Here is a 56,470-nt window from a genome sequence, read left to right as displayed (position 1 = left end):
GTCGGGCGCGGCCGGGACGCCGGGCACCAGCCGCTCCAGGCGCCGGACCTCGGTGTGCCAGCGTGATCCGCGGTCCTCGCGCAGGCGGCGTAGCTCGGCCTCGACGTCGGTGAGCGTGCCACCGGCGTCCATCAGCGCCACCACCTCGGCTGCGCACCGGGCGCCGACCTGGGCGGCCCCGTCGAGCAACGCGCGGGCGAGGCGTGGGTGCAGGCCCAGCTCGGCCATGCGCCGGCCGCGTTCGGTGACGGTGTCGCCGTCCAGGGCACCGAGCGTGCGGAGCAGGTCCTGGCCGGCGGCGAGCGGCCCGTCCGGTGGCGGATCCCACCAGGACAGCCCCGCGCCGTCGGGCGTCGACCAGCAGGCCAGCTCCAGCGCGAGCCGGGCCAGCTCGGCGGTGCGGATCTCCGGTTCGGGGTAGGCGGGCAGGCCGGCCTGCTCGTGCTGCGGCCAGCAGCGGTACGCCCGGCCGGGCGCCTCCCGACCGGCTCGGCCAGCCCGCTGCTCGGCCACGGCCGCCGACACCCGGACGGTCGCCAGGCCGGGCAGGCCGCGTCGGTGGTCCACCCGGGGCACGCGCGCCTGCCCGGAGTCGACGACCGCCCGCACACCCGGCACGGTCAGGCTCGACTCGGCCACCGCCGTCGCCAGCACCACGCGGCGGCGGTCGCCGGGACGCAGCGCCGCGTCCTGCCTGCCGGGCGCGAGCCGGCCGTGCAGCGGCAGCACGTCCACGCCCGGGAGGTCGAGCATCCCGCTGACCCGCGCGATCTCGCCCACCCCGGGCAGGAACGCCAGCACGTCGCCGTCGCCGTCGGCGAGCGCCCTGCCCACCGCCCGGGCGACGCACGCCTCGATCCGCTCGCCGCGGGCGGGCGGGACGTAGGTCGTCTCGACCGGGTACGTGCGCGCCTGCGCGGTCACCACCGGCGCCCCGCCGAGCAGGTCCGCGAGCCGCCCGGAGGCGACGGTGGCCGACGTCGCGAGAAGGCGCAGGTCGTCCCGCAGCCCGGCACGGACGTCCAGCAGGAGGGCGAGCAGCAGGTCGGCGTCCAGGTGCCGCTCGTGGCACTCGTCGAGCAGCACGGTCGCCACACCGGGCAGTTCCGGGTCGTTCTGCACCCGCCGGACCAGCAGGCCGGAGGTGACCACCTCGACGCGCGTGCGCTTCGACACCTTCCGGTCACCGCGCACGGCGTAGCCGACGGTCTCGCCCACCGGTTCGCCGAGCAGCGCGGCCATCCGGGCGGCCGCCGCGCGCGCGGCGAGGCGGCGCGGCTCGGCCACCACGACGCGGCCGTCCGTCCGGGTCATCAGGTCCAGCGGGACGAGCGTCGTCTTGCCGGTCCCGGGCGGTGCGACCAGCACCGCGGTGCCGTGGCCGGACAGCGCGGCGGCGAGTTCGCCGAGGACCGCGCGGACAGGGAGATCGGGCAGGTTCATGGCGTGAGCAACCGTAGACGGTGGGCGGTGGCTGAGTCCCCGGTCACCCGGACGTATGGGATTCGCTCGCCGGCCCCGGAACTCACAGGTTTCTCAGGGCAGGCCGCTAGCCTGGGTCCGTGTTCCGCCCGTCCCCCTCCGTGCTCGACGCCGTCGGCACCCTCGTGCGGCTCGGCCTGGCCGCGGTGTGGCTGGTCTCCGGGATCGCCAAGATCAGCGATTCCGGGCAGACGTACCTGGCCGTCAAGGCCTACGACGTCCTGCCCGACGCGCTGCTGCACCCGGTGGCGACCGCGCTGCCGCTGCTGGAGCTGGTCCTGGGCGCCTTCTTGCTGCTCGGGCTCGCCACGCGCTGGGTGGCCGTCGCTTCGGCCGTGCTGCTGCTGGTGTTCATCGCCGGGGTGGCCCAGTCGTGGGCGCGGGGCCTGACCATCGACTGCGGTTGTTTCGGCGGCGGTGGCGAGGTGACGGCGGGGCAGACCCGGTACCCCCAGGAGATCGCCCGTGACGTGGGCTTCCTGGTCCTGGCCTGCTGGCTGGTCGTGCGCCCGGCGAGCCGGTTCGCGCTGGACGGCTGGCTCCGCGGCGGCGCGCCGCAGGCCGAGCTGGAAAAAGAGAGGATCTGAAGAACGTGGGTGGAGCGGAACGGTCCGCGCGCAAGCGCCGCCAGCAGCAGTCCGCGGCGGCCAAGGCGGTGACCCAGGCCCGCGGTGGTGGCGGCCCCAGCCGGAAGACGATCGTGTCGGTGGTCGCGGTGGTGGTGCTGGCCGCGGTGGTCATCGGCGGGGTGATCTGGACGAACGCGTCGAAGAACGAGACCGAGGGCACGACCATCACCCCCCAGACGGCGTCGGCGGCGCTGGACACCGCGGACGAGCGCCAGGGCGCCACGGTCGTCTCGGGCAAGGCCGACGCCAAGGTCAAGCTCGACATCTGGGCCGACTTCCTGTGCCCCTACTGCGCACAGCTCCAGCAGAAGTACGGCACGCAGATCGAGGACCAGATCAAGGCCGGGAACGTGCAGGTCACGTACCACATGATCCCGCTGCTGAACAACCGGTCGGACCCGGCGGGCTACTCGCTGGACTCGGCGAACGCCTCCCTGTGCGCCGCGGACCAGGGGAAGTTCACGCCCTTCCACGACAGCCTGTTCGCCTCCCAGCCGGAGGAGGGCAAGCGTGGCTACGACAAGGCCCAGCTGATCAAACTGGGCCAGGACCTGGGCATCGCCGCGCCCGAGTTCGCGACGTGCGTGAACGGCGGCACCTACAACCAGCAGCTCGACGACGCGCTGACCGAGGTGTCGAAGGACCCGAACTTCCAGGGCACCCCCACGGTCATGCACAACGGCCAGGTCATCAACTGGACGCAGGACGGCTGGCTGACGAACCTGGTCAACCAGGCCGGATGAGTCGCCGCGGGGGGCGGTCCCGCATGACCGACCCCCCGCGCAACGGCCATCCCGGTGTCATGTAAAGTAGTCGCAGACGAGATGCGGAGTACAACTTCGCTCCGGGGCTATGGCGCAGCTGGTAGCGCACCACACTGGCAGTGTGGGGGTCAGGGGTTCGAGTCCCCTTAGCTCCACCGTCCTTAAGATCGCCCGACCCGCTTCTAATCGCAGGTCGGGCGATTTTTTCGTAAGGCCAAACATTCGTCTATTGAAGGCTCCCCTTCAGTTACTGTTCAGTAACTGGGGCAAAACTGGGGCAGCGGCCGGTTTCGCGGCAAATGGGGTCAGAAGAGAATGTCCCTGGCCTTCATCCGTATGGGTGGTCTTCCCGAGTTTCTTCCAGATGATGGGTTCCGGCTACTCTCGGATCGGCGTGTGAGCGTGCTCGGGGCTGCGCCGCATCAAGACTTCTCGACCTGTCCAAGCCACCGACGCTGTGACACGGCGATCCGGCGGCCATGGGTTCTGCGCTGGTCGGCGACCATGTTCCGAACCGCTGATGGCTGGTTTGCCGGGGGTTGATACCCATATGGCGTCCAAAGCGCTGCTCGCCGTCGTCGATTTGGTGGCGTTGTGGCTGCTGCACGCGCTGCCGCCCTGGGCGGGCTGTCGCTGGGGCGCGGGGTGCCGCCGCCGGCCGCGCTCGTGCTCGCCGTCCCCCGGCTTCCTGTTCAGCGTGCTGGTCGCGCTCCTGGGCCGGCAGGGCCTGCGACTGCACAAGCGGCTGCTCTACAAGAGCGCGGCTCGGAGCGAGGAGGTGCAGGCGCTGGACCTACCCGCGCTGGACAGGCCCGACCGGGCACCAGCTCCGGCGACAGCGCACTCACCCACGCCGCCGAGGACGGCGCCAGTACCGCCATGCTCCGGGCCCTGTCCGGGCGCACCAACCTCCGGCCCTGGCCATCTACACCAGGATCTCCATCGAAGCGCTTGCCCGGCGCGGAGCGTGATTCCACCGCGAGACGGCGCTGGTAAAACAGCCGACTGATCGGTCCGGCCGAACGCCGTTCACCCGTTCGCCGACCAGTGGAGGCCGCCCAGCGCCGACGAAGCGCGGCTAGTTCCGCCCTCCGCGAGTTGACCACTACTGTCAGGTGCACGCGCAAATGCACGTGCACGACCGGAGGTGAGCTGGAGAACTCGGCTCTTCCAGCTGGCGGCGGGCTCAAGGTCCCGCCGGGTTGGGGCCGTCGGCGGGCAACTTCATGTGCGGCCCTGGTGAGCGGGTGACCGGCGGGCGCTAGCGGCCGTGTTCACGTGGGCGGACGGGCAACTGGCGGGCGCTGGCGGGTGTCCAGCACCCATTGGTGGGTGGCCGGAGGACATGGGCGCCGCCAGCAATATGAGAGAGGCCCCGAAGGGTTACCTTCGGGGCCTCGTGGTCTGACGATCGCCGTTGCCGCGGCGACGCGTCACTGCCCTGAAACTCCGACTGCGCCAACAGCGTGCCCAGGGTTCCGGTCGTGAGTCGGAACGTCCGCGACCGGTGTACTAAACAGTACGGCTCGCCAGCCCTGCTCGCATAGTGGTTGAGACAGAGTAGACAGGATCTACCTGGGGAAATGGCTGGCTACCCCCCTGTCAACAGGGGCGTAATCGCGCCGTTATCTTCACAGTCGGGTGGCTCAGGAGACACCAGGAGACACTGACACCGGGTGCCAGTGGACGGTCCAGAGACGCTGTTTCAGCCATCGACACGTCGGGCGGCGGGGTTTTGGCGGTCCTTCATGCCAAACTTACTTCCGTCCCCCCGGCGTCGCGTGCATGTCGGGGGGAGCGCGTGCTTTGTTCCGGGTTGCCGCCCGGCTGCACCGTGAGATCCGAAATCTCCGACTGCGCCACCCCAGCGCCGCCCGGGCACGATGACCGGGCGGCATGACCCCTACCCAGGAGGGGAATTGTCCTCGCACAACCCGCCGTGCGCAGAGGTCGCCGGCGACAGCCCGAATCCCGGCCGCACCGGTGTCACCGCCACCCAAGTCATCGTGATCGTGGTCGTGTTCGCATTCACCGGCTGGCTGCTCGCACGAGGCGCCAGCCCTCTGGTGGCGGTCACGGTGACCGGTGCTGCCGTAACGATTGCCTCGACTGTCGGCCGCGCCCCCCGCGTGTCAGCGCTGGAGATGCTGCGGCGGCTCGCCGCGACGGTCTCGACGCCAGGAGAGATTGCATGACGGCGGGACCAGATGACCGGGTGCGGCGCCCGGAGGGACCAGTCGGCCAGTACGGCATCGGTCACCGACTCAGCTTCGACTCTGTAGCGCTGATCGACTACCTCTTGCGGGATTCCGCCGCCAACCAAACCAAGGTCCTTTCAGACCTGGCCGACCTGTACCCGGACATCCCGCCGTCGCAGCTCCCCGAGCTCATCACTGCGGCTCGGCAGTACGCCAAGCATCACAAACTCCCGGTGAATCGCGATGGCCTTCCTTCTGGGTCGCTGCGGCGAACCACCTCCGTGCAGCCAATTCGTAACGACGACATCGACGTCGGCGTCCGGTACTCGCCATCGGCGGGGAGCCGTCGCCGGGGTCTCCGGCTTCATGCCGAGGAGCTGCAGGCCTCGAATCCCGGCGAGTTCGCGAGTCTGCTGCGAAAGGTGATGCTTGCTGCCGAGATGACAGCCGGGCAGATCGCGGCCCAATCGGAGATCCCTAGGTCGCAGTGCTACAAGCTCATCGATGAGAAGCGCACAGCATTACCGACAAAACCTGAGCAGATCCACGCCTTTCTGACTGCTTGCCGCCTCGACGGTGTGCAGCAGCGCGCGATCCTGGAGCTGTGGAATGACCTCCGATGGAAGCTGGCCGAGGCGGCGGCGACCGAAACCACCAAGGAGCCAGCGGAGCTGGTCGGCGAGGGATCTCCAGTACAGGCGGAGCCGCCAGCCGAGCCTACCGGGCCGGCAGTGCCGGAAGCGTGGGTCGACCGGACCCCCCGACAAATCGCACGTCAACTGCTGCGAAAGAAGAACCCACCCGCGCGCGCCTTGATCGACTATCCGCTGCGGAGCCTGGTCCGGATGTGGAAGCCATGGGTTCTCATGGTGCTGTCGGCGGTACTACTTCTGCTCGGCCTGTCTTTCGGGATCTCCACGATGATTCAGGTTGACACGCCTTCAGAAGGAGGCGCCCCTGCTTTGGTGACTACGGTAGCGATGGTAACCAGCCTAACCGCCGTAGTCATCGCTTCACTGCAGGTCAGGTCGGCGCAGCGCTCCATGCGGAAAACTCGAGCCGCTCTCGAGCGCACAACCCGCGCCGCTCTTGAGCGCACGCACGAGGTCAGCACGGGGATTGCTTCCCGGGCTTCTGTCGGTTAACAACCGGGAGGGCCCAGTCAGCGGCGCCTGGGCCCCCTGGTCAACCTTGCGCCCAGTCATACCCGGGAGGCAGTTTCTACTCCTCCCGCAGATCGAACCAGTGGTCGCCGGCCCGGTCGAGCTGTTCACTGTTGATCCTGCTGAGGGCGGCTGAGGCCATCTGTTCAAGGCGTTCCGGCTGCAACAGGTCGAACAGCTGGCCGTCATCCGTGATCGCCGTCGACAGGTACATGCCAGGTAGCTTGATCAGCCCGCTCCACTTCGGCTTGTTCCATTTTCCAAGCTTGGCTGGGTCCTCCGCTTCGCGACCTGGCACGGCCCTGCCGTGTCGGAACTCGGCCTCGTTGAGGTGCTCGAGGACATTGCGGATGACCTTCAAGTACTCATCGACCGGCGGAGGCTGCTCGCCGCGCTCCTTGGCCCAGCGTGCGAGCCAGAGCTCGAGCTGGTGAGCGGCCCAAACGAGCATGTGGCTTTCCGACCACAGCTCGCGAAACAGGCGGGAACGCGTCTCCTGGTCCGGTGCACCATCCACGCCGAGATCGAACTGCTTCCACGCCGTGCGCTGGCGCTCCCACGCCGCGCGATAGCGCTGCAGCTGCCGTAGTGTGGCCTCGGCCCAGGTCTCGACCAGGCCGGCCGCCTCGTACTCGGCCTCGTTCACTCTCCTTGCACCCCGAACTGGCCAGCGCGAACACCATTGCGGAAGGCGTGCCACTCGGTGCCGTTGAACCGCAACGCTTCGGTGCTGCCGTCCGCAGGACGGACCTCCCACTGCTCAGGCGAAGCGATGACGATTGCAGCGCCGTTGGTGTTGGTCAGGCGGTCGGTGCTCACCTCGACGAGCAAACTGCACCACTGGATGACGTCAAAGACGACGATCGGGCTGCGCTTGCCCAGTTTGCTGTCGCGCAAGCCCACTGTGCCGGGGATGGTCAGGGTGACCTCGACGCAGCCGCCGTTGGCGCCGCTGTACGTGCTCTTGAACCAGCCGGCGGCGTTCTGGAGGGCACGGCGGGCTTCGACGGGGGTCACGGCTTGATCTCCTTCGCGAGTCGTGCACTGCGCGCGGACCTATCATTCTCGGTGGGCGCCTTCCGGCCAGACGACGGTGACGGGCACGCCGCGGTTGCGTGCGGCGTCGACGACGTCGGCTGTGCCGCCGTGGCCGCCGGAGGGGCCGCCGTCCCAGACGGCGATCATGGTGTCGACGTTGTCGAGCAGGTGCTCGCTGGCTGCCATGTACGCCTCGCGGTTCGACGTGTCGAAGGGCATGGTGTGCACGGTCTTGGCTTGACCGAGCAGTTCGTCGAACTCCGCGGCGTTGTCCGGCTTGACTTTGCGCTCCCGGTAGTCGGACGCGGGCAGGACCACCTCGACTGCGCCACCGAGTTCGAGCACGACGCGGGCGAAGACCTGGTCGGCGCCGCGGCCGAGGCAGGTGACACCGATCAGCCCGTCACGGTCGTGGCCAGCGAGCGCGGCGCGGATGCCCTCTGCGACCGCAGGCACGGACTCGGCGGTCAGGTTCGAATGCCCGGTGATCCCGATTCGCGGCAACGGAGTTGGCCTTCCTGTGGTCAGTCTGCGGGGGTGAGCGCGTTGATGGCTTCGATGGCATCACGCACCGCGGGCACCTTAGCGAAAGGGGTCGCTTCGCCGCGGAAGTCCTGCAGCTTCACGCCAACCCGTCCGGTGGCCCAGGGACCGGCTAACGGCACTGCCTGCACGATCAGGTCGGCCGCGTGGTCGGGCTCGCGGCTGATGAGGTGGGCGCGGGCGAGGCCGATCAGGTCGAATGCGCGATTGCGGAGCCGGCTGGGATGGCGCAGCTCCAGCGCGCGCGTGATGTAGGTCTGGGCGGTTCGGGCATGCTTGGGGTCGTAGCGTGCGAGATCGCGGTAGCGGGCGCCAATCACGCCCGCGAGTTCGGCCTGGTCGAGGCTGCGGGCGGTGGGCGTGCGTGCGTCCTCGTCGCGGGAACCTTCGCTGTGGAAGTCCTCGGCGAGGCCGACGGCCCGGTCGAAGGCCCTGTCGTCACCCTGCTGGGCATAAGCCCATGCCTCCCGCGTAGCGAGTACGGCCCGGAGGCGCGGAGTGGCCGTGCGGCGGGTGCCGTACTGCGCGAGCTGCACGATTTCGAGTCCATCGCGGGGACGTTTCAGGTCGAAGCACTGTCGCGCGAGCGAGGCCAGCTCGACGGCTGCCAGTGCGTCGTCGCCGCCGGCGTGAGCCAGCTGGGCGGCGAGCACGAAGTACTGCTGGGCGCCGCCATGTTCGCTTGCGTCCCACGCCATCGTGGCGGCGATGTCGGCGAGCTCCGCTCCGATCCGGAACGCTCGCGCTGTATCGGGCGTGCCTTGAGGCGCGGCTCTGAGTCGATGAACATGGCTGTTGAGCTGCGCGACCACTGCTGAACGCGCTAGGACACCCGGAGCCGAGCGCCAGGATCGGAGCGAGGCGACGAGACGTTCTGCTGCCTCCAACTCGGGTGGGGTGAACGCGGCCCCGTGCCCTGCACCGACGGCCGTCGCTGGCCAGAGGAACGGCTGCAACTCGACGGCGAGGGCAAGGCCGGTGAGCAGCGCGATTCGACGTGTCGACGGCGTCAGGTCATCGCTGGTGATGGCTGCGGCCTGGTCGAGTACGGCGTCGGCGTCCCAGCAGGGAGCGCTGGGCTGTGGCGGTGCCGCATCAGGGCCGGGCGGCTCGGTAGTCCTTCGACGGGGAGGGCGAAAGCCGAGTGCGGCGTCGTCACTGGCGCCGAGCACATGGCGGAGGCCGGATCGGTAGGCGGGGTTCGGCCAGCGGGCGACACCCCGCTCCAGTTTCGCGAGGTAATGCGCGTCGAGGTCGTGCCGCTGTCCAGTGGTCTCCCACAACCACCGGTTGACCTGTTCAGCGACCTCGGCACGGGTTGCGTGCTCGCCGGGCGCGGTCGACGAGGGCAGCCTTTCGCGCGCGGCGCGTAGCAGGCGATTGGGCTCGGTCACCGTGTCCCCTCCAGGTCACGCGCAGTGTAACGAGGCGACAGCGCCACGTCACGGCAAGCGGGTGTGGATCTGCCCCGACATTCCCCTGCATTCCCCGAGCTGCCCGGTTGTCTGGCGTCCCGGATCGCTGGAAAAGGTCTCAAGCTAGGTGTCGAGGTCGGCTGGCTGGCGACGAAGCCGACGTCGAGGACCAGAACTGGGGAGCAGGATGGACAGGCCGCTGGGGACGACTGGAGGGCAGGCCCCGCAGGAGCCGGCTGCCGTCGGCGAAGCACTGTTGGTGGCTGCTGTCGTGACACGGGCCGAGCAGGCGGGTTTCCACTTCGAGGCCGTTGACAGCAGCGGCATGGTTCGTGCGCGCGTTCGCCGCGGCCGGTTCGTCGATCACCTTCATCTCTGGCGTGACGCGGACGGGATGAGCTACGCGAGCGCGGTCCGTCTCGCCCGCGACAGCCAGCCGCCGCCCGACGACGACGAGGTTCTGGGATGGCGATCGGACNTGGGCCGCGCCCAGGACGTGATCGACCGGGTTCTGAGCTGGCCAGCGAACGAGGACCCACCCAACGTCCGGACGGAAGTCCCGTTTGGAGCACCACCCGCACTGTCGGGTCAGGAGAGGAGAAACGCATGACCACTGTGGTCGATCCCGGGTTCGTCGACGGAGTGCGCCGCGCCGCGCAGTCCGTCGAGGACGCCTTCGCCCTCGACGTGCAGATCATCACCGACATTCCGGCGGGTCACCCGCTGGCGGGCTGCAAGGGCAACACGGACGACGGCTGCGACCCGACCTGCGCGTCCGCCTGCGTCAGCCACGGCGCTTGAGTTGGGTTCCGCCGGGACCGAGGTACGTACCCGGTCCCGGCGCCGTCTCCTATCGCTCACTCGACGGACCGGAGGACTGAGTGCGTGCCAGCGACAAACGACCGCTCTACCGACACGTCAACGTCGCGTTGCTCCGCGCCGCCGTCGCGCCGCTTCCGGACACCTCGGTCCGGTGGCCCGACCTCACCGACATCGGCGGTTGCCGTCGATGGCTGGAGGAGATGTGGTCGCGGCCCGATCTCGCCGGCGCGATGCGTGAAGCCAGCCCCGCCCTTGGCGACCACGTCGATGCCATCCGCGAAGGACACGTCGTGAGCGACAGGCGGACCCGCAGCGCCACTCTGTCGACCATGCGGTACCTGCTGCGCAGCATCGGCCGCCCCACCCCGTTCGGCCTGTTCGCCGGCGTGGCTCCACTGACGTTGGGCCGGACAGCGCAGACGACCTGGGGCGGAAACCACCATGGGGTGGCCCGCGCCAACACTGGGTGGCTGGCCGACATCATCAACCGACTTGAACGACGCCCCGAACTGCTCGAATGACTCCACGTGGTGGTCACCGACCTCGCCGTCCGCCGCGGCCAGCGACTCGAAATACCGCAAGGACCGAACCGACTCATCATCGGCTACACCCGCGCAGTCGCAGCCGTGACCCACCTCGCGACCACCCCTGTCCAGTTCAGTGCGCTGATCGACACGCTGACTGAGGAGTTCACCGCCGACCGGTCGAAGGTCCGGGACATGGTCACCGAACTCGTGCGGCAGGGATACCTGCTGACCGCCCTGCGCGCTCCGTTCACCGTCACCGATCCGTTCGCCTATTTGATGGAACGCCTGCGCGAGGCCGGCGCCGAGGACTTGCCCGCTCTCTCGTCCCTCGTGCGTCACCTCGACGCCATTCTGGACGAGTTGCGCCGCCACAACGAGAAGGAGACCACTCCGACCGAGCAAGGCCGTCTCCGCGTCAGGCTCACACGCCGGATGAGGCAACTCTCGCCGGAGGGACGCACCCCGTTGGCGGTGGACCTGCGGCTGGACTGCACAGTCACGCTGCCTCACCAGGTCGCCCGGGAGATGGAACAGGCCGCCAGCGCGCTGCTGCGCCTGACCCGCCACCCGACCGGCGAGGCCACCTGGCGCGACTACCACACGGCCTTCGTCGACAAGTACGGCACGGGCACGCTCGTGCCGCTGGCCGAGGTCCTCGATCCGGACGCCGGCTTGGGCTACCCCGCCGGCTACCGCGGACGCGTGCGCCCCACCCCGGCGCCGGTGAACTCCGAGCGCGACGCGCGGCTGCTCGCGCTGGCGTGGAAGGCGACGCTGGACGGCACTCGGGAAATCGTGCTCACCGACGACGTCATCAAGGAGCTGACCGGCGACACGTTCGACGAACGCTTCCTCCCGCCGCACGTCGAGTTGGCCGCCCACGTCCATGCCACCACCCCACAAGCGCTCGAACGCGGCGACTTCCTGCTCACCGTCGCGCCCGCCCGCTCCGCCGGCACCCTCACCAGCCGGTTCACCCCCACAGCCACCGGCTCTGGCCTAGCTCAGGCGTACCGGGCACTGCCCGCCGCAACCGAGGGGGCGCTGCGGGTGCAGATGTCGTTCGGGCCGCTCTACCCGCATGCGGAAAACGTCTGCCGCGTCCCGGCCTACCTCGACCACCTTCTTCCGCTGGGCGAGCACCGACCGTCCGGCGACGACAGCCTGCTCACGATCGACGACCTGGCCATCACCGCGACCGGCGACCGTCTCCACCTGGTCAGCCTCTCGCGCCGCCAGGTCGTGGAGCCGCAGGTGTTCCACGCACTCGCGTTGGACAAGCAACCCCCGCCGCTGGCGCGGTTTCTCGCACAGCTGCCGCGAGCGTTTTCCGCCGCCTGGTACCAATTCGACTGGGGACCGCACGCCAGCCTGCCGTTCCTGCCCCAGGTCCGCTACCACCGCACCGTGCTGTCCCCGGCCCAATGGCGGCTGACTTCCGCCGAGCTTCCGGGCGGGAGGACCGCTCCTGATCAATGGCGCCCCGTGCTCGACGGGTGGCGACGCCACTGGGGGTGCCCTGACGAGGTCGAACTCCGCGATGCTGATCGCACCCTCCGGCTCACGCTCGACGAGCCCGCGCACGCCACCCTCCTGCACGCCCACATCAAGCGGCACGGCCAAGCGATCCTTCACGCAGCTAGCCCAGCAGCCGAGTATGGGTGGCTCGACGGCCACGCCCACGAGATCGCGCTCCCCCTGGTGACGACCCGGCCCCCGGCACCCGACCCGCTCGACGGTGCTCTGCCCGCTGTGACCAACACACTCGGGCAACTGCCTGGCGCTCCGGGCTCCAGGTGGATCTCGGCGAAACTGTTCACCCACCCCGAGCGGATCGATGAACTCATCACCGACGAGCTCCCCGACCTCCTGAGCACTCTCGACGCACCCCTGTGCTGGTGGCTGCGCTATCGCAGTCTCCAGGAGACAGACCACCTCCGCCTCCGGCTCGAAGCGACGCCAGGCCACTACTCTCAGTACACGCAAGTGGTCGGGGAGTGGACACAGCGGATGCGGCAAGCGGGCCTGGTCGAGCGCCTGGTGATCGACACCTACTACCCCGAGGTCGGCCGGTACGGCGCCGGCGAGGCACTGGACGCCGCGGAGAACGTCTTCGCCGCCGACTCCGCCACCGCGGCCGCCCTGTTGCGCCACCTGCCCACGGCGACGCCGAAACTCGCGCTGGTTCCGGCGAACATGGCGGGAATCCTCAGGGGCTTCTTCGGCGACACCGGCGCGGCGATGGAGTGGCTGGCCACCCGGCCGGCCCCTGCTGCTCCCGCCCTCGACCGAGCGGTCTCCGGGCACGCGATCCGGCTCGCCACGGACCCGTCCGCGCTCCGCAAGCTGCTCGGCTGGCACACCGACATCGAGCGGGCATGGGACAACCGCACCGCCGCGCTGACCGACTACCGCAAGGCGCTGCCACCGGAGACGAACACCGACGTGGTGCTGGAATCGCTGCTGCACATGCACCACAACCGGCTGATCGGCATCGACCGGGACAGCGAACGCAGCTGCCGTCGCCTGACCCGGCACGCCGCCCTCACCTGGCAACATCGCGGCGGCGCCGGATGACCTCCACCGTCCCGCACACCGCCTCGCCCGAGCACGCTCCTGCGCCCGGATGGCGTCAGTCCCTGGGCAACGGAGCGGCCGGGCAAGCGCTGCTGCACATCGCTCGTGCGCACGCCGGAACCGGAAACTGGGCCACCGCTCACCACTGGGTCACGACCATGACCGCCGACCCCGTGGCCGCCGACCCGGAAACCTGCCTGTATCGCGGCGCGCCGGCCGTCGCGTTCGTGCTGCGCGCCGCGGGCCTGCCCGCCTACCGCGGCGTGCTGCGAGCACTCGACGAGCACCTCGCGGCGATCACCCGGACCCGATTGGAGCGGGCGCATGCGCGACTCGACCGCGGAGAACTGCCCGCGCTGCGCGAATACGACCTGATCAACGGCCTGACCGGGCTCGGGGTGTGCCTGCTGCAGTCCGTCCACGCCGACCCGAACCACCGCGCCCGCGACCTGCTGCGCGACCTGCTGACCTACCTGGTCCAGCTGACCGGCCCGATCACCCTGGACGGCGCCACCCTGCCCGGCTGGTGGACTCCCACCGGACCGTCCGGACACCCCGACCCGCGGTGGCCAGGCGGCCACGCCAATCTAGGCATGGCGCACGGCATCGCCGGCCCCCTGGCGCTGCTGTCCGCCACGATGATCAGCGGCATCACCGTGGCCGGCCAGCCGGAGGCCATCGAACGCACCGATCTGTTCCTCAGCTCCTGGCGCTGCGGCCCGAAGACCAGGCCGTGGTGGCCCGGCCTGATCTCCAGCCGCGAATGGCGCAACACGACCGTTGCCCAACCCGGTCCGCAACGACCGTCATGGTGCTACGGCACCCCCGGCCTGACTCGGGCCCGCCACCTGGCCGCCCAAGCACTGGACGCACCCACCAGGTTGGCCGAGATTGAGGCTGCGCTCGTCGACTGCATGACCGACGCATGGCAGCTCGATCAGCTCACCGACGCCTCGCTCTGCCACGGCTGGGCAGGGCTGGTCCACACCGCCCGCCGCACGCTCGCCCGCGCCGAACCCGGCAGCCACGCCGCCGAGGCCCTCGCCCAGCTCGAACATCGCTGGCGACACCGCCGCACTCAGGCCGCGCGAGAACTGTCGGAGCACAGCGGAATGCTGGAGGGCAAGACCGGCATCGCACTCACCGACCTCCCGCCGGACACCGGGTGGGATCTCTGCCTACTCACCCCACCCATCAGCTCGCCCGACTCGATCCCCAGCACACCGAGAGGACCTCGATGACCAACGCCACCAGCACCCGCCCCGAAGACCTGCGCGAGCAGATGATCAACCACATCCGCGCAGCCGGCCACCTGCGCTCCGAGCGCATCGAGCAAGCCCTACGAGCCGTTCCCCGACACCGCTTCGTGCCCGCCGCCTCGGTCGAGGAGGCCTACGCGAACAAGGCCATCACCATCAAACCCGGCCCGGACCGGCCGGCCAGCTGCATCTCCGTGCCGACCGTGGTGGCGATGATGCTCGGCCAGCTCAACCCGCAGCCCGGCGATCACGTCCTGGAAATCGGCGCCGGAACCGGATACAACGCCGCCCTCCTGGCCGAACTCGTCGGCGACGCCGGCAGCGTCACCACGATCGACATCCACCCCGACGTCACCGAGCACGCCCGCCACGCCCTGGCAGAGACCGGCTACCACCGAGTGCGAGTAATCACCGGCGACGGTGCTCATGGCGCCGCCGACCACGCGCCCTACGACAAGATCATCGTCACCGTCGGGCCATGGGACCTGCCACCGGCCTGGTTCAACCAGCTCGCCCCCGGCGGCACACTGGTGGTCCCAATGCACTGGCGCGGGCAGGCCCGCAGCATCGCCTTCACCCGCCACGACACCCACCTGCGCGCCACCAACAGCCAACTCTGCGGATTCATCCCCATGATCGGCATCGTGCCCACCGGCGAGCACACCAGCCACATCACCGAGGACGTCGCGCTGCACTGGGACACCGACCAGGACATCGACCCAGCCGCACTGCATGAGGTATTCACCGGCCCCAAGGCGACCGTGTGGTCCGGCACCTCCGTAGCCGCCAACGAGCCGTTCGACCACATCTGGCTCTGGCTGACCGCCACCGAACCCGGCACCTGCCGACTCGACGCCGAAGACACAGCCATCGAGACCGGCCTCTGCAACCCCGCCTTCTCCTACCGCACCCCCACGATCGCCGAGTGCGACTCCCTGGCCTACCTCGCCATGCCACGTCCAATCCAGGAACCCGGCCCTGTCAGCGAGCGCCGCTTCGAGCTCGGCGCCACCGGCCACGGACCCGCCGCAGCTCAGCTCGCCGACCGACTGGTCAAGCAAATCCACCGCTTCGGCCGGGACCGCGCCGCCCAACCGGTCATCACCGCGCACCCCGCCGAAACGTCCGATAAGGACCTGCCTTCGGGCCTGCTCATCGCCAAGCGTCACATCCGGATGGTCATGGAGGCTTGACCTCGCGATGTGTCACTGAAGCCTGGTCGCGGTACGTGACGTCAGAGCTGCTGGTGATGCGTGCCGTAGCCACGCTGGGTGGTGGAGCCCTTCACACCCCCACCTCCGGGTATGAGGAAGGCCCCTGCACATGGTGCGCCGTGGCCTTCGAGCCGTCCTCCACTAAGGACACTTCGCCGACTGTGAGCAGGTAAGGTGTTCGCGCTGTTCAGGTGCAAGTGAGGGTCACGAGCGTGTCGGAGAGCACCAGCTTTTCGCTGCCCCCGCAGATGCCCTCCCTGCTCTCCGAGGTAGCCGACCACTTGAATTCGGCAACGGGCTCTTTCGTCGCGATGACGAGTACGACCGGGTCCAGCTCGACAGTCTTCTTCGCGTGCACCACGACGGGGTCGAACTTGATGCGGCAGCCACCGCCCTCCAGGTTGTCGATCTGAGGGCCACGCATGCGGTAGGGCTGCGACTGGGTGAGAAAGTCGACGTTCGTGTAGCGGTCGAAGGACGGCCTCCACTCACGCCACCGTCTCGGCCGCTTCGGTTCGATGGGCTCTGGGGCCTCCGGGTCGAGCGCGAACACATTGCCGGAGACCTCTACGACGACCTGAACCTCCTTGAGGTACTGCTCCGACTTGTTGGTGACCCCGAACTGGACTCGGGCGTGGGGGTCTTGGGCGAAACCGTGCAAGGGCTTGGCGCAGAGGAACTCCCGTCGTTCGTCGATGTACCTTTCGACCTCGGCCCGGTACTCGTCGGGCGAGCGGCCATCATGGTCGGTCATCATGAGTCCGCGGGCAAGCTGCGCCTGAATGCGCGCGAACTGCGGGAGCGGGGTGTTCGGGTTCCTGGCCGGATCCTGGTCAAGAGGGCGTAGCAAGTCCGATCGCTCGGCGGCTAGCGTGCGTTCGAGATCGGTGAGGTCGAGGGTGCATTGCGCGACGCCGACCTCAGGCGCGTGCGCCTCAACGACGACATCGAGCTTCGCCTTCTCCTTGGCCTGCCAATCGCCGAGCCACTTCAGGAGGCCAGCGAACACGGCTGCGCCCGCGCCAATAATGATCAACCCGGTCAGCCCGCTGCCGTTCGCTGTCTTGATCAGCCCCGTGACGAGGGCGGGACCCCGGCGACGAGTGCGAGAAGGCCATACTGCACCCAGCTCGGCACTGCCTTGAAGAACTTGCGCAGCATGACCCCTCGCTCCGTACCTGTGATCACTGTCTGAATCTGTCCCCGTACGCCTGGCGTTACGCTGACGCCTCTTCGGTGGCTTCGAGCAGCGCCTTGACGTCGCCGCCGCGGTAGCGGGGCCGCTCACGGTCGTCCTCGGGGTGCGGGACGTAATGGGTGAGCCTTCCCACGGTGGGCGTAGCCGCGGATCATCGCGGGCGTGACGACCTGGCCGAGCCGAGATCTCGGTGGCGGTCGCCAGCTGGTCCTTGGCGAGGCTGAGCAGGTGGCCCTGGGCAACGCCGTGCACCACGCCTACCCCGACGGTGACGGCATCGTCGAACTCCGCGCTCGCCACGATCCTGGCCTCCTCCGGATCGAGAGCGCCCGCCGGCGCGCCGATCTTGCGGGAAGACCGGGCGCGGAGGGGGCTCTCCGTCACGCTGCAACTCCCCAGAAGATGGACACCGCCACCCACGTCGCGCAGAGCAGCCCAGGTGGCGTCGCAGGCCGCAGAATCAGCGAGCGGCTCGCGACGCCGCCCAGCGCTGGAGCGCAGGCCAGGACTGGAGCGCCGGTGGGTCCGGCTCGGTGGCGATGTCCCGGCGCCACAGCCGCAACAGCACACTCAGATAGCGGCGCGCATCCGGCGCATCAACAATTCGGATGTCCATGCCGAGGTGATCGTGTTCCCCCGCCTCAGCGCTACAGCGCACCCGGCTCGCATCAGATGGCGCCAGAGCTCCATGCATGCCTCCACCAGCCCGCCCACGAAGTGCCGGTGCGCTGGCGAGTTGCGGGTGAGGACCTTCGCGGCGACACCTCGGACCGTTGCGGCGGGCTCCTCGACGAGCTGACGCGCAGCAATTCACCCCGGCCTCGCGGCCGTCAACCGTCCGAGCGCCGTCCACTGACGGTCCAATCCACTTCCAGCCCTGGCGTCGACCTAATCACGGGCTATCCTCGGTTCGGGAGGTCACGCCGGCTAGGCCAAGGAGGATGGGTGGCGACGCGTCGTAGTTCGGTTCCGAAGCACCCGCCGAATGGGCAACTGACGTGGCATCGGGTGCAGCGTGGATGGAGTTGCGACGAGCTCGCCAAGCAGCTCAGGCGCAGTGTCACGGACGCGGGCGACGGAACGCCGGGCGTCAACGGGGACGTAGTTCGCCGGTGGGAGTCCGGCGACCGCCGACCGGACCCTCTGTACAAGAAGCACCTCGTTCTGGTCTTCGGTAAGCCCGCAGCCGAGCTTGGCCTGTTGACTCCCGAGGAAATGGCGCTTCGCCCCAGCCCGGAGCTGTCCGCGAACGTCGATGATCCTGTCGACCGACGCCTGGTCGGCGAGTTGGTGAAGAGGGTGATGCTGGAGATGATGGGCGGCGGGCCTCAGTTCGGCCGCGAGCTGTTTCTGAAAGGCGTTTTCGGGATGAGCCTGGCGCCGTTGGCGGCCAGCGGACGTGAGATCCCGGACTCGATCGAAACACTCGCCGAGGGTCGCGGCAACCGCCTGGATCCTCGCATGGTCGAAGCGTATTCCGCGGTCACCGCCTCTCATCGCCAGATGTACTGGGACAGTTCGGCCTCCGATCTGTTGCCGTCGGTGGTCGCACACGCAGGGCTGGGTGTCCGCAAGCTTCAATCAGTGGGTGATGTCGAGGTGCGCGGCGCCCGTCAGCTCGCCGCGGCGGTCGCCGAAGAAGCCTTGATCGCGGCGCGGCTCACCTTCTTCGACCTGGCGGATGCCGTTCGAGCAGAGCAGTTCTTCGACACGGCCGAAAGCGCCGCGAAAGCCTCGCGTGATCACGCTCTGGTTGCCGCTGTGCTCGCGCACAGAGCGTTCGTCCCTGGGTTCGCGCAGGACAAGCAAGGTGCACAGCAGTACCTGGACGAAGCGTACGCACATGTCCCCCGTGGTGCGGGGCCGTTGCTGCGCTCGTGGCTGCACTGCGTCGGCGCCGAAGTCTCAGCGCGTACCGGTCAGGTGCAGGCCAGCCTCGGTCATGTCCGCGCCGCAGAGGACGCCCTCGGGAGCGACGGCTCGGATCCGACATGGCTCGACTACTTCGACTCCTCGCGGCTCGACGGATTCGCGGGCAACGCGTTGTTGCTGGCGGGTCAGCATCGTGCGGCCGCTGAGAGGCTTGAATCCGCTTTGAGCGCCGCCGACACGTCGGACAAGCAGCGCGGTGTCCTGCTCTTCGACCTGGCGACCGCGCAGGCGTCGTTCGACGCCGAGTCCGCGGCCGCAACGGCGCGCCAAGCCTGCGATGAGGCGATGGCGACGCGCTACGGAATGGCGGCGCAGCGCGCGGTCGAGGTGCGAGACGCCCTGAGTGCCACGCGCTACGTCGCCGAGTTGGAGGAGAGGCTCAACGCTCTCGAAGTTCCTGCGATCAGCGAAGCTTGATCACCCGCGCGTCGCGTTGTGCTCGCGGACAAGAGCTGGGAGCTGGTGCAAGCCGTCCAGCGAGAACAAACACTGCTCCTCCACCACGGGGTCCCGGAGGATGTGCCCCCAGGGGCCGCGGCGGACCAGGGCGGTTGCGATGCCGACCTGCTGTGCCGGCTTGACATCGTTGTCCAACCGGTCGCCGACGTACAGAACGGAGGCGGCCGGCACGCCGGCTTCCTCAATCACGCGGCTGAAGAAGGCAACGGAGGGTTTCTCTACGCCCCAGCTGTCGGACGTGCCGATCACGTCGACCGGTAGGGCCAGCGCCTTGAGGATTTGCTCCGCTCGTGCGGTCTGGTTCCCGGCCAGGCCGACTCGTATCCCTGCGGCTTTCAGCTCGTGTAGGCATTGGCGTGCGTCCGGGTAGAGGTTCTCTTCCCCGAAGGACTCGGGTTGTCCCACGGCCGCGCGGCGCTCGCGTTCCAGCGCGAGATCGAACCCGGGCTTGAAGACCTGGAAGGTTTCCCGGTAGTCCTTGCCCTGGGCGATCACGGCTCCGAAGACGGCGGAGAACGTGTGGCGCGGGACACCGAGCCAGTCGGCCCACGTCCCGTACTCGCGAGTCTCGTCAACCAGAGTCTCGCCAACATCGAAGAAGATCGCTTCGATCCGTGCCACCTTGTGCTTCCTTCCTGCGCATTGGAACCTCCTCACCATATTGTTCCGACGACGTGGTGTCGACCTCCCCGCCGCCTCTTCAAGTAGTCGGTTGTGGACGGTCACTGGCGGCTAAATGGACGGTCGCTGGCTGGTTCCATGATTCCCCCCGCTCCGGTTGACTATTGACCTCATTGCGATTGCGGTGAGCAACGGAAGAGGGACAGCGAATGGGAAGCTTGACGCGCTCGACGCGGGAGAGGACCGGAGAGCCGACCGTCCCGCAGCAGAGCGTGAATGCGACTCCCAGCACGAGCCAACCGACACGCCAAACGACGACGTACCAGTGGCCGGGACCTGTCGACGCCCTGTTGCGCAAGGTGGCGGACGACGGGTTTGTTTTCTACCTCTGCGGTGACCGCTGTGCCCCGGCGGTACTGGTTGCCGCCTATTACTGGGACCGTCACGTCGACCTCATCACAGTCACCCCGCCTGGCCGGGTGACTGCGGTCCGCGCTGTCCGTGAGGCGGGTTTTGACCCGTTCGCTCCGCGCGAGGTGGTCTGGGCTTATGGGAACGACCCCGAGCCAACTCTGCTCGCGGCTCTCAACCTTCCTCACCCGGATCATGCCGATCATCCGGCCTCCTCGTTCGAACCGCCGCGCCTCGCGGTCGTGCCCGCTCACCTTCAACGGCCGACGATCGTCCGAGCGCCCGAGCCGTGGCGAGCCGGCAACCGGGCACGGCGTCTCGAACAAGCACTCGCGCAGGAACTCGCCGCGATGGGGGAAGCGGGACTACTGCCCGACGGTGGGACTGCCCTAGGCGCGGCTGTCCTCGTGCCGGACCGTAGGGCTGGGGCCTCGGTATGAACTCCGTTCCGTATGTGCGCCACACCACCTGCGGTGTTGATGGTCGTGTTGATCTCACGCTCGGCAGTGCCGGCTCCCCCTCGCCGAGCCTGCCGGACGTGGCGAGGGGCGGCGCGATGGCTGGCATGGTGGACGCCCCCTCCCGTGCCGGTCGTCGTGCCGTCTTCCTGTCTTCTGTGCCGCCGGGGCCAGTCCTGGTCGTGGTGCCCGTCCTCCACCGCGCCCGAGCGGCTGGCCTGGCGGTGCGTCGCGCCGGCCCGGCGCTGACCGGCGTCGTGAGAGACCGGCCGGTCTGCGTTCTGGTGGTGGACGGAAGCGCGGACCACGACGGGCGAGTCGGTCGTGCTGTGCACGATCCCGGCGGACACCGGATCTGCGACCTGCTAGCGATGCCGGGCGCGCGGTGGGGCGAGATGGTAACCGCTGGTCTAGGACATGCGCAGCGCATAGGGGCCAGCGTGGCGGTGCTCTTGGACCCGGACTTCATGACGGGTCAGGACGAGCCTGAGGACCTGAGGCCCGAAACGGCGCTCGGTCAGGCCGTGAGCGAGGTGCTGCGGCAACGACGTCTCGGCGCGGCGTGTGTCCCGGTGATGGTGCCATGGTGGCAGCGATTGCTCACGATGCATGTGCTGCGCCCGCTGTGCGGTCCGGCCTTGGGATTTTTGCCGGTCGACCCGGCGGCGCGGACCGTGGTGTTGTCGCCGGCGGCGGTGGCCGCGGCGTTGGCGCCTCGCTGGGGGATAACTCGGCTGGGCTGGCAGGAGGGCCACGGCCTGGGGGTGCTGGCCGCCACTCGCCATGCTGGTCTTGATGTCGTTCAGGTCGCGCCGGCGGGGTTTGACCGTGATCGGCCGCCTCCCTGGTCGTTTGTCCCGGAGCGCGCCGTGGCGATCGAGCTGATCACGGCTGCGCTGGGGCTAGCGGCTGCGAACCCTGCAGGAGAAGGCCGAGCGGTCGCGTCGTGGGTTGAGGACCACGGCCGCGATGCTGCGGTCCCGGCCCGCGTACTTGCCCAGATCCGGGCTGAATGTGGCGAGCCAGCGGGGATCGCTCCGCGCGGTGACGCAGCTGGGTGGCCAGGGCCGTTGATCGATGCGTGGCACGCAGCCCGTGGTGGAGGTTCGCACCTCGGACTCCTGGCGGAGCGGGTGTGGTTGGCGTACGTGGCCCGGTTGCGGGCATGGCTGCGCACCACGCGGAGCGGGTTGACCGGGGTCGCGCGCGAGACCGTTCGTGCCGCATCAATCCAGTTCCTCGCCGCCACCGGCGCGCGCGTCGAGCCCGATGCGGAGTCCCCGCCATGACGCGACCGGACCGTCGTCCGCCGCAAATCGAGCGCCTACTGCGAAAGGGGAGATCAGGGGTGTTCAATCCGTTCGAGGGTTTGCCCACGTCCGGGCCCGCGACGCTGGCGCTGGATTTGGAGTCGCCCAGTGCTGCTCGGATCTACGACGCCTACCGAGATGGCTGTGAGAACTGGTCGATCGATCGCCGCTTCGCTGCGGCCGTGGCCGAGGCGATGCCGAGCGTGTCGCTGATCGCTCGCGCGAATCGTGAGTTCGTCCACCGTGCCGTCATCGCCCTCGCGCGGACGGGTGTGGTGCAGTTCCTTGATCTGGGCGCGGGAATCCCGGCGGAGCCCCACCTGCACGAGACGGTCCAGGCGGTCGATCCGGACGCCCGCGTGGTGTACGTGGATTTCGAGCCGGTGGCCGCGGCGAAGCTCGCGATCACCGCCGACGAGGATCGCGAACGGCTGGCAGCCGTGCATCGTGATGTGCGGGACGTGCAGGGCGTGTGGGAGGACGCCATCGCGTCCAGCGTGTTCGATCCGGCCAGGCCGGTCGCGCTGGTGTTCGGGGCGGTGCTGCATTTCATCCCCGATCACGACCCGGCGTGGCCCGGACTGGGGCAGGTGCTCGCGGCCTATCGCGCACTGCTTCCGCCGGGCTCGGCTCTGGTGATGACGCACGCTACCGACGACGGTGTGCCGGAGCTGATCGCGCGGCAGATCCGCGCCGTCGCCGATCGTTACCGAGAGACCACTACACCGGCTGTACTGCGGAGCCGCGCCGAGGTCGAAACGCTGTTCGGTGACTTCGAGCTGGTCGCCCCCGGGCTGGTGTGGGTGCCGCAGTGGCGGCCGGACCTCAACGAGTCCCCGGCGACGCGGGACCTGGCCGCCGATCCGGCGGGCTCGTGTCTGCTGGGCGGAGTGGTGCGCAAACCCAGCACGGCAAGCGGGGCCGAGCGGTGACCGGGCTCGCCGTCGCGGCTAGCAAGCTGGAGCACCTGCCGCTGCCTTTCAGCACTGTGGACATCCTCGATGCGGAACTGGTCGCTGTCGAGCAGCTCGCCGCGGGAGTGGCCGCAGGGACCGGTGCGGGCGAGGAGCTGCTGGGCCGGATGCAATTGTGGCGAACCGAGACGATTGAGCACACCCGCGCCGGACTGCGGCGGATCCAGCACGCGCTGAACGCCACCGCCGCCGACATTCGAGTCGCAACCACCCCGACGCCGCCCGCAACACCCCAGCTGGCGACGCCATGGCGCGCCGAGACCCTAGCCAAGGTCACGCGACGCCGACACCAGCACAAGGACATCGAGGCTGGCCTGCGCAAGATCGAGGAGCTGGGATACGGCGTGGAACAGCGCAGTAATGGACATTTCCACGCACATTGCCCCTGTGGTTACTGCCCAACGGTGATCGTTGCCTCCACTCCGCGCAACGCCACCGCGGCGCTGGGCCAACTGCGCCGGATCGCCGCTCGCGGTTGCCACACCCGGAGGCCCGCACCATGAGCGAGAGCGTGCTCACCGGCTACGAGGTCGAGATCACCCGCCGGTTCGAATGCTCGAACCCTCAGCTGTTCGAGGAGCTGGTCGACCAGCTCTCCACGGCCTTCTTCGCCGGCAACGAGACCAGCCTGGCGACGTACCACCGGGGACAGCAGACGTTCACGTTCCACATCGAGCTACCTCCGTTGCTCGACCGCGCAGCAGCGGTCGAGCAGGCGTGGCGCCGGGTCGACGGAGTGATGCAGGGACTTCGTCTGCCGCCCGGCGCGCGCCACTTCGGTACCGGCGCGATCGCCGTAATTCCGCCCGTCACCACCCACCCGGCCGTGCCGCACGACACTACCCCGGAGCCGCCCACGTGAGCGACCTGATCGACAACGCTGCGCAACTGGACCAGCTCGCAGCCACCGCGCTGCCTTTCACCCTGATCGAGCAGCTCGACGCTGAGCTTGTCGGTGTTGCTTCGCAAGTCGCAGCGATTGTCGCCGACACCGGCAAAGCCGACCTTGTCGACACCATTCATGGCACCCGAACAGAGCTCACTCAACACCTGCATGACCAGCTCCAGAAGTTGGCCGGCGAGCTCCAAACGACCGCTCAACGCATTCGGACCTGACCACCGCGTCCCTGAAAGGAAGCGCCCGCCGCTATGCCCAATCGACGTCGCTGGCTTCGCAGGCGCCTGCGGTGTTGGAAGCGTTCGCGCGACCGCTGGCGCTGCTCGCTGCTCGAACATCGCGGCCAGGTCCCTCCCCGTTGACCCCACACTCGATGCGGAATGGACAGTGACATGCCTGAACTCGAACGGCGAACGGCACCCGAGCCACCGCCCCCGCCGAGAGCGATCCCGCGATTCGCATCGCTCGCCTCCTCGGATCCGAATGCAGTCCCCGTCGATGAGATCCAGCGCGGCCTCTACGGAGTGAGGTGGCCCGATCGCGCGGTCTTGCAGCACGTTCTCGACGGCCTTCGCGCGCTGCCCGGGAGGCCGGGATGAGCCGGATCAACGCCACGCTCATCAACTTCAAGGAGGGCGGCCGACGGCCGCACGGCGGGTTTGACATGCGCCCGTGCGTGGAGGTGGTGACTGCCTGCGCGGAGTTCTGCGATCTGGTCGTGGTCTGCGAGGCCAACCGCTACGCCTTTGACGGCGGCAAGGGCAAACACGCCCTCGCGAACGCGCTCGCGGCCGCGACGGGCCGGCCGCTGGCGGCCGAGCTGGGCAGCCTCGCGCGGGGCGAGTTCGGGCCGGTGGTGCTGTACGACCCGGGCGTGGTGCGGATCGAGACGTTCTTCGGCTACGGCCTGCCTCGACACGCCGAGGACAAACGCAACTGGATGCAGGCCCGTCACGCCCGGAGCGGGCACGCGTTCGGGTTGCTGCCGATCCACTTCCACCACCTGCCCGCCTTCCGCATGCTGCAAGCGCAGGAGGTCTCCTTCATCGGCGACCTGCGATTCCCGGTGTACCTGCTGGGCGACACCAACGTCCCCGCCGACGGCGGCAAGACCACCATGCCCGACGGCCGACCGCGGCAGGCGGCCGACTACAGCAAGGTGCCGGCTTCGAAGCGGTATCACGACGGACGGTGGGAGCCTGGCCAACGCCCGCAGGACGTCAGCGACGACACCGCGCCGCTGGACTTCCTGCTCGGCTGGTGGGACAACGAGACGCAGTCCCGGGTCAACGGCCGGGACATTGTGGACCTCGCTGAGGTCGCTGCCTACCGCTACGGCGAGCACGACGCCCTCACCCCCACCGTGCATCCCCGCGTCGAGGGCAGTACCGCCGCGGCACGCAAGGACCTCGTGATGGCCAACCGGGCCGGCGCCGACTGCCTCGTGCCCGACACCTTCCGGGTCGAGCCCTTCCGGCACCCGCCCACGGTGATGGACCACGCCGCGATCCGCTTCTCCCTCGACCTGCAGAAGGGCCACTACCCGACATGAACGCCAGCCTCGCGATCACCGTCGACGTCGGCGGCGTGATCGGCACCTACACCGGTCCCAGCACCGCCGAGGTCCTCGCCACGATCGCCGACGCCCCGGCCAACGCTGCCGAGGTCGACCGCGACTTCTTCTCCGTCGCGCCCACCGTCACCGACGAGCTACGCGAGCTGGCCTGCCGGAGGCTGCTGATCCCCCCGGACGCCTGGCCAGCCGACTGGACCGGCACCTGGACAGCCGGGTTCACCCCCTATCACGGCGCGATCGACGCGATGGCTCGTCTGGCGATGCTCGGCCCGGTCGCCGCCCTGCCCAACCTGTCCGTCCTCGGCGGCCGGGAGCGGATGACCCAGCTTGAGCAGCACTGCGGCCAGCACCTGACCGCGATCTGCCCCAGCTTCGAGCTGCGAGCCCGCAAACCCGAACACCTGTGCTGGACCCGCACCGCCGACCGCCTCGGCGCGACGGTCGCCGACCTCGTGCACATCGGCGACCGGATCCCCGAGGACATCCTCGGTGCCCTCAACGCAGGCTGCCGCGCCGCCATCCTCGCCAATACCCGCGACGTGACCGTCCCCGATCACCTTCGGGCTCACCCGCGCGTCTTCGTGGTGCCCGACCTGCCCGCTGCGGCGGACCTCCTGACCGAGCTCGTACTGACGGAGTCAATACCGCAATCCGATACCGACGGCCCGGTGCTCAAGACCTGAGAGGTGGGGCCGTGGCATGTCGCCGAACGTGCAGTTCTGGCTGATCCTCCAAGCCACCATCGCCGCGATGGCCGTGGTCTTCGCCGCGATCCGGCGCTGGCGCCGCTGGCGGCGATGGCGCACCACCCGATGTCCCGTCGCCAACCTTCTGGCCCACGCCGAGCAGAGCCCCGCGTGGCCGCTCGTGGACCGGGACAGGCGGCCCACGAACCCGGCCGATCGGTCGACACTGCCGCTGCCCCCTGTACTTCCCCCGAGCTTTCCCCTCACGCACCCCACCCGCGCCGCCACCCGGCGCCCCTACCTCAGGCGAAACTGAAGGACGAACCTCGGACAGAGACGAACCGCGATCTAGAACTCCCCTAGGTCGTTGAGCAGTCGATCGGCTCGCGTTGGCCTCGCGACATCACTAGGCCATTCGGGTGGCGATGGCCTAGTTGTCCTCCTCGTCGCGCTCCTGAAGGTTCTCCAACTGCTTACGCAGTTTGTCGATATCCCACCGCCCGTGGCCCCCTGGTGTGACGACCTCAGGCTTCACGAGCCCGTCGTCCCACCAGCGGTTAAGCGTCTTCCGCGTGACGCCGATCGCCTGTGCGGCGACACCGGTGGGAACAAGATCGTTTCGAGCCACGTAGCCACGATGCCCCACAAAAGCACCCGTTGGGGGCTCTCTGTAACGAAGAACTACGTTTAGCTACGAAGGTTACGGTTGCACCCGATGAGGGACGTTTGACACGATTGACCTTCGTTCAAACCACACAAGCGGACGGAGGGCCCCTTCATGGGAACACGCCTGGACATCCGGTGCTCGAACCAACGTTTCTCCTGCTTGACGTCCCGTCAAGCGCGACCTGAGGAGGGCCATACAGGGATCGATCAGCAGCAACCGGGACCGAGCTTCACCCCGTGGCCACCAGAACCAGACTTCGAGGCTTACGCCACGCCGCATCGACGCCCTCTCCACGACTGGGTGGCGGGCGGAGCGCACCTCTGGCCAACCAAGGACCTCGACTTGGACGCACCGCTTCGGCAGCGGAGGTGGTAGCGCCATGGTGCCTGACCTTCCGGCCAACCCACTGTCGATCGAACTCACGCTCACTCACCGCCGGTTCTGGTGGCAGATCGACGACGAGGACGAGCAGCCGGAGCAGTGGGACGTTTCCGCGGACATCTCCGAGCTCGACATCTGCCCCCACGGCTTCGAGCACGTCGGGGACATCAAACTGGCCATCGCTGACCTCACGAGCGAGCGAAACCTTCTCGACTCCGTCGTCCTGGGCGAGTGGGCCCTGGAGTTCATCGCGGAGACGGTGATCGACCCGGACCAAGGCAAGCTGCATCCCGAGCTGGACGGCATGATCAACGACGGTCCACCGCGCATGGTCATCGTCCGGTCGATCGACGTCGAGCCCGCCTGGCGAGGACACGGTCTTGGCGCGGCGCTCACCGCCAGCGCGCTGCGGATTCTCGCGCCGAACGCCCGGCTCGCGGCATGCCGCGTGTCCCCGCTCGACTTCCTCAAAGCCAACGGCAATGACCGCGCGGCCGCAGAGCTGACCAGCCTGCGAGCTGGCGCGATGCTAGAGCGCATCGGTTTCCACCGATGGCGGGGTGTGCACGTAGTCGACCTGAAAGATCCCGCCTTGGTCGACGCGAGGATGGATCTGCTCGACCAGTGGTGGCCCCACCCCGACGATGACCAGGAAGATTGCCAGCGCACCGAGCGGATCACGGTGATGCTCGGGACTGTCGGCCGGCCAGAACAAATGGCTCTCCAACGCAAGCCTGAGGCGCGAGGCCAAAGCGTGGGCGAGAGCCCGAAGGATGATCAGATCTTCCTCACCGTGAACCTGGTCGGGGACGACACCGAGATCATTGCTGACTTCGCGAGGGACTACCAGGCGGTCATTGACCATCACGAGGAGGCCATACACCTCAAAATGTGCGTGATGGACAATTCGCCGATCTTCTTCTCGCTGATCTATAACGCGATCGTCAGCGACTACCGTGTCGCCAAGCAGGTGATCGACGACCTCGAAGATATTATGAAAAAGCACACGCAGAACCGACGCAACACCACAGGAGAGGTCATCTTCACGGGATTGGACAACCCTTGAAGAAATTGACCCTCGTAACCGGCCGGTCGCGCTCCCGCGAAGCTGCGGGTCTCCCCGCGGTCACCCCGGACCGCATCATCGATGCGGCACTTGAGTTGACTGCCAGGCACGGCGTCGAGAGGTGGACCCTGCGCCAGCTCGCCGACGCGGTGGACGCCTACTCCGCAGTGATCTACCACCATGTGGGCGACCGAGACACGGTCGTCACCGCAGTGGTCGACCGGGTCGTCGCCATGTACGAGCTGCCCCCGGCTGAGTTGGAGTGGCAGGCCTGGTGGCGCCAGTTCCTCACTAACCTGCGGCTCGTGTTTACGCACTACCCCGGGGTGGCACGCCGGGTCGCACTCAACGGGCCCTCGACCGATGCGGGCGGGCCGACAGTGGACGTCGCGATGAGGACGCTCCTCGGCGCTGGCTTTGAGCAGGACGAGGCAGCTTTGGTGTGCCGGTTGCTCATCATTCAGGCGTGCCTATTCATCTCGCTGGAGGATGATCAACGCGCTAGGAGTGCGGTGAGGCTTCAGATCACCGACGGCTGGGGCTCCTCGGCGTCGGACCCGAACTTCGACGCGCTGGCCACGCTCAGCGAGTCGATCCAGGACCGGCTCGAAGACCCGGCGAACGACCGCGACTACTACGACGAAATGTTCAACTATGCCATCAACCGACTGCTCGACGGCATACAACAGCGCCTCCGCAAGATGGGATACTGACAAGTCCCGCAGTTGATCAACCTGTGGTCAAGAGGGTCCTCCATGTGCTGCCGCAGGAATCGGGATGAGCTGCGTTGTTTCAGGTTGAGCGCGATCATGCCCATCCGTGACGCCGTGCTCGCAGGCGTCTGGGCCGTCGCTCTCGTCGTCGCTTGCGAACTATCTACGCTGTCGGCTTGACATGGACGCACAACTGAGCGTCCATAAGTGTATGGGGTCAAAATCACTTTTCCAGGTGTGTGGCGCGGTATGGCGGTCAATGAATAAAAGGGCGCGTTTTCGGACGTCGGAGCCTACAAGTGTCTTGGAATTGTTGGCGCGGGTGCGATGGGAACCGGCGCGTGGAGAATGGGTGTTGCGATGTCGCGATGGCGGAGGCCGACGGCTGGATGTGCATGTTGTGGTGAGCGAAATCGGCATCAGCATGGTGATCGGGCAAGATGTCATCCTGGTTTTCGAACCTCTTGAAGTGGGCCGCTTTCGCGGCATATTGCGCGATGCGACCGCGTTGTATTGCCGTTTGCGTGGTGCTGCGCAGGCAGGGGACCGAGTTCGGAGAGGGCATCCCGGCGCCATGCCTGCGCCGCATCGGGTCAGCGCGGGGCGACCTCCAGTAGCCGGCCAGCGCATCCGGCTGCGACTGATGGATGGTTGCGATAGGTCGTCGGACGGACGGCATGCTGCGGTAGCGGGTAAAGCAACCCGCTACCGCGCGGGTGTGCAAGGTTTCGAGACGTAGGAACTTGTGCTCGCGGATTGCCGAGGGCCCCGGGGCGCACTTGCAGTGATCTGTCACGCTGGCTTGCGTTGTTGTCGTGTGGGGTGGCGAGGATTGGGGTGGATCGGGACGGCTGTTGCGGGCTGAGGAGGAGTGGCCAATCAAGTGGGCGAAATTGGGACCCGTCGTCGGTCAGGTTCGCGACGGAAGTTCGGTGTGAGTCAGGCTCGGGCTCGCAGAACGGGGCGGTGCTGTCGGTGCTCGGGAGCCGCTGAATTACCCGTCGCTGACGGTACTTCGGGGGCGGTCGCTCTCCTCCTATGGCACGCTCTGAGTAGGCCTGCTTAGCCTGGGCGAGTGGTCCTACTGGGACTTGTAACCCGTCCGGGTGCACCTGATGTCATGTTCGTTGCTCGGTGTCGCTCAGTGACGTATTCAGGAGGGCGTCGAGTAGATCTTCACTGGTGAGCTGCTGGCTTGCACAAAAGAATTTCAGCTGTTCACGGTCTTCACCCGAGGGTGGGCGTCGAACCGGTCCCCGGCGGCTGCTGTGCGTGGGTCTTCTCATTCGGTGTGGTGAGGAGCTGCTTCGCCGTGGGGGAGGGGTATGCGGGTGATCAACAGCTTTGCCACGGCGGTGCACAGGCTGCGCCGCGAGCGCGGCATGTCGGTGCGGAAAATCGCCCAGGCGGTGGGCTACAGCGAGAGCTACCTGTCGAAGATGCTGCACGGGCACAGGCGGCTGTCACCGGAAGCGGTCAAGGCGATCGATGCGGCTCTCCGAGCGGACGGTGAACTGGAACGCATCGCCCGCGAGCAGGATGCCGGGCGCCGTCCGCCGGCGCGCCCGATGCAGTTACCGGCGGCCGCGGTGGACTTCGTCGGCCGGGAGGAGTTCCTGCATCAGCTCGACACCGCCCTGATCACGCAGGCGCGTCCGGGGACGGCCGTGACCGCGGTGATCGAGGGCGGTTTCTGGGTGGGCAAGACTGAGCTGGCCCTGCAGTGGGCCGCGCGGGTGGAGGGCCGGTTCCCGGGTGGATGCCTCTTCGCCGACATGCGGGGGCTGGCGCCCGGTACAGCCGCGGAGCCGAACGAGGTCCTCGACGCTTTTTTGCATGCACTTGGTGCCGGTCCGGACGCACTGCGCGGCTCGATCGACGAGCGCGCCGCGAGCTACCGCTCGCTGCTCGCCCAGCGGCCGGCGGTGGTCGTACTTGACAACATCGCCAACTACGACCAGATCCGGCACCTACTCCCAGGAGCGGGTAGCGCGGTGGTCGTGACCAGCCGGGAGCACCAGCCGGGTCTGCTGCTGCACACCGGCGGTCTCCACATCGAGCTGCCACCTCTGAGCGAGCAGGAGGCCCTGTCCCTGCTTGGGCTGCGCATCGGCGACGCCCGGGTTACCGCCGAGCGGATCGCGGCTAAGGCGGTCGTGCAGCGGTGCGGACGGTTGCCGATGGCGGTGCTGATCGCCGCCGAGCACATCCGGCAACGGCACCATGGCTCGTTGACGGGACTGGCGGAGGAGCTTGCTGCGGAGGCGCGCCGGCTGGACTTGTTCGCCTCAGCGGAGCCGTCGGTCAGCATCCACTCTGTCGTCGACCTGTCCTATCTCGCCCTCCCGCCGCAGGCTCGTCGAGTGTTTCGGCTGCTTGGCTTCAGCCCGGCGTGGCTGGCCAGCGTGGAATCCACGGCAGCGCTCACCGGGTTGAGCGCGGAGCGATCCCGGGCGATGCTGGAGGTCCTGCGTCATGCGCACCTGCTCGACAACGCGCATGGCGGGCGGCTGCGTATGAACGACTTGCTGCGGGCCTACGCACACGAGCGCGCCGTGGTCGAGGAGCCCCTGTCCGAACTCGAGCGGGCGCACGACCGAGTTCTCAACTGGTACCTCGCGACCGCCTGGCATGCGGGAAACGCGCTGGCGCCCGACTGGTCTGGGCGTGAGCTGGCCGCCGGCGACGAGGCTGGGATCGAGCCGCTGCGGTTCGACAATGGCGGCTACGACGCGGCGATCGCCTGGTGCGATGCCGAGGCCGAGACGGCGATCCACATTGCCCGTCAAGCGCGTAGCCACCTCGTGCGCGACGCGGTGTGGGCTTTGCCGACCCTGTTCCTACCCTACTTCTACGTGACCAAGAACTGGGGGACTTGGCTGACGGCGGCCACCGAGGGCTTGGCCGCCGCGCGGCGCGATGGCAGCACCCGGGGCGTCGCGTGGTGCCTGCACAGCCTGGGCTGGGCGCAGCACGAACTCGGCCGCACGGAGGAAGCGATCACCCACCTCCGGGAGGCAGTGCGGCTGCGCGGGGATGACGAGCGCGTCAGGGCCTGGACGCTGTTCGCGCTCGGGGCGGCGCTGCTGGCCGGAGGCGAGCGAGCGGAGGCAGGTGAGTGCCTCGCCGAAGCCCGCGACCTCTTCGCTCGCCAGGAATTCGACCTCGGCCTGGCCTTCACCGGTGCCACGCTCGCGCACGTGCACCAGGCAGCAGGCGACATGTCTGCTGCCACTCGCGCTGCCGCGGAGGCCCTTGCACATGCTCAGAAGGTCGCCGTGCCACCCGTGCTTGGCCTGGCTCACCATCAGTACGGGATGTTGCTGTTGCAGCAGCGGAGCTACCGTGCTGCGCTGACCCAGTTCGACGCCGCGTTGCGGCTGCGGCGGGTCAGCCGTGAGCGCTGGGCGGAGGCTGAGACGCTCGTCGCCCGTGCCGAGACTTTGGTCAAGCTGGGCGACGTCCCGTTGGCCCGTTCCTGCTACCACGAGGCCGCCGGCATCTTCGAATCCCTGCACGATCCTCGCACTCTCGACGTCCGTGCCAGGGCTGCGCGACTGGAGACGCTCTGACGCTCTCTGGTTGATGAAACTCGTTGTCGACTTGACAGAACCCGCACAGAAACAGCACCGGAAACAGCACAAGCTTGTCCCTCGAACGGAGTTCCCCGTCGCTCACTCGTGGTCCACAGTGGAGTAGTGCGGGCCTTGGTCAACAAGAAGCTCGTCGGTTCAATCGGGGGACCGACGAAGCCAGGCCGCGCTAGCCGGGTGACGTCCTGCCCCCAGGCGGCACCCGGCTCTCCAACCCTCACGGCGCAGGCCGAGTCGCGGAAGGAACAAGCCAGTGGTGCAGTTCGTACTCGCTTGCGCCCACATCCGCGAACTCGGCGACGTCGACGACGCCGACCAGGGCGGCGCCGAGCCGACGCGGGTTCCGGCCTACGTCTGGTGCGCCACCTGCTCGACATGGCAACCAGTCACTGGCCTGGAGATCGCCCGCGATGCCACATTGCCCGCCTCGGCGGCGGAAGACCCCGAGCGACCGACGATGGCCAGTCCACTTCGAGACCTTCGACCGCGGTTGGAGCAGCATGATGACGGCACCCACCGACGCCACGGCTGATCTCGCCGAGCCGAGATCAGCCGGTGGCCAGCACCATGGCGAGAGTCCCGCCGAGCAGGCACGGCCCGAAAGGCACGACCGCTGCTCCACGCTCGTCTCGTCCGCGGGCCGCTGGGATTGCCACGAGGCACAGGGCAAGCAACAGCGCCACGACGAGCGCCCCGAGAACCTGTGGCCACCCCAGCCAACCGGACACCGCGCCGGCGACAGCGGCAAGGCTCACGTCCCCGGCGCCCACACCGCCCGCAGTGGCGACAGCCAGGGCCAGGAAGGCCGCAGTAAGCGCTACCGACGCAACGAGGGCACGGAGCCCCGGCTCCGGTTCGGTGCGGACGATGGAAACGGCCGTGAACCCGACGGCCATGGCCGCCAGTTGTGGCAGGACCAAGGCGCGGGGCAGACGATGCTCGCACCAGTCGATGATCGCGAGCGGAACGCCCATGACGGCCACCAGGCTCTGAACCACCAACTCGTCACGGTTCCCGTTCCGGCAGGCAAGGACCGCCAGCACGACCGCCGTCAGCGCGCCGCCGAACCACTTGGCGCCCGCAAGGGCGCGGGGTCGTGCCAGGAACCGGCGGGTCAAGGTGCTCGCCGCGGCCCCCAGTACGAACCCCGCAACGGCGGCACCGAGCATCCACCACACCGCGCCTGCCGACTGCACCATCCCGCGTCCCTCCGCGTCAACCTGCACGCCATCGTGCCCGGCTTGCAGCAGAGTGCCGACTCGCTCAAACCAACGGGTGAACTTCCCGCCGTCCAGACCACGGCGGAGGCGGGGGCCGCGAAGGTCGGATGGGTAAAGCGAGTGGAGCTGACGATCGACCGGGGGAATGGAATGAGCCAGCGCAGCACCCGTACCGCCGTGGCCACGTTCGCTGCCGCGACCGGCCTCTTCATCACCCTGAGCGCCTGCAGCTCTGGTGAGGGAGCGAGCGAAGTCCCGTTGGCAACGCCGGCACCGCTGGCCAGTACTACCCGGTCCGCCACGCCTGCCGACACCGCAAAGCAGCAGGCCATCACCGCGTACGTCGGCATGTGGAGCGACATGGCGGACGCGGCGACGACATCAGACTGGCAATCACCCAAACTGGCCCAGAACGCCACTGGCGAAGCACTTCAGACCATCTCGCGAAGCCTGTATGCCGACCACTACAACGGGCTCGTCACCAAGGGGCGGCCGGTCAACCACCCGGAAGTGACCTCCGTGGACCCGCTCGACGAACCGACTTCGATCACGATCACCGACTGCGGCGACTCGACGAACTGGCTCAAGTACCGCGCCGACAACGGCCAGCCTGCCGATGACGTTCCCGGTGGGCACCGCCACATCGAGGCTCTGGTCAAGAAGGCCGTAGACGGCTCGTGGAAGGTCACCACGTTCGCCGTGCACGAGGTCGGATCATGCACCGGGTAGCCACGAGAACCCTCACTACCGCAGCCGTCCTGGGGCTCGTTCTCACGTCCGCCATCCCGGCCTCCGCGGACGGGTGGGGCAACGTCACCTGCGGGGAGGGCGGCAACCCTTCATGCGACCTCGGCGCCGGACGAGGCGGGCAATCAGGTTCTGCGCCGGTCGCACCGCAGCCGCGCGGTTCGAAGGGACACGCTGGGGACGCGGATGCGCCGACGCCGAAACCGGGGGACCGGATCGTCGGTGGCGACTCCGGTCTCGCGAACTGCTCCTACGTCCGCAGCGACTACCAGCCGCCGTCGAATGGGGTGGCGACGGTCAGCCATCGGCGCGACGAGCGTGCCGGGGACGTCCGGTTTGTGATGCGGGGCGGTGTTCGGTCCGGGGGTGCGGTGTTGGTGCAGGCGCCGGGGGAGAGCGGGGCCTGGTACGTCTACCAGTGTTCGGGGCCGGGCGGGCGTGATGCGTTGTTCCGGTCGCCGGTGTGGATTCCGGATGGTGAGGCGCCGGGGGCCGTTGTGTTGCCGTCGCCGGAGGAGTTGGCGGAGCAGGCGCGTTCGCAGTTGCGGTTGCCGAGTCCGGTGATCGCGTCGAGTCCGGCGGGGACGCAGTTGGTGCACCTGCCGACCTGGCTGTGGGTGGACCCGACAGTGTGGCAGCCGAGGTCGGCGACGGCCTCGGTGCCGGGGGTGTCGGTCACCGCGACGGCGACGCCGACTTCGGTGTCGTGGTCGATGGGTGATGGCGCCACGGTGACGTGCGCGGGGCCGGGGACACCGTTTCCCGCTGGTGGTGATCCGCAAGCGGCGTCGCCGGACTGCGGGTACACCTTCCACCGGTCCTCGGCTTCCGTGCCGGGCGAGCGGTTCCTGGCGACGGCCACGGTGCGGTGGCGCGTCACGTGGTCTGGTGCTGGTGCATCGGGCACGTTCCCGGAGATGACGACGAGCGCGGGGGCGTCCTTCCGGGTCGCCGAGGCGCAGGCGCTCGGAACGGGATAACTCCCGCACCTCAACTGAATTCGTTCTTTCCTCTTCCGGCTGCGCATGGGGAATGCGTGGTGCGGGTGAGCTATGCCTGGAGGCGCTCGTGACCAGTACCGACATCCACATCAGCGGTGACACGACTGCGGTCGAGCGGCCGGGGGCCTGGTTGGATTCCACCGGTTCCCCAGGGGCACCGCCTCGTCGGCGCCGTCGTCTGCCTCATCTGCTGTTCGGTGTGCTGCTGGTGGTGTGCTGCGTCGGGGGCGCGGTGTGGTGGACCACCGGCAGCCAGGACCGGGTCGCGGTGCTGGTGGTGGCGCGACCGGTCGGCGTCGGCCAGGTGCTGACCGCCGCGGATCTGCGCAGCGTCGACGTGGCCGTGGCGCCGGGCTTGGCCACCGTGCCCGCCGGTCACGTGTCGGCCGTGCTGGGCCGTCCGATGGCGACCAGCCTCGGGCCCGGGGCGTTGCTGACTCCGGACAGCCTCGGCGCCGCCGTGGTCCCCGGAGCGGGGCGGGCGGTGGCGGCGGTCGCGGTGAAGCCGGGCCAGTTCCCGCCGGAACTGGCCGCCGGGACCCGGGTGACGGTCGTTGTCATCGCCGACACCGCAGCCGGCACGGCGACATCCAGCACGGCTGGCGTGCCGTGGCAAGCGACGGTCATCGGGGTCGCACCGGCGGGCACCGATCAGGCCACGGTGGTGTCGCTGGAGCTGGAGTCCACGGCGGCGACCGAGCTGGCGCAAGTGCCGGCCGGGCAGCTCGCGCTGGTCATGCAGCCCGCGGGCGGTGGTCGCTGATGCTCGTCGCGCTGATGAGCCTCAAGGGCTCGCCCGGAGTGACCACGACGGCGGTGGCGCTGGCCGCGCAGTGGCCCGACACCACGCCGCAGCGTCGCCTGGTGGCGGAGGTGGACCCGAGCGGGGGTGATCTGGCGATGCGGTTCGGCCTACCCGCAACGCCGGGCCTGGTCAGCCTGGCCGCCGCCGCGCGCCGCCGGGGTGAGCCCGGGCTGGTGTGGGAGCACACCCAGGCTCTGACGGGAGGTGCTCGGGTGTTGCTCGCCCCGCCGGGAGGGGCGCACGCCCGGGCCGCGCTCACCACGCTGGCGAGTGCGCCGGACGGGCCGCTGCTCGAGGCGACCGCCCGCGAGCCCGGTGTCGTGGTGCTGGCCGACTGCGGGCGTCTGGACCCGGGCTCACCGGCCGAGGCGCTCGCGCGCCGCGCGGACGCGCTGGTGCTGCTCACCGGCACCCATGCGGACGCTCTCGCGCACGCCGCCGCCCGCCTGAGCGAGCTGGCCCGCTGGACCGCGCGGCCGGGGCTGCTGCTGACCGGGCAGGGCTACCCGACCAGCGACGTCGAACGGGAGCTGGGTGTGCCGGCGATCGGCCGGATCCCGCACGACCCGGCCGCCGCGGCGGCGCTGGCCGGCCACCAGTCACCGGCTCGCCGCCGCGGTAGTGGTCTTGCGCGCGCCGCTGCCGCGCTCGCCCGCGCGCTGGCCACTCCGCCCCCGACACCGGCTCCGGTGGCGCCGCCCGGGCTGGCTGTGGTGCCGGGCGTGCCCGCGCAGCAGGTGCGTTTGCCCGGCGGGGCGGTCATCCGCCCGCCCGGGCCCGGCCTCTACCGGTTGCGGCCAGTGCCGGCACCGCAGGTCGGCGAGCCGCCGCGGAACGGACACCAGCCGGGGAAGGAACCATCCGCATGACCCACATCGATCACCTGCATCTCGTGGCCCCGCTCGCCGACGGCCCGGACGATGCCGAGCAGCGGCTGCGGGCTCGGCTCCGGCAGGCACTGACCACGGACCTTCCCGGCCGGGTCGAGGCCGAGGGCACCGGCGGGTCGGGTGTGCAGCGGCGCCGCGAGCTCGGTCGGGAGGTCCTCGACGCCGCGATCGCCGCGCACAGCGAGGCCGAGCTGCTCGCCGGCCGCACGTTGGTGGATTCCGACGCTGAGGAGCGGGTCGTCGAGCAGGTGCTGGACGAGGTGTTCGGCCTCGGTGGTCTGCAGCCCCTGCTGGCCGATCCGACGGTGGAGACGATCGCGGTCAACCGCTACGACCAGGTATTCGTCCAGTACAACGACGGCCGCCGCGCGCGGGTCGCCCCGGTGGCGGGGTCCAATGAGGAGCTCACCGATCTGATCCGCACGCTGGCGGCGCGCGCGTCGTCGGAGGAGCGCCGGTTCGACCGCGGCTCGCCCGCGCTGAACCTGCAACTGCCCGGCGGGGAACGCCTGTTCGCGGTGCTGGGCCTGACGGCGGGCGGGGTGACGGCGTGCACGATCCGCCGGCACGGCTACCTCACCGCGACCCTCGCGCAGTTGCGCCGCCGCGGCACGCTCGATGTGGGGCTGGAGCGGTTCCTGCGCGCGGTGGTGCGGGCCCGCAAGAACGTGCTGATCACCGGCGGCACCGGGGCCGGGAAGACCACGCTGCTGCGGGCCCTCGCGTCGGAGATGGACCCGATGGAACGCCTCGTCACCGTCGAGGACGCCTTCGAACTCGGTCTGGGCCTCGACCCGGAGCTGCACGCCGACGTCACCGCCTTGCAGGCCCGCGAGCCCAACGTGGAAGGCGAGGGCGCGATCGATCAGGCCGAGCTGGTGCGGTGGGCCCTGCGGATGAGCCCGGACCGGGTGATCGTGGGCGAGATCCGCGGGCCTGAGGTCATCCCGATGTGCAACGCCATGTCCCAGGGCAACGACGGCTCCATGGCGACCCTGCACGCCTCCAGCTCGAAGATCGCCTTCACCCGGCTGGCCTCCTACGCGGCACAGGGCCCGGAGCGGCTGCCGCTGGAGGCCACCGCCCTGCTGGTGGCGAGCGCGGTGCACTTCGTGGTGCACCTCGATCGCGCCGCCGACCGCACCACGCGGGTGATCGCCTCGATCCGAGAGGTGGTCGACGCCGAGGCCGGCTCGGTGATCTCCAACGAGGTCTACCGCCGCGGCCCCCACCGGCGCGCGGTGCCGGTGCCCGGCGCGTTGCGCGCGGACACCCTCGACGACCTGGTCGCGGCCGGGTTCGACCCGGACCTGCTGGCCCAGCCGGAGGGGTGGTGGACGCCATGACGCTCGACACCCAGGTCCTCGTGGCCGCCGCGCTCGGCCTGGGCGCCGCGGCCGGGATCCTGCTCATCCTCGTCGGTTGGCGCGCAACGCCGCCGCGTCGCAGCGTGGTCCGTGCCGCGCAGGGGAGTGGCAAAGACCGAAAGGTGCAGGTGCGGCTAGCCGTGGCGGTCGGTGCGGGGCTGCTGACCGCTGCCGTGACCGGGTGGCTGGCCGGTGGCGTCCTGGCGGCGGCGGGGGTGTGGTTCCTGCCCCGGCTCGTCGGGCCGGACCGCGCCCACACCCGGCGGGTCGCGCGGATCGAGGCGATCGCGTCGTGGACGGAGATGCTGCGCGACGTGCTGTCCGCGGCGGCGGGGCTCGAGCAAGCCATCCTCGCCACCGCGCCGCTCGCGCCGGCGGCGATTCGCCGAGAGATCACTGGCCTCGCGGCGAGGCTGGAAAGCGGGCAGCGCCTCGCGCCCGCGCTGCGGGGACTGGCGCGCGAGCTGGACGACGCGACCGCGGACCTGGTGCTCGCCGCGCTGGTCCTGGCCGCGGAGCACCAGGCCCGCCAGCTCGGCGACCTGCTCGGCTCGCTGGCCACCACCGCCCACGAGCAGGCCGCGATGCGGATGCGCGTGGAAACCGGGCGAGCCCGGACCCGCACCTCGGTCCGGGTCATCGTCGCCACCACCCTCGCCTTCGCCGCCGGGGTCGTGCTGTTCAACCGCGCCTACCTCGACGTCTACAACTCCGCCACCGGCCAGGTCGTGCTGCTCCTGCTCGGCGGCGTTTTCGCCGCCGGATTCGCCTGGCTGGCGCGCATCACCACCAGCGGCGGCCAAGCCCGCGTGCTCGCGCTCGACACCCCGCGCCCACCGTCGGGTGAGGGCGTGGCGATCGCTGGCGGAGGTGAGGGCGCATGATCCCCGCGCTCGTGTTCGGTGCCGGGGCCGGGGCCGGCCTGTGGCTCCTGCTGATCTGGGCGCTGCCACCCCGGCCCGCGCTGGGCGCCCGCCTCGCGCACATCAACTCGCCGCCGGCCGCACCGCCGATCGTGGCCGTTGCCGACGCCGCCTGGGTCGCCAGATGGGGACGGGTGTTCGTGCCGACCTTGCGCGCGCTCGGCTTGCCCGGCGCCAGGATCGAGAACGATCTGCGGGTCACCGGACGCGGCGTCGACACGCACCTCGCGTCGAAAGCCCTCCTCGCGCTGAGCGGACTGCTCGCGCCGTGGCTGTTGCAGGCGCTGCTGGCCCTGGGCGGGCTGTCCCTGGGCCTGGAGGTGCCGTTGCTGGCTGGGCTCGTGCTCGCCGCGCTCGGGTTCCTCATGCCCAACCTCGACGTGCGGACCAAGGCCACGCGGCTGCGGCGCGAATTCCGCGACGCCCTGTCCGCCTTCCTCGACCTGGTGTGGATCACCCTCGCCGGCGGCGCCGGGATCGAGTCCGCCCTCGGCGACGCCGCTGCCGTCGGGCGCGGCCCGGCGTTCGACCAGATCCGCCGCGCCCTGAACGCCGCCCAGCTGACCCGCACCACCCCCTGGGCGACCCTGCGCCGGCTCGGCGAGGAACTCGACATCACCGAACTGTCCGAACTGGCCGCCTCGATCTCCCTGGCCGGCACCGAAGGAGCCCGCGTCCGCGCGTCCCTGGCCGCGAAAGCCCAAGCACTTCGCACCCACCAGGTCACTGACGCCGAAGCTGATGCCCAAGCCGCCACCGAACGCATGGCCATGCCGGTGGCGCTGCTGTTTCTCGGCTTCCTCGGATTCATCGCCTACCCCGCCGTCATTCAAGTCCTCAATGGACTGTGAACTCTGCAAAGGAAAGAAGGCACACGATGGTGAACCACATCCGCATCGTCTGGGAGCTGATGGCCGCGCGGCTCGCGCTGCTGCGGGGCGAACCGGAACGCGGCGAGATCACCACCACGGTCATCGTCACCGCCCTGATGGCGATCGCCGCGATCGCGATCATCGCCATCATCGTGGCGAAACTGACGCAGAAGGCGAACTCGATCGATCTCGGCCTCGGCAGCTGAGCATGCCGGCCGGGAGGGTTCGGCGGGCGATGCGCGGAGACCGGGGTGAGGTCACGGTCGAGCTGGTGCTGGCCACCCCGCTGCTGTTGCTGGCACTGCTGGCGATCGTCCAGTTCGCCCTGTGGTCCCACGCCACCCACGTCGCCCAGGCCGCCGCGTCCCAAGCCCTGGCCGCCGCGCGCACCCAGAACGGCACCGCCGGCGCCGGCCAGGCCGCCGGGCAGCGCCTGCTCGACGACCTCGCCGCCGGGCCCCTACGTGAGCCGCAACTCGCGGTCTCCCGCAGCGCGGCCACGGTGTCGGTGAGCATCCGCGGCCAGGCCGCGGCGGTGCTGCCCGGCGTGCATCTGCACGTGCACGCCGAAGCCTACGGTGAGGTCGAACGCTTCCTGCCCGACCTCACCGCAGCCCGAGGCTCGTGAGGGGAGGAAACCCATTGACCCGACCGAGTTCAGCCTCCGCGATCACGTGGCGGCGCTGGTGGGCGGCCGAACGCGGCTCGGTGACAGCCGAGGCCGTGCTGGTCGCGCCGGTACTGGTCATGCTGCTGGTGTTCGTGGCCGTGGTTGTGCACCGCGGCGTCGACGCCCGGCTGCGCCTCGACGACGCCGCCCACCAAGCCGCCCGCGCAGCCACCCTGCAACGCAGCACCACGGCCGCCACCACCGCCGCCCGCGACACCGCCAGCGCCGCACTCGCCCAGGCCGGCCTGGTCTGCCGCGACGTCGCCACCACTCTGTCCGGAGCCCTGACCCCGGGCGAGGCGGTCACCGTCCACGTTCGGTGCACCGTGGACTTCGGGCAGGCGCTGCTGCTGGGCGTGCCCGGCGGGAAAACCCTCGAATCGAGCGCCAGCGAGGTCGTCGACACCTACCGATCACAACCCGCTGCCGGAGCGACGCCATGACCGGCCCAAGTTTCTGGTGGCGTGCCGAGCACGGGCGAGTGACCGCCTTCGTGCTCGCGCTGCTGATCGGGCTGCTTGCCCTGGCCGGTCTGAGTCTGGACGGCGGGCTCGCGCTGGCGAGCAAGGTCCGCGTGGGCGGTCACGCTGAGTCCGCGGCGCGGGCCGGCGCGCAAGCCCTCGACCTCGCCGCCTACCGCGCCGACGGCACCCCCCGGCTCGACCCCGCGCGAGCGCGTGACCTGGCGCAGCGGTACCTGGCCGGTGTCGGCGCGACCGGCACGGTCCAGGTGGCCGGGGACACGGTCACGGTCGAGGTCACCGACACCTATCGGCCCCAACTGCTCTCGCTGATCGGCATCACCGACATCCACACCCACGGCCGCGGCGCCGCACACCCCCAGCGCGGAGTCACCGGTATCGAGCCCTGAAACCCGGCACCGACAAGGAAGGAAAGCCGCATGGTCACGTCCGAAGACGAAATCACCCGCCGCCTCCGGGAAACTGATTCCGCGCGCAGTGTCCGTCGCGCGCACGCCGCGACCACCGTCGGCCAGCTCGCCCGTCGGCACGCCGAACTCGCCGGCCAACTCGCCGAGCTCGAACGCGAACTCGGCGACACGCTCACCGCGGCCGGCGACGTCATCGACGTGGCCGAGTTGTCCCAGGTCACCGACATCCCCGTCGCCGACCTGGCGCGCTGGCGCGACCACGCGGCCAAACCCCACCGCGGCGGCAAACGGAAACGCCCCGCTGCGAAGCAGAAACCCGCCAGCGGCAAGGAACCCCAGCAACCCACCAGCACAGTGGCCGCGCGCACGGTGACACCGGCCGCGCCGGACTCCACAGCGGTCGCGGTCGGCGCGGCGAGCACCTGATGAACACGCCGGTCGGCGGCATCGGGATCGCGCGGCTGCTGGGCCGGGCGGTGCGTGGGCTGCTCGCCGCGGTGCTGCTGGCCGCGCTGGTGGCCGGGCTTCCGTGGGCGCTGATCCACGGCGTGGGATGGCCGCTGCCGGACCACCTGCCGAGCCTGGACGAGATCGGCAGCGTGTTGATGGCGCCGATGACGAGCAAGTTCCTGCTCGATGCGATCGCCTGCCTGGCCTGGTTGCTGTGGCTGATGTTCGTCCTCGACGTCGCTTCCTGCACCCTCGACATCGCCCGCGGCGCACGGTGGCCGGACCTGCGGATACAGAGCGGGCCCGTGCGGCGCGTCGCCGCCGTGCTCGTCGGCGCGCTGCTGATCGCGGTCCTCGGCCGCACCGCCACTGCCGCACCCACGCCCGCCGGGCACACGCCGGTCGTCGCTGCGGCCGCCCATCAGCCAGTGCCCGAGCCCGTGACGGAGCGAGTTAGGGCACCCGAGGCCGGGGTCCACGACTCGCTGTGGCGGATCGCGCAACGCTGCCTGGGCGACGGGAACAGGTGGCCGGAGATCTGGAGCCTCAACCAGGGCAGTACCCAGCCCGGCGGGCGGCTCCTGGCCAACCCCAACCTCATCCACCCCGGCGACCTCCTCCGCCTGCCCCAGAGCAATCCGCCCGCTCCGTCGGAAAGCGCCGCCAGCACACCAGCGCCGCCGACTCCACTCGCGAGTCCCGTCCCGCGCACCACGCCCAACGTCGACTCCGGGAGTCCGGGCAAGCCGGCCGACGACGCGACGTGGGGCAGTGGCGAGATCTTCGTCAGCCTGGGCTTGGCCGCGGCGGTCAGCGCGCTGCTGGTGCTTGCGCGCCGCCGCCACAACGCGCGCTACAGGCCCGGCAGCGGCCGCCGCGACCAACTGCCCGTCGCGCCCGTGGTCTATCAGCTGCGCCTGGCTCACCTGCGCGCCCAGCAAGCCGAGGACACCGAACTGGACACCGAACCCGCCGAACCGGCGGCTCCAACCGACCGCGGGGTGCGGGTGGTGAGCGGCGCCGGGCCGGTGGACTCGCCGTCGGTGGTCGACATCGGCCTCGACGTTCCCTTGCAGGGAGAGGGGACCCAGGTTGCCCTCGATCTGGCCCGCGTTCACGGGCTCGGACTCGTCGGATCCGGCGCCTACGCCGCAGCTCGTGCCTTGCTGCTCACCCTCCTCACCGCCCGACGCGACGACGGTCCCGCGCCGGCGGTGCTCGTGCCCGCCGCCGACCTCAACCGGCTGCTCGGCGTCCCGGTGCCTCCCGCGGACCTGCCGGACACGGTCACCGTCGTATCCGACCTGGACACGGCCCTGGCCGCCCTGGAATCCGACAACACGCCGCGCGGGTGCACCCTCGTTGCCACGCCGCCGACCGAGCCGGGGCGGCAGGAGCGGCTGCAGCGCCTGCTCGACGACCACGCTCAGCACCGGCTGACCGCGCTGCTGCTCGGCCAATGGCGCCCTGGCGTGACCGCCTACGTCACCGCCGTGGGCGTCATCTCCGCCACCGACCCCGGCCTCGGCGAACCCCTGCGCGGTACCAGGGCCTTCACCCTGCCCGAGACCGCCACCCGCGACCTGCTGACCTTCCTGCGCACCGCCCAAGCACCACCGGAGGACAGCAGCCTCAACCACGATTCCGATCACCTGGAAATCACCGCCGAACCACCAGCACAGCCGCCACCAGAGGAGGGAGCTCCTGAGCCCCCGCCGGCCGCGGCCGCCCACCCGGAGAACGTGACGGCAGCGCTGATGCTGACCGTGTTCGGCATCCCGACCCTGCGCTGGCGGCCCGAGCCCACACATTTGCAGGACCTGTCCGCGGAACTGAGCAGCCGGCTCACGGAACTGCTGGTGTTTCTGGCCGTGCACCCCGGCGGCGCGTCGCGGGAGGCCATCATCGACGCCCTGTGGTCCCATCGACCGCCCCGCAACCCCGCCAGCGTGCTGCGCACCATCCTGTCCCGGATCCGCCGCGCCCTCGACACCGCCACCCACGGCGCCGTCGGCGAGCTGGTGCTGGCCGAGCACGGCCACTACCGGCTCGACCCGGCCATCGTGCAGGTGGACTACTGGGCCTTCGCCGACGCGGTCACCCGGCGCCGCACCGCCACCACCCCTGAGCAGCGCATCCACGCCTACGAGGCCATCGTCGCGCACTACGGCGGCTTCCTGGCCGAGGGCCTGACAGCCGAATGGCTTGCCGCCGCACGGGAAGCGACCCGCCGCAACGCCCTCGACGCCGTGGCCGCGCTCGCCCGCGCCCGCGTGGACACCGACCCCGACTACACCCTGGATCTGCTGGAAACCGCGCGCGCCTTCGATCCGCACAACGAGTTGCTCTACCGCGACATCATGCGCCTGCAACACAAACTCGGCCGGCACGACGCCATCTCCCGCACTCTCACGCTCCTGCGCATCCGCCTCGCCGAAATCGACAACGAACCCACCCCGGACACCATCGACCTCGCCCAGCGACTCCGCGCCCGCCACACCGGAATCCCCCTCGACGGCCCGTCTCGCGCCCCGGCGAATGAATGAACCACACCGCCACTCGCCAGAGTCAAAGGCATTTGTGCGGAGCCGCGAAATGCCTCGATTTCCCGCCCCGATCACGCCCGTTTGGATGCTAGCGTCGACCGCGGTAATAGCATCGCCGACCTCGAAAAAGAAGAACTCTGTGAGCGCGCCCCTGCATTCCGCGGCAATTCTATCACTGCTTCGCGTCGAGTGCCGTGCGTACCTGTCTCGTTGTCCCTGTCGCAGTGGTGGCCACGCCCGCACGCGACCACTCGGTGCCAAAGTCGCAGGGCGAGGCGATGCCGAGCGTGACGGCCAACCGGGGGGCCGTCGGCCCGGCCGATCCGCCTCGCCCTCCGGTATCCGGCTAAGCCGGATCCCCTCGTGTCAAGCCTTGTCGCAGGTCACCACGGGTGACAGGGGATCCACCGGTATCCCAGACTCGCTTGACACCAAGCGGGTAAGCACATCAGGCCCGGCGGCGGTGTCGCCCGTGGACACCCTTGTTGTCGGCTGTGGACAACTGCACTCCGCTCACCCCATCCGTCACTTACTTGCTCACATATTTCCTCTGGACAATTCTTGCCCGCGGTTTCTTTGTTTGCGGCCGGCTTTCCGTTCCCTATTCAATCGCGACTCGAACCGCTCTGGCCTGCGCAAATGCCTGCAGGAAACCGACGCTGGCGCCCTATCAGAATCACCGAAATTCGCCGAAATTGACGCGGGAAACCTATTGCGCAGCCACCCGGGATCGAGTTACGTTTGTTCTGTCACCGGGAATCCCGGAAAACCGGAACCAGCGAATTCACGAATGGGGACCGTTATGTGCTACACCGATGTCACGACCCACGCCGACGGAACCGCCACCGCGTTTTGCTACTGCGGATGGACCGAAGAACACGCCAGCCACGACGCCGCCGCAGCCGCCACCGACGCGCACCACGACGACACCGAATTCGCCTACAGCTGAACCGCCCGCCCGCGCCCGACACCGGAAAGGGGCCACGCCGTGAACCGCGACACCACCAGCCCGCGAACCCCGGCGGTGCACCCCATCGACCCGATGGCCGCCCCCGCGCCGCTGCCCGAGATCACTGTCGACCACTTCACCGCAAATGGCTGCGCGGTCGTGTGCGTGGTCATCGACCCCGCCGACGCGCAACAAACGTTGTACGGCGCGGTCACCCGCCCCGACGGAACGCTCGCCGGAACCTACTACCCGGCCGACCGGGTGCGCGGTGAGCACTGGCGCATCGTGGCCGCCGACGGCACGCACTACCACGCGGCCAGCGAATTCGACGCCGTCGAATGGCTGTCCACCACCGCCGCCACCCCCGGCGGGCCCGACACGGGAACCGTGGAATGCGGCGGCTGCTCGCGACCGCTGACCGTCACCCGCCAGCAGTGGGACCGCGACGCGTTCGCGCCGTGTCCGTGCGGCAGCGGCGCCGACCTCAACTTCCATCGGCGGCACGCCGAATGGGGCGAAAACCTCTAGTCCGTGACCGCGACCGTCTGAAAGGGACACCCGATGAGCACGCCCGCCACAACGTCCGACCGGGGCGACACACCCACCGCCCCCGGCGCGGCAACCCGGCTGCGCAACGGCGAATTGCGCCGCATGGTGGCCGAACACCTCGCCCACAACCCTACCGCCGCGTTCACCCCGTCCACGATTGCGCAGGCCCTGAAACGGTCATCGGGCGCGGTGGGCAACGCGCTGGCGACGTTGGCCGCGCGCGGGGAAGCCGAGCAGGTCGGCATGAACCCGGTCACCTACCGCGCGACCGGGAAAACCGCCGCCGCCGCGAAAGCCGTCACCATCACCCCGCGCGCCACCACGGCGGCCACCGTGTCGGCGCCACCCGGTCCGGCCGCGATGGTGACCACCCCGGTCCGGCGCCCGAACGGGCAGATGTACCACCCGCGCAAGCTGTCCGGACTGTCCGATGTCACCGCGCTGCGGCGGTTGCGCGCCGCTGGGGTGTCCGCGCTCATGTACGGCCCACCCGGGACCGGGAAAACGTCGGTGGTGGAGGCCGCGTTCGACGATCTGATCACGGTGCAGGGCGACAGTGACACCGTCACCGACGATTTCGTGGGCTCCTACACGCAAACCCCGGAGGGGCGCTACGAGTTCGCCTACGGCCCGCTGGTGACCGCGATGCGTGAGGGGCGGGCGCTGTTCATCGACGATGCCACCCTCATCCCGCCGACCGTGCTGGCCGTGGTGTACCCCGCGATGGACGGGCGCCGCCAGATCATCATCAAATCCCACCGCAACGAGGTGGTCGACGCCGCGCCCGGGTTCTATGTCGTGGCCGGGCACAACCCCGGCGTGCACGGCGCGGTCCTCACCGACGCGCTCTCGTCGCGGTTCGCCGCGCAGATCCACGTGTCCACCGACTACGACCTCGCCACCCAGCTGGGGATCGAACCGAAGGCGGTGCGGGTCGCGCGGAACCTGGCCGCACGGCAGCACAAGGGCGAAATCGGGTGGGCGCCGCAGCTGCGTGAGCTGATCGCGTTCACCCGGATCGCCGACGTGCTCGGCACCGCCGCCGCCGCTGGCAACCTGCTCGGCATCGCACCGGAGGAAGACCGCGACGTGGTCGCCGACGTGGTGCGCAACGTGTTCGGCCCCCACGTCGCCCCGCTGTCACTGGGCCCGCAGTTCTAACGGACAGTCCGGAAAGGACAGGCCATGAGCACCCACGTCGCCACCGCCACCGCCACGCCGACCGCCGTGTTCCCGGCCGCGCCCGGGTGGCTGACCCTGTCCGCCGCGTTCGGCGACGAGGTCCCCGTGATCGCCGACCGCGACGACATCGTGGTCACCGTCGCGCCCGGAGCGGGCCACGGCGCCCCCGCGTGCTTCTTCTACGACCCGGCCACGATCGAGGTCGACGGTGTCCACGTCGACGACGGTGTCGACCCCGCCACCGTCGCCCCGCACCGGGTCGGGGACCGCAAGCGGTACCGCACCGCGTGGGGCCTGCTGACCCACGAATGCGCGCACGCCAAACACTCGGTGTGGCGCGCCCCGGACGACGCGCCACCCGGCGCGGCAGCGGCGGCGGAACTCTTGGAGGAGTCCCGCATCGAAGCGGCACAGGTGCGCCGCCGCCCGGGCGACCGGTACTGGTTGCGCGCCAGCGCCACCAACCTCCTACTCGCCGATCTCAAGGTCGACCTCGACGACCCCGCGACCGCGCCGCAGATGACGACCGCCGACGCCGCACGCTGCGCCGCGCTGCTGCTGGCCCGGGTGGACGGGGGAGTCCTCAACAGCCGCGAAACCGCCACCGTGCGCCGCGAAATCACCCGGATCCTCGACGCCGGCACCCTGGACACGCTGCGCGAGATCTGGCGCGAGGCCCACCGCACCGCCGACGACGACACCGACACGATGATCGACCTCGGCCGCCGCTGGTGCGAAGCCCTGGGTACCGACCAAAATGAACCACCCCCCGAACCCGGCAACACGGCACCGGCGCAGGGCGGCACCAGCGGCACCCCGTCGCCGCTGGCGACAGCGCTCGCCGACGCGGTGGCGGCCATCGACCACGCCGTGGCCGCCGAGCCCGCACCCACTGACCCCACCACCGAGGCGCTGGAGGCCGCCGCGCGGGAGGACGCCGCCCACCATCAGGCCCAACGCGACGCGCGCGCCGTGTTCGACGGCCCCGGCGCACCCCCCACCTCCGGCACCACCATCCGGGGCACCCGGCCGCCCACCGCGTCCGAACGCACCGCCGCGCGGCACCTCGCCCGCGCGCTGACCACCGCCGGAGCCCGCGACCGCACCCCCACCAAAACCCGCTCCGCCCTACCGCCGGGACGGTTGCGCATGCGCGGCGCCATGACCGCCGACGCGCAACGCGCGGCGGGCGCGATCCCCACCGCCGAACCGTTCACCCGCACCACCCGCGCGACCGTGCCCGCCCCACCGCTGCGGATCGGGATCGCCTGCGACGTGTCCGGGTCCATGAGCGCCTTCGCCCGCCCCGTGGCCTCCGCCGCGTGGATCCTCGCCGAGGCCGCCCGCCACACCTCCGTGCCCGCTACCACCGCCACCGTCATCTTCGGCTACCACGTGCGCCCCATCACCCGCCCCGGCAGCACCGCGCCGCGCGTGACCGAGTTCGACACCAACGACGGCGAGCACCACGTCGACACCGCGATCAGCGCGCTCGACGGCGCGCTCGACCTCACCCGCCCCGACGCCGCCCGGCTGCTGGTGATCGTCTCCGACGGTTGCTTCGAAGAGACCACCAAGGAACCGGGTCAGAAGATGCTCGACCGGTTGCGCGCCAGCGGATGCGCGCTGCTGTGGCTGGCGCCCGACGCGCCCTTCAACGAACCCATGCGTGGCGCCACCGTGCACACCCTCACCGACCCCACCACCACCGCCCGCGCCATCGGACAGGCCGCCACCGCCGCCCTGCGCGCCACACGCTGAACCACCGCCCGGCGGCGGGGGCAACCAACCCTCCCGCCGCCGGACCAAACCCCCACAACCACAAGGGAAAGGACACGCCAGCCATGACCACCGACCCGTACCCGACCGACCCGACCGTGCCCCCCGACGCCGTCACCCTCGTGCCCGCACCCCCGGACACGGTGCCGCTGCGCAACCCCACCGACGCGTGGGCACTCGTCATCACGACCGTCCGACTCGGCCGGCCCTGGTCCACGCGCCCCACCGACCTGATGGCCGGGGTGTGGCTGCCCGCCCAGCCCTCCGCCGACGTGCACCAGGGCGACGTCGCGGTGCGGCTGCACCCGCCCGCCCACCACGACCCCGGCAAGGCCAAGGTCGAGATCCTCACCGCGACCGCCTACGGCTGGCACAGCGTGCTGACGCTGCCCCCGATGGACGCGCACTGGCCACACCACCTCGCCGCCACGCTCGTGGCCTGGATGCGGGCCCTCGCCGACGAGGCCGAGCGCGCGATCGGGCGGCGGCTGTTCACCTCGTCGGTCGGCGCGCCACCGTACCCCGACGGGCTTGACCAGCTGATCGACGCCGGACTGCTCGCGCCCGGCGAGGAGCTGGTGTGGAACGGGCACACCGCGATCGTGGGCCACGGCGGCGCGCTGCTGCACGGCACCGAACCCGCCCCGGTGTTCCCGACCGCCGTGTCCGCGCTGGCGACCCGGCTCGCCACACCGACCACGGTCAACGGCTGGTACCTGTGGCGCCGCGCCCGCGACGGCCGCCTCCTCGCCGACCTTCGCGCCGAACTCGCGAGCGCGCCCCGGAGCGTGCAGCGATGACCCGCGACGCACCCTCCCGGCAGGGCGACGTCCGCGACGCCGACAGCGGCCTCCCGCGCCTGCTGACCACCAAGTGCGCGACCTGCATCTTCCGGCCCGGCAACCTGATGTTCCTCCCGCCCGGCTACCGCGACCAGCTCGTGCGGGAGGCACTCGACCGCGACAGCTGGATCGTCTGCCACGCCACACTTCCCGACACCGGTAACCCGCCCGGCAGCCAGGCCCTGTGCCGGGGCTTCTGGGACGTCCACGCCCGCGAGTCCGCGGGCTGCCGCCTCACCCTCGCCCTCGGCGGACCCGTACTCGTGCCGCCACCGACACCACCGGCAGATGCCGGGCACAGCACGGGGGAGCAGTGAATGGTGACGCGCACGGACTTCTACCTCGGGGCGGGCCCGAGGGCGGAGTGGATCGGGTCCCTGCAGTTCGCCTGCCATCCTGACAACCTGCTCAAGGACGACCACGGCCGCGCCGTCCTGACCGCGCCCGGCCTGGCGCGCTACCGCGACGCGGTGCGGAAATTGCTGATGATGTGGCCGATCGAGTGCGTCGGGGTGGGTCACTCGCCTCGCCACGGCTGGCCGTGGGACTGGGACACCAGCCACTGCAACGACTGGATCATCACCTTCCTCGGCGGCCCCGGCGGCGGCGTGCACATGACAGCGGGCGGTGGCGCCCGCTGGCACCGCCTCGACCGCGACGACCCGTGCCCGCCACTGCGGTGCGGCCCGCCCGACCTCGCCGCCTGGGTACGCGACCCCGCCGCACCGCCAGCGGTCGCGCTCCCAGTGTTCCGCTCACCCGGCGATCCGCCCGCCGACTACGCCCGCGTGCTCTGGCACCAACCCTGACACCACTACGGAAGGAAACCCATGCGAGACAAGAAGAAAATGCTCTTGTGGGCGGTGCTGGCGGTGCTGCTGCCGGGACCGTGGAGCCCGGTCATCGTGGCGGCCTACCTCCTCGACCGCGCCGCCGAGCGCGACCAGGACACCGAACTTGCTGCCCGTCCCGCGCCGAACCTGCCACTCGACCCGGCCACGACCCGCTCGAACCCTTACCAGCCGCCGCGCAACCGGACTTCCTACACCACCGGAGGTGTGTGATGAGCCGCTCGACCACCCACGACTTCTACCTCGGGCGCGGACCCGACGCCGAATGGATCGGATCGATCGATCCACCTCGGCACCTGCGCCTGCCAGAGTGTCGACGGGATCTGGCGGGCCCGCTCCGCGGACGAGTTCACCGACCTCGTGAACTCCTTCCTGCACGCCGCCGAGGTCGGCCAGGCCGGCGAGGTCACCCACCGAGGCCGACCGTGGCGGTGGAACCTGGCCCACCAGTCACGGCACCGACTTCACCCATGCCTTCGACACGGGCACCGTGTGGACAGCGCGGCAGGGCCAGCGCTGGGCGATGCGCGCGGGCGAGTACATCCCGCCCAGACCGGGCGAGACCCCGGTGGTGTTCCCGCACGGTCGCGACATCTGCGGCTACATCGGGATCGACGCCGCCGACACCACGCGGCGCCGCTACGGACCGCTCCTGGGCGAGACCCACCGCCACGACCTCGCGCAGCTCGGGCTGCGCATCCTGGCCGACCTCACCCTACCGTCGCCGCCGGGACCGGCACCCGCTCAGCTCGTCGAACTCCGCGCGCAACTCCCCCCACACCTGCGGTATGCCATCACCGCCCACGAAACCACCGTGGAGCTGGAGATCGAGGTGTTCGGCCTACACGACGGCGACCCCGCCGCCGACGCGGCAGCACAGGCCCTCACCGGACTACCCGCTCTCTACGGATGGACCGACCCCGACGGCGGACCGCCCCGCTTCGCCGTGCGCGTGCTCCTCGCCGACGACGAACGCCGCCGCACCCACCCCGTGCTGGCCGACCCGCACACCCGCGCGCTGCTGACCACCACCTGACTCCGACCAGCTCAGTGGGCCGAATTCCTGCAAGAACCACCACGACACCCACAAGGAGGCCGAGATGACTCACCCCGACCAGACGCCGCTCGAGGAGCGCTGCCCGGACTGTCACGCCGGAATCGGCCAAGCCCACCGCGAGGGCTGCGACGTGGCCCGCTGTCTGGCCACCGGGCTGCAGCGCCTCGGCCACGGGGCCTGCCGCTGCCCCCAGGACGTGTGGACCGGGCGGTGGCCCGGTGAAGCCGAATGCGCCGAGTTCGGCTGGATGCTCGGCCCCGGCCTGCCCGACCTCCACCGCCTGCTCACCACCGCCACCTGGGACCCGGTGGCCTACCGCTGGACCCGCCCGACCGCCGAAGGAGACACCCGATGAACACCCTCACCACCACCGCCGACTCGTCCGGGGACATCGACCTCGCCGCCGGCGAGCACTGGATCGAACACGTGCCCGCCGCCCGTACCCGGCCTCACCAGGCCAGCTTCCCCGCCCTCATCGAACCGCGCCGCCACCACGGTCTGTGGGTGCAGCCCCGGCTGCGCCGCGAGGTCGCGCAGGCGCTGTGCGAGTGGCTCAACCTGGTGTACCCGACCGACCCGGACTGGTATCCGCTGGCCCGCTTCGAGAACGACCTGCTCGTCGTCTTCACCGGCGAGGCCGCCCACCAGCGCCACGAGATCCCACCCGACGAGGGCGGCCGCTACCCGCTGGGCCACCTCGGCCGCTGGTTCCTGTCCACCCCGACTCGCACCGCCGCCCGAATCGCGCACGAGCTGGCCGTGCTGGGCGATCTCACCCGCCGCGAGCCACGCCCCGGGGAAACCCTCGTCACCTGTGACCCCGCCAACGCAGCGGCGAGCGCGTTCCCCGCCCGGATCGGCACCCGCCCCGGGCAGCCGTTGACCCCGGTGTTCCGGCCCGAGATCGCCGAAGCCGTGGCCGCGTTCTGCACCACCCACCACGACCTCGTCCCCGACGACTACCCGCAGGTCTACCTCGACGGCCGCACCCTCGTCCACGTGCACCAGCACCTGCGCGTCCAGGACAAGTACCTGCCCTGGCGCATCGACCCCGACCCGGACGGCAACTACGCCATCGACGGCGACGAGTGGACCTTCCACACCCCCGTCCAGAAGGCGCCCTGCATGAGCAGTTGACGAAGGCGCTGTGTATGGCTCGAAAGTCCTCGTGTTTGATGAACGTCTTCGCCACAGGCCCTGACCGTGAACGCCGTTTGCTCGACGGCTGCGAGAAGCAGGTGCTGAACGGGTTCGGGGCGTTGACCCTCGCGCGGCAGCCTTGGCGCTGATGCGGCGGACCTTGCGCGGGATGACCCGTCTTAACAGGCGAATTCGACTCCGTCAGCCTCCAGGCAACTCTCCATGAAACCGCTTGACCACGCGCGCGGGCCGCGGCTCGCCGGGCCACAGCACGACGCGGTAAAGGTCGTTGCCGTGCATGCCGTCGGAGGAGATGGTCCGTAGTCCGCGGTAGTAGATCCGGGCGGCGTAGTCGCCGGGCGGGACTTCGGTGACGGGCATATCGTCGGGGTCGTCGTCGCTCGTTGCGACAAGGCGTCCGGTTGGGGCGGACACGCCGCCCTCGGTGACGTGGTCCCAGTCGTCAAGGCTGTCGTCCGGCTCGCTGCGGCGGACATCCAGGATGACGGGGACCTCGACTCGACGGGCGGTGCCGACCCCGAGGACACCTTGTTCGGTGGCCACGAGATCGGCGGTGGTGGCGTCGGTGAAGTCGAAGGACAGTGTGGGGTCGTTCGACTCGTCGCGGAGAATGAACGAGTTGTAGTCGGCGAAGACATCGAGTTCGGCGTAGGCGAGGCGTTCGCCGGTCTCGGTTCGGGGCTGCTCGGGCATGAGGGTGATGTGCTCCCCGTCGGGTAGGTCGTGGATCTTCTGGGCGAAGGGGCCGCGGATGCGCATGCACTCGACGGCGTCCTTCACTGCGATGTTGTCGAAGTCGTAGCTGCCGCCGAGGCTGAACAGCTGCCAGGGGATCAGGCGCTGATCGTGGTCCAGGGCTCCGTGAGCATGCTGCCACGCCGTGGCGTAACGGTAGGTACCGTTGACGTCGGGATCGGTCAGCAGCCACGCTGCCCACTCGTCGAGGCTGGTTCCGATCGGTTCGCGTTCCGCGGTCTCGGGGTCGAACAACACGACCCGGGCGCGGTCCTCGATGGCGAACTGTTGACCGAACAAGTCCTGGGCGAAGCAGAACAGGTTGTCCGCGAGGCCTAAGTAGCTGTCCTTCCAGGTGTCGGCCGCGTTCCAGTGCTCCAGCTCGGGGCCGAGACCGCGTGCTCCAGCGTGAAAGACCTGTATGCCGGCGTTGAAGACGGTGAATCCGTTGACCTGGGATAGCAGGGTGGCCAGCTCGCCCAAGGGACCGGTGCGCTCCCCGAGGTCGAGCCGGATCAACGGCCCGAGCGGTGCGCGGGCCTGATCGAGAAGCCGTTGCAGCGGGGGACGTTCGACCTCGGGTGTCATAGCTCAGTTCACCACCACGATGACTTCCTCGCCGTTGGCGAGGTTCTTGGTTTGCTCCCTGATCGCCGAACCGGCCCGCCGGTTGTCGCTGGCGTCGATGTACTTCACGCTGGATCCGGTACCGCCCTCGGCGAACAGGGCGGGCGGGTACTCGTCACGGTCAAGGCCGGACTGAGTATCCGGAACCTGCTTCATGGATTCGCGCCGACGGTCCTTACGGCCCGGCCGGTCGATGGTCAGCTCGACTGGTTGCGCCCCGCCCTTGACCTGCTCGCCTCGCCAGGACATGCCGTGCGTGGCCTCGTACGCGTGCTGCGCGGCCTCGGGGTAGGTGCGCGAGTCCAGAACGACGTAGTTGAAGCCTTGGAACTCCATGCGGTACTGCTCGGGCACCGTGACCGACACCGGCCCGGACCGTGACTTCTGTGGCGCCAGCGCTTGTGCGCGGTCCAGGATGCCCACGACCCGCCACGCGGTCTCGTCGACGCCCTGGCGGGCCCGGTTCAGGAGGTCCTGTGCCTGACGACGGAGCCCCTCACCCGGATCGTCGGCCGGCGGGATCTCCTGCTGCTGCGCGGCGTCAGTGGCTTGCTGCCCCTGGTCCCGCAGTCTGATTGCCTCGCCAGCCTGATCCTGCGCCCAGCTCAGCTGCTGGCAGTACGCCTGAATCGCGGTCTCGGCGTCGAGGAACGCATCTCCGCAGTTCTGCCACCGGGTGGGTTCGGCCTCGAACTTCTCACGGAAAGCGTCGGCCGCGGCGCCTTTCCAGTGGCTGCTGTCCAGGTCTTTCAAGCCGTCGCCGACCTCGTTGAGGGCTCGACCGTAGCGCAGGAGGTGCACGGCGGATTTACGGATCTCCAGCGGATCACCCGGCACCAGAGCCTTCGGGTCGCTGGTCTCGCCCAACTCAGGCACGGCTCACCGCGGTCCGCCGTTCGACAGGTCGCCGAGGATGCCGCGCAGGTTCTCGCCCACGCCCTGGTCGTATCGCTCATAGGCGTCAGCCGCTTGCACGAGCTGCTCCGACATGGACCCGGCGTCTTCCATCAACGCGGCCACACCGACCGCCCAGCGCTCGGTGAACGAGTCGTAGGAGTCGGCGAGGCCGGAGTGCCCGACGAACTTGCGATCGCAGTCGATCATGTGGATCTGAAGCTGGCTCAGCATCCCGAGCAGATCGGCAATGTCCCGACCGAGGTCCCGAAGCGCATCGGGATCGACCTCTATCCCCACCGAGCGTTCCCCTCCCCAAGGTCCAGCCCGCGACACTCTAGGTCAGAGGACGAGCACGTACTGTTGCACATCGATCAATTCACCCTTTTGGCTTAACGGCGAAGCCCCTGGGTCAGGTGATCATGTCCTGAAGCCGACGGAGCGAGCGTTCTCGCCGAAGGAGACATCAGGAGGCGCATGGGCGCGAAGTATCGGCAGCTCGCCGACCGGCTGATCGCTGCCGCGAGAACCGGTCAGCGTGTCGTTGAATTCACCTTCGACGAGGTGGCGGGGTTAGTAGGCGGCCTGCCACCGTCCGCCTACGAGCGCCGCCAGTGGTGGGCCAACAGCAGCTCGGTCCAGGCCCAGGCCTGGCGCGAGGCGGACTGGCACGTGGACCACGTGGACTTCATCCAGCAGCAAGTGCGACTGCTCCGCGGCAAGGTCGGCGGAAGCTATCTCGCCCGAGGGCGGCGGCGCGCATCCGAGACCGCGGCCGCCGTGCTGGTCAACGAGAGCGACCTCGCCGAGCTGGACGTGCGAGTGCACATGACGTGGCAACACGCTGGTCCCGTCTCGCTCGACGAGGCCGGCGACTTGGCGTTCCC

At 69.7% G+C, this 56,470-nt stretch carries 59 protein-coding genes, 1 tRNA gene and 1 pseudogene (2 of these 61 running past the window's edge); 48 read left to right on the top strand and 13 right to left on the bottom strand.

Annotated elements, in window-relative coordinates:
* Positions 1-1,443 carry the 5' portion of an ATP-dependent helicase HrpB gene (gene hrpB / locus AMYTH_RS0122745; protein ID WP_027932244.1) on the bottom strand. The gene continues 921 nt to the left of window position 1, outside the view, so 1,443 of the gene's 2,364 nt are visible here — the first part of the coding sequence; it begins with the start codon at positions 1,441-1,443; the stop codon falls past the left edge of the window.
* Between the two features lie 119 nt (positions 1,444-1,562).
* Here hrpB and AMYTH_RS0122740 point away from each other — a divergent pair, with 119 nt between their 5' ends.
* The 5 genes from AMYTH_RS0122740 (at position 1,563) to AMYTH_RS0122720 (ending at position 6,218) form a co-directional block, all read left to right on the top strand.
* Complete coding sequence (locus AMYTH_RS0122740) at positions 1,563-2,069, top strand: MauE/DoxX family redox-associated membrane protein (protein ID WP_027932243.1); 507 nt, start codon at positions 1,563-1,565, stop codon at positions 2,067-2,069.
* Between the two features lie 5 nt (positions 2,070-2,074).
* Positions 2,075-2,854, top strand: coding sequence for a DsbA family protein (locus tag AMYTH_RS0122735; protein WP_027932242.1), 780 nt, complete (start codon positions 2,075-2,077; stop codon positions 2,852-2,854).
* 103 nt (positions 2,855-2,957) lie between these two features.
* Positions 2,958-3,030: transfer RNA gene (locus tag AMYTH_RS0122730), tRNA-Ala, on the top strand.
* Positions 3,031-4,794: 1,764 nt separating this feature from the next.
* Positions 4,795-5,070 (top strand): hypothetical protein, encoded by a 276-nt coding sequence (locus AMYTH_RS0122725; protein ID WP_027932241.1) that lies wholly within the window; start codon positions 4,795-4,797, stop codon positions 5,068-5,070.
* Positions 5,067-6,218, top strand: coding sequence for a hypothetical protein (locus AMYTH_RS0122720; protein WP_157360649.1), 1,152 nt, complete (start codon positions 5,067-5,069; stop codon positions 6,216-6,218). Before AMYTH_RS0122725 ends, AMYTH_RS0122720 begins: the two co-directional genes overlap by 4 nt.
* Positions 6,219-6,294: 76 nt before the next feature.
* On the opposite strand, the gene AMYTH_RS0122715 is transcribed toward AMYTH_RS0122720, so the two are convergent.
* Genes AMYTH_RS0122715 through AMYTH_RS0122700 form a run of 4 tightly spaced genes read right to left on the bottom strand, consistent with a single transcriptional unit; the run spans position 6,295 to position 9,211 of the window.
* A complete protein-coding gene (locus AMYTH_RS0122715) occupies positions 6,295-6,882 on the bottom strand; it encodes a hypothetical protein (RefSeq protein WP_027932239.1) in 588 nt (195 codons plus the stop codon).
* A complete protein-coding gene (locus AMYTH_RS47470; RefSeq protein WP_063630404.1) occupies positions 6,879-7,253 on the bottom strand; it encodes a DUF397 domain-containing protein in 375 nt (124 codons plus the stop codon). Before AMYTH_RS47470 ends, AMYTH_RS0122715 begins: the two co-directional genes overlap by 4 nt.
* Before the next feature lie 42 nt (positions 7,254-7,295).
* The gene (locus AMYTH_RS0122705) at positions 7,296-7,778 is read right to left on the bottom strand and encodes a hypothetical protein (protein WP_027932238.1); all 483 of its coding nucleotides are present in this window, start codon (positions 7,776-7,778) and stop codon (positions 7,296-7,298) included.
* A 20-nt stretch (positions 7,779-7,798) separates the two neighbouring features.
* Positions 7,799-9,211, bottom strand: coding sequence for a hypothetical protein (locus AMYTH_RS0122700; RefSeq protein WP_228684918.1), 1,413 nt, complete (start codon positions 9,209-9,211; stop codon positions 7,799-7,801).
* Between the two features lie 627 nt (positions 9,212-9,838).
* Between AMYTH_RS0122700 and AMYTH_RS45580 the strand changes: the two genes are divergently transcribed.
* The 5 genes and pseudogenes from AMYTH_RS45580 (at position 9,839) to fxlM (ending at position 15,610) form a co-directional block, all read left to right on the top strand.
* Positions 9,839-10,033 (top strand): FxLD family lanthipeptide, encoded by a 195-nt coding sequence (locus AMYTH_RS45580; protein WP_037322641.1) that lies wholly within the window; start codon positions 9,839-9,841, stop codon positions 10,031-10,033.
* 221 nt (positions 10,034-10,254) lie between these two features.
* A pseudogene (locus AMYTH_RS50490) lies at positions 10,255-12,165 on the top strand (lantibiotic dehydratase family protein); the annotation flags it as partial.
* A 117-nt stretch (positions 12,166-12,282) separates the two neighbouring features.
* Positions 12,283-13,158 (top strand): thiopeptide-type bacteriocin biosynthesis protein, encoded by an 876-nt coding sequence (locus tag AMYTH_RS50485; protein ID WP_228685312.1) that lies wholly within the window; start codon positions 12,283-12,285, stop codon positions 13,156-13,158.
* A complete protein-coding gene (locus AMYTH_RS45570; RefSeq protein ID WP_063630403.1) occupies positions 13,155-14,399 on the top strand; it encodes a lanthionine synthetase C family protein in 1,245 nt (414 codons plus the stop codon). Before AMYTH_RS50485 ends, AMYTH_RS45570 begins: the two co-directional genes overlap by 4 nt.
* Complete coding sequence (fxlM, locus tag AMYTH_RS0122675) at positions 14,396-15,610, top strand: methyltransferase, FxLD system (protein WP_027932235.1); 1,215 nt, start codon at positions 14,396-14,398, stop codon at positions 15,608-15,610. Before AMYTH_RS45570 ends, fxlM begins: the two co-directional genes overlap by 4 nt.
* A gap of 208 nt (positions 15,611-15,818) precedes the next feature.
* Here fxlM and AMYTH_RS0122670 read toward each other — a convergent pair whose 3' ends face one another.
* Positions 15,819-16,640, bottom strand: coding sequence for a hypothetical protein (locus AMYTH_RS0122670; RefSeq protein ID WP_037322640.1), 822 nt, complete (start codon positions 16,638-16,640; stop codon positions 15,819-15,821).
* 1,134 nt (positions 16,641-17,774) lie between these two features.
* Here AMYTH_RS0122670 and AMYTH_RS0122660 point away from each other — a divergent pair.
* Positions 17,775-19,178 carry a helix-turn-helix domain-containing protein gene (locus AMYTH_RS0122660; protein WP_027932233.1) on the top strand — a complete coding sequence of 468 codons (1,404 nt, stop codon included), beginning with the start codon at positions 17,775-17,777 and terminating at the stop codon, positions 19,176-19,178.
* Here the strand turns inward: AMYTH_RS0122660 and AMYTH_RS0122655 are convergent, their stop codons facing one another.
* Positions 19,179-19,841, bottom strand: coding sequence for an HAD family hydrolase (locus AMYTH_RS0122655; RefSeq protein WP_027932232.1), 663 nt, complete (start codon positions 19,839-19,841; stop codon positions 19,179-19,181).
* A 1,309-nt stretch (positions 19,842-21,150) separates the two neighbouring features.
* Here AMYTH_RS0122655 and AMYTH_RS49595 point away from each other — a divergent pair.
* The 8 genes from AMYTH_RS49595 to AMYTH_RS0122615 all read left to right on the top strand — a co-directional run bounded on the left by AMYTH_RS49595 (position 21,151) and on the right by AMYTH_RS0122615 (position 26,470).
* The gene (locus AMYTH_RS49595) at positions 21,151-21,999 is read left to right on the top strand and encodes a hypothetical protein (protein ID WP_167344605.1); all 849 of its coding nucleotides are present in this window, start codon (positions 21,151-21,153) and stop codon (positions 21,997-21,999) included.
* Positions 22,000-22,058: 59 nt separating this feature from the next.
* A complete protein-coding gene (locus AMYTH_RS0122645; protein WP_051362791.1) occupies positions 22,059-22,952 on the top strand; it encodes an SAM-dependent methyltransferase in 894 nt (297 codons plus the stop codon).
* Positions 22,949-23,497, top strand: coding sequence for a hypothetical protein (locus tag AMYTH_RS49000; RefSeq protein WP_157360648.1), 549 nt, complete (start codon positions 22,949-22,951; stop codon positions 23,495-23,497). The genes AMYTH_RS0122645 and AMYTH_RS49000 overlap by 4 nt, the downstream gene beginning before the upstream one ends.
* Entirely contained in the window at positions 23,494-23,856 is a 363-nt protein-coding gene (locus tag AMYTH_RS0122635) for a hypothetical protein (protein ID WP_027932229.1), read from the top strand. The genes AMYTH_RS49000 and AMYTH_RS0122635 overlap by 4 nt, the downstream gene beginning before the upstream one ends.
* Positions 23,853-24,110, top strand: a complete 258-nt coding sequence (locus tag AMYTH_RS0122630; protein WP_027932228.1) for a hypothetical protein — start codon at positions 23,853-23,855, stop codon at positions 24,108-24,110. The genes AMYTH_RS0122635 and AMYTH_RS0122630 overlap by 4 nt, the downstream gene beginning before the upstream one ends.
* 377 nt (positions 24,111-24,487) lie before the next feature.
* On the top strand, positions 24,488-25,444 hold the full coding sequence (locus AMYTH_RS0122625) for a hypothetical protein (protein ID WP_027932227.1): 957 nt from the start codon (positions 24,488-24,490) through the stop codon (positions 25,442-25,444).
* Positions 25,441-26,151 carry an HAD family hydrolase gene (locus AMYTH_RS47175; protein ID WP_051362790.1) on the top strand — a complete coding sequence of 237 codons (711 nt, stop codon included), beginning with the start codon at positions 25,441-25,443 and terminating at the stop codon, positions 26,149-26,151. Before AMYTH_RS0122625 ends, AMYTH_RS47175 begins: the two co-directional genes overlap by 4 nt.
* 16 nt (positions 26,152-26,167) lie before the next feature.
* A complete protein-coding gene (locus tag AMYTH_RS0122615; RefSeq protein ID WP_027932226.1) occupies positions 26,168-26,470 on the top strand; it encodes a hypothetical protein in 303 nt (100 codons plus the stop codon).
* Between the two features lie 114 nt (positions 26,471-26,584).
* Here the strand turns inward: AMYTH_RS0122615 and AMYTH_RS48050 are convergent, their stop codons facing one another.
* Complete coding sequence (locus AMYTH_RS48050; protein ID WP_084022656.1) at positions 26,585-26,782, bottom strand: MerR family transcriptional regulator; 198 nt, start codon at positions 26,780-26,782, stop codon at positions 26,585-26,587.
* A 418-nt stretch (positions 26,783-27,200) separates the two neighbouring features.
* Between AMYTH_RS48050 and AMYTH_RS0122610 the strand changes: the two genes are divergently transcribed.
* From AMYTH_RS0122610 to AMYTH_RS0122595, 5 genes are all read left to right on the top strand, one after another.
* A complete protein-coding gene (locus AMYTH_RS0122610) occupies positions 27,201-28,268 on the top strand; it encodes a GNAT family N-acetyltransferase (RefSeq protein ID WP_027932225.1) in 1,068 nt (355 codons plus the stop codon).
* 5 nt (positions 28,269-28,273) lie between these two features.
* Entirely contained in the window at positions 28,274-28,981 is a 708-nt protein-coding gene (locus AMYTH_RS0122605) for a TetR/AcrR family transcriptional regulator (protein WP_084022854.1), read from the top strand.
* Between the two features lie 403 nt (positions 28,982-29,384).
* Entirely contained in the window at positions 29,385-29,720 is a 336-nt protein-coding gene (locus AMYTH_RS49975) for a hypothetical protein (RefSeq protein WP_209440785.1), read from the top strand.
* 586 nt (positions 29,721-30,306) lie between these two features.
* Positions 30,307-32,553 carry a helix-turn-helix domain-containing protein gene (locus AMYTH_RS0122600; RefSeq protein ID WP_027932223.1) on the top strand — a complete coding sequence of 749 codons (2,247 nt, stop codon included), beginning with the start codon at positions 30,307-30,309 and terminating at the stop codon, positions 32,551-32,553.
* 274 nt (positions 32,554-32,827) lie between these two features.
* Entirely contained in the window at positions 32,828-33,106 is a 279-nt protein-coding gene (locus tag AMYTH_RS0122595; protein ID WP_027932222.1) for a hypothetical protein, read from the top strand.
* A gap of 16 nt (positions 33,107-33,122) precedes the next feature.
* Here the strand turns inward: AMYTH_RS0122595 and AMYTH_RS0122590 are convergent, their stop codons facing one another.
* Positions 33,123-33,773 (bottom strand): prepilin peptidase, encoded by a 651-nt coding sequence (locus AMYTH_RS0122590; RefSeq protein ID WP_037324021.1) that lies wholly within the window; start codon positions 33,771-33,773, stop codon positions 33,123-33,125.
* A gap of 42 nt (positions 33,774-33,815) precedes the next feature.
* Here AMYTH_RS0122590 and AMYTH_RS50480 point away from each other — a divergent pair, with 42 nt between their 5' ends.
* Positions 33,816-34,523 carry a hypothetical protein gene (locus tag AMYTH_RS50480; protein ID WP_228684916.1) on the top strand — a complete coding sequence of 236 codons (708 nt, stop codon included), beginning with the start codon at positions 33,816-33,818 and terminating at the stop codon, positions 34,521-34,523.
* A 430-nt stretch (positions 34,524-34,953) separates the two neighbouring features.
* Here the strand turns inward: AMYTH_RS50480 and AMYTH_RS48990 are convergent, their stop codons facing one another.
* On the bottom strand, positions 34,954-35,421 hold the full coding sequence (locus AMYTH_RS48990; RefSeq protein ID WP_157360646.1) for a hypothetical protein: 468 nt from the start codon (positions 35,419-35,421) through the stop codon (positions 34,954-34,956).
* Positions 35,422-35,741: 320 nt separating this feature from the next.
* Between AMYTH_RS48990 and AMYTH_RS0122575 the strand changes: the two genes are divergently transcribed.
* From AMYTH_RS0122575 to AMYTH_RS47160, 22 genes are all read left to right on the top strand, one after another.
* The gene (locus AMYTH_RS0122575; protein ID WP_228684914.1) at positions 35,742-36,305 is read left to right on the top strand and encodes an SAF domain-containing protein; all 564 of its coding nucleotides are present in this window, start codon (positions 35,742-35,744) and stop codon (positions 36,303-36,305) included.
* Positions 36,305-37,216 carry a hypothetical protein gene (locus AMYTH_RS0122570; protein ID WP_027932217.1) on the top strand — a complete coding sequence of 304 codons (912 nt, stop codon included), beginning with the start codon at positions 36,305-36,307 and terminating at the stop codon, positions 37,214-37,216. The genes AMYTH_RS0122575 and AMYTH_RS0122570 overlap by 1 nt, the downstream gene beginning before the upstream one ends.
* A complete protein-coding gene (locus tag AMYTH_RS0122565) occupies positions 37,213-38,583 on the top strand; it encodes a CpaF family protein (RefSeq protein ID WP_027932216.1) in 1,371 nt (456 codons plus the stop codon). The genes AMYTH_RS0122570 and AMYTH_RS0122565 overlap by 4 nt, the downstream gene beginning before the upstream one ends.
* Complete coding sequence (locus AMYTH_RS0122560) at positions 38,580-39,488, top strand: type II secretion system F family protein (protein ID WP_037324019.1); 909 nt, start codon at positions 38,580-38,582, stop codon at positions 39,486-39,488. Before AMYTH_RS0122565 ends, AMYTH_RS0122560 begins: the two co-directional genes overlap by 4 nt.
* Complete coding sequence (locus tag AMYTH_RS0122555; protein WP_027932214.1) at positions 39,485-40,378, top strand: type II secretion system F family protein; 894 nt, start codon at positions 39,485-39,487, stop codon at positions 40,376-40,378. The genes AMYTH_RS0122560 and AMYTH_RS0122555 overlap by 4 nt, the downstream gene beginning before the upstream one ends.
* 26 nt (positions 40,379-40,404) lie before the next feature.
* The gene (locus AMYTH_RS0122550) at positions 40,405-40,605 is read left to right on the top strand and encodes a hypothetical protein (protein ID WP_027932213.1); all 201 of its coding nucleotides are present in this window, start codon (positions 40,405-40,407) and stop codon (positions 40,603-40,605) included.
* Between the two features lie 29 nt (positions 40,606-40,634).
* Positions 40,635-41,027, top strand: a complete 393-nt coding sequence (locus AMYTH_RS0122545) for a TadE/TadG family type IV pilus assembly protein (RefSeq protein WP_323807237.1) — start codon at positions 40,635-40,637, stop codon at positions 41,025-41,027.
* Positions 41,028-41,041: 14 nt separating this feature from the next.
* Entirely contained in the window at positions 41,042-41,512 is a 471-nt protein-coding gene (locus tag AMYTH_RS0122540) for a TadE/TadG family type IV pilus assembly protein (protein ID WP_027932211.1), read from the top strand.
* Positions 41,509-41,940, top strand: a complete 432-nt coding sequence (locus tag AMYTH_RS0122535) for a pilus assembly protein TadG-related protein (protein WP_027932210.1) — start codon at positions 41,509-41,511, stop codon at positions 41,938-41,940. Before AMYTH_RS0122540 ends, AMYTH_RS0122535 begins: the two co-directional genes overlap by 4 nt.
* A gap of 30 nt (positions 41,941-41,970) precedes the next feature.
* Entirely contained in the window at positions 41,971-42,387 is a 417-nt protein-coding gene (locus AMYTH_RS0122530) for a hypothetical protein (protein ID WP_027932209.1), read from the top strand.
* Positions 42,387-44,957, top strand: coding sequence for a BTAD domain-containing putative transcriptional regulator (locus tag AMYTH_RS0122525; RefSeq protein ID WP_027932208.1), 2,571 nt, complete (start codon positions 42,387-42,389; stop codon positions 44,955-44,957). Before AMYTH_RS0122530 ends, AMYTH_RS0122525 begins: the two co-directional genes overlap by 1 nt.
* 802 nt (positions 44,958-45,759) lie before the next feature.
* A complete protein-coding gene (locus AMYTH_RS49590; RefSeq protein ID WP_167344557.1) occupies positions 45,760-45,906 on the top strand; it encodes a hypothetical protein in 147 nt (48 codons plus the stop codon).
* Positions 45,907-45,945: 39 nt separating this feature from the next.
* On the top strand, positions 45,946-46,434 hold the full coding sequence (locus AMYTH_RS49970) for a hypothetical protein (RefSeq protein WP_063630402.1): 489 nt from the start codon (positions 45,946-45,948) through the stop codon (positions 46,432-46,434).
* A gap of 33 nt (positions 46,435-46,467) precedes the next feature.
* Positions 46,468-47,616, top strand: coding sequence for an AAA family ATPase (locus AMYTH_RS0122510; RefSeq protein WP_027932207.1), 1,149 nt, complete (start codon positions 46,468-46,470; stop codon positions 47,614-47,616).
* Positions 47,617-47,640: 24 nt separating this feature from the next.
* Positions 47,641-49,398, top strand: coding sequence for a VWA domain-containing protein (locus AMYTH_RS0122505; RefSeq protein ID WP_027932206.1), 1,758 nt, complete (start codon positions 47,641-47,643; stop codon positions 49,396-49,398).
* A gap of 83 nt (positions 49,399-49,481) precedes the next feature.
* Complete coding sequence (locus AMYTH_RS0122500; RefSeq protein WP_027932205.1) at positions 49,482-50,216, top strand: restriction system modified-DNA reader domain-containing protein; 735 nt, start codon at positions 49,482-49,484, stop codon at positions 50,214-50,216.
* Positions 50,213-50,575, top strand: coding sequence for a hypothetical protein (locus tag AMYTH_RS47170; RefSeq protein ID WP_051362789.1), 363 nt, complete (start codon positions 50,213-50,215; stop codon positions 50,573-50,575). The genes AMYTH_RS0122500 and AMYTH_RS47170 overlap by 4 nt, the downstream gene beginning before the upstream one ends.
* Positions 50,576-51,067, top strand: coding sequence for a hypothetical protein (locus AMYTH_RS47165; protein WP_051362788.1), 492 nt, complete (start codon positions 50,576-50,578; stop codon positions 51,065-51,067).
* Positions 51,068-51,088: 21 nt separating this feature from the next.
* Positions 51,089-51,322: a hypothetical protein gene (locus AMYTH_RS0122485; RefSeq protein ID WP_157360644.1), complete on the top strand. Its 234-nt coding sequence runs from the start codon at positions 51,089-51,091 to the stop codon at positions 51,320-51,322.
* A gap of 277 nt (positions 51,323-51,599) precedes the next feature.
* On the top strand, positions 51,600-52,145 hold the full coding sequence (locus tag AMYTH_RS45545; RefSeq protein ID WP_228684912.1) for a hypothetical protein: 546 nt from the start codon (positions 51,600-51,602) through the stop codon (positions 52,143-52,145).
* Between the two features lie 64 nt (positions 52,146-52,209).
* Complete coding sequence (locus AMYTH_RS0122475) at positions 52,210-52,521, top strand: hypothetical protein (protein ID WP_027932203.1); 312 nt, start codon at positions 52,210-52,212, stop codon at positions 52,519-52,521.
* Positions 52,518-53,303, top strand: coding sequence for a hypothetical protein (locus AMYTH_RS47160; RefSeq protein WP_051362787.1), 786 nt, complete (start codon positions 52,518-52,520; stop codon positions 53,301-53,303). Before AMYTH_RS0122475 ends, AMYTH_RS47160 begins: the two co-directional genes overlap by 4 nt.
* Positions 53,304-53,507: 204 nt before the next feature.
* Here AMYTH_RS47160 and AMYTH_RS49965 read toward each other — a convergent pair whose 3' ends face one another.
* The 3 genes from AMYTH_RS49965 to AMYTH_RS0122445 are packed head-to-tail and all read right to left on the bottom strand — an operon-like array spanning position 53,508 to position 55,883.
* Positions 53,508-54,650 (bottom strand): SMI1/KNR4 family protein, encoded by a 1,143-nt coding sequence (locus AMYTH_RS49965; RefSeq protein ID WP_063630401.1) that lies wholly within the window; start codon positions 54,648-54,650, stop codon positions 53,508-53,510.
* 3 nt (positions 54,651-54,653) lie between these two features.
* Entirely contained in the window at positions 54,654-55,565 is a 912-nt protein-coding gene (locus tag AMYTH_RS49960; protein WP_209440784.1) for a putative T7SS-secreted protein, read from the bottom strand.
* A 3-nt stretch (positions 55,566-55,568) separates the two neighbouring features.
* Positions 55,569-55,883 carry a WXG100 family type VII secretion target gene (locus AMYTH_RS0122445; protein WP_027932201.1) on the bottom strand — a complete coding sequence of 105 codons (315 nt, stop codon included), beginning with the start codon at positions 55,881-55,883 and terminating at the stop codon, positions 55,569-55,571.
* A 177-nt stretch (positions 55,884-56,060) separates the two neighbouring features.
* Here AMYTH_RS0122445 and AMYTH_RS47150 point away from each other — a divergent pair, with 177 nt between their 5' ends.
* Positions 56,061-56,470: the 5' portion of a DUF7662 domain-containing protein gene (locus AMYTH_RS47150; RefSeq protein WP_051362785.1), read on the top strand. It continues 373 nt past the right edge of the window; 410 of the gene's 783 nt are visible here — the first part of the coding sequence; it begins with the start codon at positions 56,061-56,063; the stop codon falls past the right edge of the window.

This window comes from Amycolatopsis thermoflava N1165 (genome assembly GCF_000473265.1).
Taxonomy (GTDB): Bacteria; Actinomycetota; Actinomycetes; order Mycobacteriales; family Pseudonocardiaceae; genus Amycolatopsis_E; species Amycolatopsis_E thermoflava.
This window is presented reverse-complemented; position numbering and strand designations above follow the sequence as displayed.

Excerpts from the sequence above, each read along its gene's own strand:
- AMYTH_RS0122720 (WP_157360649.1), top strand. The coding sequence starts at position 5,067 with ATGACGGCGGGACCAGATGACCGGGTGCGGCGCCCGGAGGGACCAGTC.
- AMYTH_RS45580 (WP_037322641.1), top strand. The coding sequence starts at position 9,839 with ATGACCACTGTGGTCGATCCCGGGTTCGTCGACGGAGTGCGCCGCGCC.
- AMYTH_RS45570 (WP_063630403.1), top strand. The coding sequence starts at position 13,155 with ATGACCTCCACCGTCCCGCACACCGCCTCGCCCGAGCACGCTCCTGCG.
- fxlM (WP_027932235.1), top strand. The coding sequence starts at position 14,396 with ATGACCAACGCCACCAGCACCCGCCCCGAAGACCTGCGCGAGCAGATG.
- AMYTH_RS0122635 (WP_027932229.1), top strand. The coding sequence starts at position 23,494 with ATGAGCGAGAGCGTGCTCACCGGCTACGAGGTCGAGATCACCCGCCGG.
- AMYTH_RS0122625 (WP_027932227.1), top strand. The coding sequence starts at position 24,488 with ATGAGCCGGATCAACGCCACGCTCATCAACTTCAAGGAGGGCGGCCGA.
- AMYTH_RS47175 (WP_051362790.1), top strand. The coding sequence starts at position 25,441 with ATGAACGCCAGCCTCGCGATCACCGTCGACGTCGGCGGCGTGATCGGC.
- AMYTH_RS0122615 (WP_027932226.1), top strand. The coding sequence starts at position 26,168 with ATGTCGCCGAACGTGCAGTTCTGGCTGATCCTCCAAGCCACCATCGCC.
- AMYTH_RS0122610 (WP_027932225.1), top strand. The coding sequence starts at position 27,201 with ATGGTGCCTGACCTTCCGGCCAACCCACTGTCGATCGAACTCACGCTC.
- AMYTH_RS0122600 (WP_027932223.1), top strand. The coding sequence starts at position 30,307 with ATGCGGGTGATCAACAGCTTTGCCACGGCGGTGCACAGGCTGCGCCGC.
- AMYTH_RS0122590 (WP_037324021.1), bottom strand. The coding sequence starts at position 33,773 with ATGGTGCAGTCGGCAGGCGCGGTGTGGTGGATGCTCGGTGCCGCCGTT.
- AMYTH_RS0122570 (WP_027932217.1), top strand. The coding sequence starts at position 36,305 with ATGCTCGTCGCGCTGATGAGCCTCAAGGGCTCGCCCGGAGTGACCACG.
- AMYTH_RS0122565 (WP_027932216.1), top strand. The coding sequence starts at position 37,213 with ATGACCCACATCGATCACCTGCATCTCGTGGCCCCGCTCGCCGACGGC.
- AMYTH_RS0122560 (WP_037324019.1), top strand. The coding sequence starts at position 38,580 with ATGACGCTCGACACCCAGGTCCTCGTGGCCGCCGCGCTCGGCCTGGGC.
- AMYTH_RS0122555 (WP_027932214.1), top strand. The coding sequence starts at position 39,485 with ATGATCCCCGCGCTCGTGTTCGGTGCCGGGGCCGGGGCCGGCCTGTGG.
- AMYTH_RS0122550 (WP_027932213.1), top strand. The coding sequence starts at position 40,405 with ATGGTGAACCACATCCGCATCGTCTGGGAGCTGATGGCCGCGCGGCTC.
- AMYTH_RS0122545 (WP_323807237.1), top strand. The coding sequence starts at position 40,635 with ATGCGCGGAGACCGGGGTGAGGTCACGGTCGAGCTGGTGCTGGCCACC.
- AMYTH_RS0122535 (WP_027932210.1), top strand. The coding sequence starts at position 41,509 with ATGACCGGCCCAAGTTTCTGGTGGCGTGCCGAGCACGGGCGAGTGACC.
- AMYTH_RS0122530 (WP_027932209.1), top strand. The coding sequence starts at position 41,971 with ATGGTCACGTCCGAAGACGAAATCACCCGCCGCCTCCGGGAAACTGAT.
- AMYTH_RS0122525 (WP_027932208.1), top strand. The coding sequence starts at position 42,387 with ATGAACACGCCGGTCGGCGGCATCGGGATCGCGCGGCTGCTGGGCCGG.
- AMYTH_RS49590 (WP_167344557.1), top strand. The coding sequence starts at position 45,760 with ATGTGCTACACCGATGTCACGACCCACGCCGACGGAACCGCCACCGCG.
- AMYTH_RS0122510 (WP_027932207.1), top strand. The coding sequence starts at position 46,468 with ATGAGCACGCCCGCCACAACGTCCGACCGGGGCGACACACCCACCGCC.
- AMYTH_RS0122505 (WP_027932206.1), top strand. The coding sequence starts at position 47,641 with ATGAGCACCCACGTCGCCACCGCCACCGCCACGCCGACCGCCGTGTTC.
- AMYTH_RS0122500 (WP_027932205.1), top strand. The coding sequence starts at position 49,482 with ATGACCACCGACCCGTACCCGACCGACCCGACCGTGCCCCCCGACGCC.
- AMYTH_RS47170 (WP_051362789.1), top strand. The coding sequence starts at position 50,213 with ATGACCCGCGACGCACCCTCCCGGCAGGGCGACGTCCGCGACGCCGAC.
- AMYTH_RS47165 (WP_051362788.1), top strand. The coding sequence starts at position 50,576 with ATGGTGACGCGCACGGACTTCTACCTCGGGGCGGGCCCGAGGGCGGAG.
- AMYTH_RS0122485 (WP_157360644.1), top strand. The coding sequence starts at position 51,089 with ATGCGAGACAAGAAGAAAATGCTCTTGTGGGCGGTGCTGGCGGTGCTG.
- AMYTH_RS0122475 (WP_027932203.1), top strand. The coding sequence starts at position 52,210 with ATGACTCACCCCGACCAGACGCCGCTCGAGGAGCGCTGCCCGGACTGT.
- AMYTH_RS47160 (WP_051362787.1), top strand. The coding sequence starts at position 52,518 with ATGAACACCCTCACCACCACCGCCGACTCGTCCGGGGACATCGACCTC.
- AMYTH_RS49965 (WP_063630401.1), bottom strand. The coding sequence starts at position 54,650 with ATGACACCCGAGGTCGAACGTCCCCCGCTGCAACGGCTTCTCGATCAG.